Here is a 56,983-nt window from a genome sequence, read left to right on the forward strand (position 1 = left end):
ATCAAACTCTTAAGTTCAATCTTTTTTACAAGCTCAACTCAAATTCATTTACTGACATTTGGTGTTGAGTATTCAATCATTTTGCATGCTGTCTTGCGACAGCGGCTTCTGATCAAGCACTCACACCTATCGGTTGTTCAACTTTTTAAAGAGCGTCTCGTTTGCTGCGAGAGGGGCGCATTCTACACGCCTCACATTCAGAGTCAAGCACTTTGTTTTAACTACCAACAACCTGCCCAACTCTTCGCTAAACCGCACCAGATCTACATCTTGCTCGATTCAGCCCTTCGTTGCCGTTGCTTGTTTGCGTGAGCAGCGAAGGAGATGAATTATGGGACTTTCCCCAGCCCGCGTCAAGGCTTTTCTTGCGATTGCCCTAAGACCTTTCGGTTACTCGGCGGTCAGTATGACTTTGGCAAATTTGCGTTTGCCGACCTGCAGCACAATGGTGGCACCCGCTTGAAGGGTCAGTCCTTTGTCTTCGAGCTTGTCGCCGTTGGCGCGCACTCCGCCCTGGTCGATCATACGCATGGCTTCAGAGTTACTGGCCGTCAGCCCCGCTATTTTCAGGAGCGAGGCGATGCCGATCCCTGCAGCAGAAACCGCAATCGTTTGTTCAGGGATATCATCTGGAATCGCTCCGCGCTGGAATCGTGCCTCAAAGTCTGCCAGTGCATCTTCCGCTGCTGCCTGATTATGGAAGCGTGCGACGATTTCCTGGGCCAGCATCACCTTGATGTCACGCGGATTGCGGCCTTCTGCCACCTCCTGCTTGAAGCGTGCAAGCTCTGCCAGGGGGCGGAAGGAAAGCAGATTGTAGTAGCGCCACATGAGTTCATCGGATACGGACATGAGCTTGCCGAAGATTTCGCGTGGGGCTTCACTGATGCCGACGTAGTTGCCCATTGATTTGGACATCTTGTTGACGCCGTCCAGGCCTTCGAGCAGCGGCATGGTGATGATGGTCTGAGGGGTTTGCCCGGCCGATTTTTGCAGCTCACGCCCGACCAGGAGGTTGAACTTCTGATCGGTTCCGCCAAGTTCCACGTCTGCACGCAAAGCCACGGAGTCATACCCCTGCACGAGCGGGTAGAGAAACTCATGAACGGCAATGGGTTGGTTATTGTTATAACGTTTGGAGAAGTCGTCACGCTCCAGCATGCGCGCCACGGTGTATTGGGCAGCGAGCTTGATCATCCCGGCTGAACCAAGGGTGTTCATCCAGGTGGAGTTGAAGCAGACTTCGGTGCGCTCCGGGTCGAGAATCTTGAATACCTGTTCTCGATAAGTTTTGGCGTTTTCTTGCACTTGCTCAACAGAAAGCGGAGGGCGTGTGGCATTTTTGCCGGTCGGGTCGCCAATAAGTCCGGTAAAATCGCCAATCAGGAACAACACGTGGTGCCCCAAATCCTGGAAATGGCGCAACTTGTTGAGTACGACCGTGTGGCCCAGGTGGAGGTCTGGCGCGGTCGGGTCCATGCCCAATTTGACCCGCAAGGGCTTGCCGCTCTTGAGTTTGTCCACCAACTCGGCTTCAACCAGCAGCTCCTCGCTGCCACGCTTGATCAACTCCAGTGAATCTGCAAGTGCGGTCATGATTCCTCTGCAACCTGTTGGACGAGTCTCCTGCCGCCAGCGGCTGTAAGGCTCATCGAATGAAAAGTCAAAGATGTGAATTCTAACGCAGCTCACACCATGGTTTCGCCTTCTAAGCGTCTTCTTCGCCTTGTTTTGGTTCTGGGCCTCGGTCTTTGTGGCGTATTGGTGGTTTTTGTCTTGACGCTTCCCCTGCCCGCACTAGGTTCGCGGCCCCACGAGGAAGTGATGGTCACGCATTACGACCTGCTCGACAGTATGCAGGAGCCGTTCCCGGATATGCTTGAGCTACAGGCCGATGAGTCGCTGGTCAACGCCTTCAAGCGCTCGGGGATACAGGATGCGGCCATGCTTGAGTATCTGGCCACAAGCAATATCGGCCGCGCCTTGAGTCGGCCCGGCAAAACAAGTCATGTCCTGTTTTTGAACATGGACAGAAACATGGAAGTGCATTCGGTACTGCTGCCGCAACCCGAGGCGAATCGCGGCCTGGTGGTGCAGCGGGATGCAGACATGCACTTTGTGCAGCGTGCAGTTCTGATTCCCTTTGAGCATCGCACCAGCCTCGCCAATGGCGTGGTGCAGACCAATCTGTTCGACGCACTGGATGCCGAAGGCCTGCCGGACGAATTTGCCCCGGCCTTGGTGGAGGTGTTTGCCAAAAGGCTGGACGCCCACAATGCCTTGCACAAGGGAGACCGCTTCACCTTTGTATATGACGCCACCTATTACAACGGCACGCCTCTGGGCAACGGGAAGATCCAGGCAGCCGAACTGGTGGTGGGGGGCAAGCACTATATTGCTGCCCGCTATGGCGTGGGGGATAACGAGGGATTCTATACGCCTGCGGGGGAGAACCTGGATCGCGGGATGTTGCGCTGCCCGGTGGAATACTCAAGGATCAGTTCCGGCTTCTCCAACGCCCGGGAACACCCGCTGTTTGGGGATATCCGGCAGCACACTGGGGTCGATTTTGCCGCACCAGAAGGTAGCCGCGTGCATGCCACGGATGCGGGCGTGGTGGAATTTGTCGGCGCCCAGACCGGCTACGGTAATTTCATCATCCTGTCGCACGGCAAAGGCATCAGCACGGCCTACGGCCATCTGAGCGATTTTGCAGCGGGGCTGAAGAGGGGGATGCGCGTACAGCAAAACCAGGTAATTGGTTTTGTGGGACAAACAGGTTGGGCCACCGGCCCGCACCTGCACTACGAATATCGCATCAACGGGCAGTTCATTGATCCTGAGACCCTCCCGCCGCCGCCCGCCCCTATGCTCAAAGGGCGCCAGTACAATGCGTTCCGCACCCAGGCCAATGAGGTGTTGGCGCAGTTGGCGCACAACCAGTCGCGCATTGGCGCGCTGGACGACTGAACGCGCCCTGCCCCAAAAACGCAAAGGGCGCCATTGCGCCCTTGGTCACTGCGCAAGCGGATGAGGACTCAGACGGAAAAGGACGAGCCGCAACCGCAGGTCGTGACCGCGTTCGGGTTGCGAATCACGAATTGCGAACCTTCCAGGCCTTCGGTGTAATCAATCTCTGCGCCGACCAGATACTGGTAGCTCATCGGGTCGATCAACAAGGTGACGCCGTTCTTTTGCAGTTGGGTGTCTTCCTCAGTCACCGCGTCATCAAAGGTGAAGCCGTACTGGAAACCCGAGCAACCGCCACCGGACACAAACACGCGCAGTTTCAGATCCGGGTTGCCCTCCTCTTCAATCAATTCTTTGACCTTGTTGGCGGCGCTATCGGTAAAAACGAGGGGATCTGGCATTTCGGTGGTGGCGTTCATGGGGTTCTCTCCTACAGGGGGCAGTTGAATTATTGGCGCGATCCAGTCATTCGTCAACGCAAAACACGAGCGCCATGGGAGCAATAATGGGGGCGTTGAGATTGAAATTCAAGTAAAAACGCCCCGCAAGCGGGGCGTTGAATACCAGCAAAAACAATGAAATCAGGCCTTGGCCTTGTATTCGAGCTTTTCGCGGATACGGGCGGACTTGCCGGAACGCTCGCGCAGGTAGTACAGCTTGGCGCGACGCACATCACCACGACGCTTCAGTTCGATGCTGGCCACCAGCGGGGAGTAGGTTTGGAAAGTACGTTCCACGCCTTCGCCGGAGGAAATCTTGCGCACGATGAAGGAAGAGTTCAGACCACGGTTACGCTTGGCGATCACCACACCTTCGTAAGCCTGCAGACGCTCACGGTTGCCTTCCTTCACCTTCACTTGGACGATCACGGTGTCGCCAGGTGCGAATTCGGGAATGGTCTTGTTGAGACGGGCAATTTCTTCCTGCTCAAGTTGTTGAATCAGATTCATGCGTATCTCCATATCTAAAAAAGCATGGCCTGTTGTGCAGGCCGTTCACGCAGAGCAGGTCGCCACCTGATACGTGCCTTCGTTATTCCCCGGCGTTTCCACCAGGGGCATTTTCCTGCTTGAATTGTTCAAGCAGCAAATTCTCTTCACGGCTCATGCTTCGATGAGCCAACAAATCCGGCCGCTTCTGCCAGGTACGCCCCAAGGCCTGCTTGAGACGCCACCGCCGGATCTCGGCATGGTTGCCTGACATCAGCACCGCCGGCACCCTCGCCCCGGCGTGGTCTTCCGGGCGCGTGTAGTGCGGGCAATCCAGCAGCCCGGCAACAAAGGAATCCTCCACTGCCGAGTCTGCATCATTCAAAGCGCCCGGCAACAGCCTGATGATGGCATCCATCAACAGCATAGCAGGCAACTCGCCACCGGACACCACGAAATCCCCGATGGAAACCTCTTCATCAACTTCGGCATCCAGCAAGCGCTGATCAATGCCTTCATACCGCCCGCACAGCAGAACCAAGGCAGGTTCCTGCGCCAGACGCACAACCGCCGCATGATCAAGCGGTCGCCCCTGGGGCGAGAGGTACACCACACGCCCCGGCTTCCCCAAAACCGCTTGCTGCACCGCCTTGGCCTGACGAATCGCCTGACTGAGCGGATCGACCAGCATCACCATACCCGGACCACCGCCATAGGGGCGATCATCCACGGTGCGATGCGCATCGGTGGTGAAATCACGCGGATTCCAGCACTGCATCTGCCACAGCCCACGATCATGTGCCCGCCGGGAAATACCGTGGTCACGCAGGGCACCAAACATCTCTGGGAAGATCGTGACCGCATCAAAACGGCGCAATCCGGCCTGCACCTCTTTCACCAGTCGGGCTCCCATTCAACCACGATCGTACCGGCGACGAGATCAACTTCCTTTACATAGGCGTCCACGAAGGGGATGAGGCGTTCATGTTCGCCGTCCTCAACCTCCAGCACGGAGTGTGCCCCGGTATCCAACAAGCCCCGCACCTTGCCCAAGGCAAGACCCGCAGCGTTGGTCACCGACAGGCCGACCAGATCGGCCCAGTAATACTCGTTGCTGGCAGGCTTGGGCAGCGCCTCACGCGGCGCGGCGATAAACCAGCCGTCAACAGCTTCAGCGGCCGTGCGGTCAAGCATGTCCTCCAAAGCCAGCACCACCCCTTTGCCATGCTGCCGCAAACCACGCGGCGTAACCGCACGCCAGTCTTCTGGCCGCTGCGACTCGGGGGTCTTGCCAATCCACCACTGCGGCATTTTCCGCCACGACAGCGGATCATCCCCCAGCGGCTGAACCTTAAGCCAACCCTGAACACCAAAAGGGGCGACAATGCGCCCCATCAATATCATGGTGTATGCAGCAGCGCTCAGGCAGCAGCCTTGGCGGCTTGCTTGACCAGGCGGGCAACGGTCGGCGACAGTTGGGCGCCGTTTTGTTCCCAGTAAGCCAGGCGTTCGACATTGATGGACAGGCTGGTTTCATTGCCAGCAGCCACGGGGTTGAAGAAGCCAACGCGCTCAATGAAGCGACCATCGCGGCGATTACGGGAATCAGCAGCAACGATATTGAAGAAGGGGCGCTTCTTGGCGCCACCACGGGCAAGGCGGATTACGACCATGTTGGGGATCCTGATAAGTCCGACAAGCGGAATTTGGAAAACCTCGGAGGATACTCCATCCTGAAAAATGATTCAAGTATTCCCCAAAAGGAAGCTCAAGCCCTTCTTGTCTACTTCCGTCGGCAATCAGGGCGCTACCCGTACCTTGTATAAGTATTTTGCACGTCCGGCACAACCGATGGGCAACAAATAGCGCGGAGTCGGCCGGTGCTTGTTAGAATTTGTTTTCTTTCAACGGTTGTCATTGACGCATCCACGATATGGCTGACGCTCACACTGCGCAGGAACACACAGGCCCGATCCTGGATTGGCTGACATCCCAGCCCTCTGCCGATCTGGACCACGAGGTGCGCCAGTTGGCTTCCTATCTGGAAGCCCTGTACAGCCCAACCATCCCTACCACCCAGTTCGAGCGTAGCATTGAGCTGTTCTATATCCGGGGAATGCGTCTGGCGGCAGAACTACGCCGCGACACCCGGCACTGCGAGCTGCCACTGCCCGAGGAGAGGCTGTTCCGTGCGCGCTCTCTGGCTGAATCCCTCAAGCGTATCGCCCAAGGGTTTGAAAGAATTCTGCTTGATGCGCCATTGAACAAGCATCGCATCGGCCATGCCCGACGCAATGAGACAGCGCCGGGACGGGCGCTGCGCCTACTTAGCGAGTCTTACCTGATTTTGGGGCAGGTTGGTATTGATGCCGAGCCCCTGTTGTGGAAACTGGCCTACCGCCTGTTCCTGCTGTCGTGCAATACCGACGATACGCTGCAGCCGGTGCATAACCCTTCGGACACAGCGCTTTCGGCGTTCAAGCAATTGCTGGCGCTCACCGCACTGGAGCCGCAGTCCCTTTCTGCGGCCGAGCTGGATTGGGCGGCGGAATACGTGGGCCAACTGAGCAACCTGATCCATGTACAGAACACCCCGCCCGCCTCGCTGGATGGGCCGTGGCATTGGCTGGACCCATATGGCAGTGGCGAGCCGCAGGCCTGTGTGCGTTGTGCGCCCCCCAACGACCGCCCCATCCTGTTCTTTTCGACGGCAGCCCTGGCACGACGCACCAGCGATGTGCTGGCACGCTACGAGCAAGAACCATCGGATGACGAGTTACAGGCAGGCGAACAGTTCCCGAGTGTCGCCCCTTTCTCCTTGCTGACCTTGTTACGGCAACGCTGGCACACCCCATCGGGGCGCGCCCAACCTCGCCGCCGCCAGGATTACAAGGTAGAGGCCTGCATCGGTCTGCAAGCCATCTGGGATACGCTGCGTAACCCCCATGAGGCAGAGGAGGCTGAAAGCGTCTCGGAATGGGTGGTCACCAACGAAAGCCCCGGCGGCTACGCCATCATGCGCCTGCAAGGCCGCAGTCGCAGTCTGGTGCCGGGTATTGTGGTGGCGTTGCGGCGTGATCCTTCGGAACCCTGGTCAATCTGCATCGTGCGCTGGTTGCGTAGTGATGTGGCCGAGCAGGTAGAAATCGGGCTGCAAATGGTATCGAAAAGCGCGATCCCGGTACGGGTTGCCTTTCGCGGCACGGATAACCGCACCCTGCTCCGCAATGCACTAGTGCTGCCGGTGTTGCCCGCGTTGCGGCAGCATCAGGCAATCCTGGCGCCAGCGGGCACCTATGCCTCGCGGCGCTTTACCCTGATTTCAGACGTGGATCGTGTCTATGTGGCGCAATGCCGTTTGCTGACGCTGGACATCCAGACCTCGGGGCTGGAGCTGTTCCAGTTCGAGATTGATCCCTATCCACTCTGATCCAGCTTAGCTTTTTCCAGCGCTGGCGGACACAGAGACGATCGGCGCATCCAGCTCTTGCAACACAGATGCCCGCAAAGCTTCGGCCAGCGCCGCATCTTCCTGTGTCATGGACTCCAGCCCGGCGTGTTCAAACATCGCCCGGGCGAACACTTGCCCTAGCTGCAACTGTTCAGCAGGCAGGCACAACATCCAGGCCCCCTCTTCTGTACGCACCACCCAGCCGATGGCACGCATCGCATTGAGCATTTCTTCGGCCTGCGCCACCGCCTGATGACTATGGCGGGCGAGAGCGATCAACTCGGCAGGTGCTCCCTTCTTCTGCGCCTCAGCCAGAGACTGCACAATCCGCACGGCTGCGACCGAACGCCCGATGGGTGTTGGTGGCACCTGCAGATGGCGCAACTGGAAATCCGGCAGCACGGCGGCAATCGTAGCGCCCAGCAAAACCATCAACCACGACAAATACACCCAGATCAGGAAGATAGGCACCACGGAGAAGGTGCCATAGATCAGGGTGAAGCTGGGCAGCTTGCTCAGATACAGACCAAACAGGCGCTGGCTGATCACCACCCCCAGCCCCGCCACAAGTCCCCCCGCAAGGCTGTGCCAGATGTTGAGTTTGCGATTCGGGATCGCATGGAACATGAAGCCGAATAGTGCCGAGAGCAGCAGGGTGGTCATGGTTCGGTCCAGCAAAGCCCCCACCCAATGCGGTTGCTCATCAACCAGATTCTGCGAGGCCGTGAGTAGTTCGGTGGTTGCCGCAACACTGCCTGCAAAAAGCATCGGCCCCACCGTCAGCGCGAGCCAGTACACGGGAATGCGTACGTACCAGACACGGGGGCGACGCACATTCCAGATGCCGTTGAGCGTGTGGTCAATGGTCTGGAACAACATGACGGCGGTGACCACCAGGAAGATCGTCCCCACCAGGGTCAGGCTGGAGGCCTTCTGGCTAAATTGCAGGGCATAGGTGGCAATCATCTTGCCCGCCCGCTCCGGCAGCAGGTTTTGCAGCAAAAAACCGCGCATCTCGTCACCCAGTTTGGCAAACGGGGAGAACTGGCGCATCACCGAGAGCACCACTGTGACCATGGGTACGAGCGAGAGCAGCGTGGTATAGGTCAGGCTGCCTGCGGTCTGCAGGACGCGGCGCTCCAAAAAGCGCCCCCGGACGAGCAGCGCAAATTGGTGGATCGAAGCAAAGGCAAGGCGTCTGGAGATCATTGCGTGGTAAGCGGTGGGCACCCGGCAAGGGTTGCGGTTATCATTGCCAAGCATTTTAGCGGCCAATTCCCCAGGCATGAAAACATTCGCCGAATGGCCGTACATACTCAAACACAACAACGATGACACCCAACTCCAAGATACTCCGCAACTTGCATTGGGCAGGCGTGTGCAGCCTGTTTGCCCTGGTCGCCCTGTGCCTCGCCACCGAGCTGTGGCTCAATCCATTGCGCCCAGGCGGGTCGTGGCTGGTACTCAAAGCCCTTCCTCTGCTCGCCTCGATCCCCGGCTTCTGGCAGGGGCGGCGGCGCAGCTTTCAGTGGATGAGCCTGCTGATCTGGTTGTATTTCATGGAAGGAGTGGTACGCGCCACCAGCGACCTGCACCCGGTCTGGGGCATGATCGAAACGATCCTGGCGCTTGGCCTGTATGCGCTCTGCGCGGCATATGCCCGCCTGGGCGGGGATATGCCAAACAAGCCGAACAAGCAGGACTAACCGTTCAGACAGCGCCGCCCTGTGGGTCCAGCCTGGGCGCGCCAGAACGCAAGCGGTTCAAGGCGTTGATATAGGCTTTGGCTGAAGCGGTGATGATGTCGGTATCCGCGCCCTGCCCATTGACGACACGCTCACCCTTGCTCAAGCGCACGGTCACTTCGCCCTGTGCGTCCGTCCCACCGGTAATAGCGTTGACCGAGTAGAGCAGCAGCTTGGCTTCGCTGACGGCAATCTTTTCCAGCGCCTTGAAGACAGCATCAACCGGGCCGGAGCCACTGGATTCCGCCTTCAGCTCATCACCCGCCGCAGCCAGGGTGACGACGGCACAGGGGATTTCGCCGGTTTCAGAACACACCCGCAGCGCGACAAGCTTGTAGTGCTCCTGCTCCAGCGGAGCGGAACCATCAGACATCAGCGCCTGCAAGTCTTCATCGAAGATTTCCTGCTTCTTGTCGGCCAGCGCCTTGAAGCGGGCAAAGGCGGCATTCAACTGCTCTTCGGAAGTGACGACGATGCCTAATTCCTGCAAACGGGCACGGAAAGCATTGCGCCCGGAGAGTTTGCCCAGAGTCAGGCGGTTGGTAGTCCAACCCACATCCTCGGCGCGCATGATTTCGTAGGTTTCACGATGCTTGAGCACACCATCCTGGTGAATGCCGGATTCATGCGCAAAAGCATTCGCCCCGACTATCGCCTTGTTCGGCTGCACGGGGTAACCGGTAATCTGCGAGACCAGCTTGGAGGCAGGCACAATCTGCGTGGTTTCGATCTGGGTGTACACAGGCAGGAGGTCGGCACGCGTGCGCACCGCCATCACCACTTCTTCCATCGAGGCATTCCCAGCGCGTTCGCCCAGGCCGTTGATGGTGCACTCCACCTGCCGGGCGCCTGCGGCCACGGCTGCCAGCGAGTTGGCCACGGCCAGCCCTAGGTCGTTGTGGCAGTGCACCGACCAAACCACTTGGTCCGAATTCGGCACACGCTCAATCAAAGAGCGGACCAACCCGGCAAACTGCTCAGGCAGGTTGTAGCCTACCGTGTCAGGCACATTGATGGTTTTGGCCCCGGCCTTGATCACCTGTTCAAAGATGCGACACAGAAAATCCAGTTCGGAACGCCCGGCATCTTCAGCCGAGAATTCGACGTTGTCGGTGTATTCACGCGCCCACCCTATCGCCTTGACCGCCTGCTCAACGACCTGATCGGACGTCATGCGCAGCTTTTTCTCCATATGGATCGGGCTGGTGGCAATAAAGGTGTGGATGCGCCCGGAGACAGCAGGGCGGATCGCCTCGCCCGCCCGGCGGATATCGTTCTCGTTGGCGCGCGCCAGCGAACAGACCGTGGATTCGCGCACGGCCTCGGCCACGGCGCGAACTGCCTCAAAGTCACCATTGGAAGCCGCCGCGAATCCCGCCTCGATCACATCGACCCGCATTTTCTCCAACTGGCGGGCAATCCGAACCTTTTCCTCTCGCGTCATCGAAGCGCCGGGGCTTTGCTCACCGTCGCGCAAGGTGGTATCGAAAATTACAAGGCGGTCAGTCATGGCATCCTCTTCTGTTATTGACTTGGGGTCGAACTACTCTCTGCTGGTTTGTTACGGCGTGAGAAGCGACGCACCACCCACATCACATAGCCTGAGAGCGAGTAGCAAACGAACAGCCCAAACAGCACGCCGGGGGGATAGCTTACTACCATCAGCAGGGCCACGACGAAGACCAGCGCCACCGCAAACGGTACGGCACGGCGCAGGTTGATGTGCTTGCCGCTATAGAAAAGCACATTGCTGACCATGCTGACCCCAGCGAAGATGGTCACCACGCAGGCGATGTAGCGCACGCTGATGCCTAGAAAGTAATCTGCGTCGGTAATCTTGTTGTCGATCATTACCCAAACAAAGCCAGCCACCAGCGCAGCCGCAGCGGGGCTGGGCACGCCTTGGAAGTAGCGCTTGTCGACAACGTCGATATTGGTGTTGAAACGGGCCAGCCGCAAGGCTGCGCCCACGCAATAGATAAAGGCTGCGATCCAGCCCAGTTTGCCCAGGTCGCGCATGGCCCACTCGTAGATCACCAGGGAAGGCGCCACGCCGAAGGACACCATGTCGGAGAGCGAATCGTATTCCGCGCCGAAATCACTTTGGGTATTGGTCAGCCGCGCCACCCGACCATCCAGACCGTCGAGCACCATGGCGACAAAAATCGCCACCGCTGCATGTTCAAAACGCCCATTGATGGCCTGGACGATGGCATAAAACCCGGCAAACAAGGCCGCTGTTGTAAACAGGTTCGGCAGAATGTAGATCATTCCGCGATGCCGCTTTTCATTACTACGTTCAGCCAATTTGGTGTACTCCACGCATTCGCTCCTTTGCGCAAGGAAGGCAAGGCAGCAATGGTAACAGATGGACAGAACCATCCTCTGCTCAAGCGCAGATCATCCACACGCCAGACACCTGCCGTATATCCGATGCGCTCCTTGCGCCCGCCACAATAAAACAAAAAGGCCGCACACGGCGGCCTTTGATGAAGGGGAAACTGCTCCCGATCAGTTCTTGCTCTGGTCGACCAGCTTGTTAGCCTTGATCCAGGGCATCATGTCGCGCAGCTGGTTGCCTACCTTCTCGATAGGATGCTCAGCGGTCAAGCGACGACGCGCCGTCATGGACGGATAGTTGGTACGGCCTTCCAGGATGAACATCTTGGCGTATTCACCATTCTGGATGCGCTTCAGGGCATTACGCATGGCAGCACGGGATTGATCGTTGATCACTTCCGGGCCGGTGACGTATTCGCCGTATTCAGCGTTGTTGGAGATCGAGTAGTTCATGTTGGCGATGCCGCCTTCGTACATGAGGTCAACGATCAGCTTGAGTTCGTGCAGACACTCAAAGTAGGCCATTTCCGGGGCGTAGCCAGCTTCCACCAGGGTTTCGAAGCCGGTCTTGACCAGTTCCACGGCGCCGCCACAGAGCACGGCTTGTTCGCCGAAGAGGTCGGTTTCGGTTTCTTCGCGGAAGCTGGTTTCGATCACGCCACCCTTGGTGCCGCCATTGGCAGCCGCGTAGGACAGTGCAACGTCCTTGGCCTTACCGGTCTTGTCCTGATGCACGGCGATCAGGGACGGCACGCCGCCACCCTTGAGGTATTCGGAACGCACGGTGTGGCCCGGGCCCTTGGGAGCAACCATGATCACATCCACGTCGGCACGCGGCACAACCTGGTTGTAATGCACGTTGAAGCCGTGGGCAAAGGCCAGTGCTGCGCCGGCCTTCATGTTCGGCTCAACATCTTTCTTGTACACGTCGGGGATGTTCTCGTCCGGCAGCAGAATCATCACCACATCAGCAGCCTTCACGGCTTCAGCAATCTCAGCGACCTTCAGGCCGGCCGCTTGGGCCTTGGCCCAGGATGCACCACCCTTGCGCAGACCAACGGTTACGTTAACGCCGGAGTCACGCAGGTTTTGGGCGTGGGCATGGCCTTGTGAGCCATAACCAACGATGGTGACTTGTTTGCCCTTGATGAGGGAGAGATCGGCGTCCTTGTCGTAATAGACCTTCATTTTTGCCCTTTCGAGTGAGGAGTGAGGAAGGAAGAGCGGCACAGCCAGATGCCTGCGCCGACAATCCTCACTAGAGTTTGAGTACGCGTTCGCCGCGTCCGATACCGCAGATGCCAGAACGCACCGATTCCAGAATCAGTGCCGAATCAATGGCGCCGATGAATGAGTCCAGCTTCTCCTGGGTGCCGGTCAGCTCGATCACGTAGCTTGAATCGGTCACATCCACAATGCGCCCACGGAAAATCTCCGTCATGCGCTTCATCTCTTCACGGTCCTTGCCCACCGCGCGCACCTTGACGAGCAGGAGTTCGCGCTCGATGTGCGGGGCTTCAGAAACATCCACCACCTTGACCACATCAATGAGCTTGTTCAATTGCTTGGAGATCTGCTCAATGACTTCGTCCGAGCCATTGGTCACGACCGTCATGCGCGACAGCGAAGCATCTTCGGTCGGTGCCACGGTCAGGGACTCGATGTTGTAGCCACGAGCCGAAAACAGGCCCGAAACACGCGAAAGCGCGCCCGCCTCGTTTTCCAGCAACAGGGATAGTACGTGTCGCATAACAGTGTCTCTATTCGTCGAAATACTCGTCGAAACCTACAACGCCCGGCACGCTCGGAAGCACGCCGGGCCTCAGCAAAAGGCGCTCAGAGATCCTCGGCAGAGAGGATCATGTCATTCAAGCCCTTGCCACCTTGGATCATCGGGAATACGTTTTCGGTCTGGTCGATCTGGAAGTCGAGGAAAACCAGGTCATTTTTGCGTGCAAAAGCTTCGCGCAAGGCACCTTCCACATCTCCCGGCTTGGTGATCTGCAGGCCGACGTGGCCATAGGCTTCGGCCAGCTTGGCAAAATCAGGTAGCGAATCCATATAGGATTCCGAGTAGCGGTTGCCGTGGAAGATCTGCTGCCACTGCCGCACCATACCCAGGTAGCGGTTGTTCAGGCTCAGGATCTTGATCGGCAAGCGATACTGCTTACAGGTGGAAAGCTCCTGGATACACATCTGGATGGAGCCTTCGCCGGTGATACAGGCCACCGGTTTGCCCGGATGGGCCAACTGGATGCCCATGGCTGCAGGCAGACCAAAACCCATGGTGCCCAAGCCACCGGAGGTTGCCCAACGGCGGGGCTTGTCGAATTTGTAGTACTGCGCCGCCCACATCTGATGCTGACCAACGTCGGTAGCCACAAAGGCATCCCCGCCGGTGACCTCCCAAAGCTTCTCGATCACATACTGCGGCTTGATGACTTCGTCGGAATTCTTGTAGCTCATGCAGTTACGGCCACGCCACTCTTCAATCTGGCGCCACCACGCATCTAGGGCATCCTTGCCCGGACCCGTGCTGCCGCCTGACTCCAGCATGGAGATCATATCGTCGAGCACATCGCCGACACAGCCGACGATGGGCACGTCGACCTTGACGCGCTTGGAGATCGACGAGGGGTCGATATCCACATGGATGATCTTGCGTGGCTCCTGCATGAAGTGCGCAGTATTGCCGATCACGCGGTCGTCAAAACGTGCGCCCACAGCCAGCAGCACGTCGCAATAATGCATGGCCATGTTGGCCTCGTAGCTGCCGTGCATGCCGAGCATGCCGAGGAACTGGCGATCCGTACCCGGATAGCTCCCCAGGCCCATCAGCGTGCCTGCACAGGGCAGATTGAGCAGACGGGTGAGTTTGGTGAGCTTTTCGGCCGCGTCGGCAAGCACCACGCCGCCACCGAAGTAGATCAGCGGGCGACGGGCACCGTGCAGCAATTGCAGGGCCTTGCGGATCTGCCCGCTGTGCCCCTTGATCACCGGGTTGTAGGAACGCAGGCTGATGTCTTTCGGATACACAAATTCACAGCGTTGCGCGGTGACATCCTTGGGGATATCCACCAGCACAGGGCCGGGCCGTCCGGTCGAGGCAATCAGGAAAGCTTTTTTGAGCGTGGTGGCCAGATCGCGCACATCCTTAACCAGGAAATTGTGCTTCACACAGGGGCGGGTAATGCCCACGGTGTCGACCTCCTGGAACGCATCCATGCCGATGGCAGCAGTCGGCACCTGGCCGCTGATCACCACCAGGGGGATGGAATCCATGTAGGCCGTGGCAATCCCGGTCACGGCATTGGTTGCACCGGGCCCGGAGGTCACCAGCGCCACCCCAACCCGTGCCGTCACCCGTGCATAGCCGTCTGCCGCGTGGACAGCGGCCTGCTCATGGCGCACCAACACATGACGAACCCTGTCCTGCTTGAACAGTTCGTCGTAAAGATACAGTACAGAGCCTCCAGGATAGCCGAACACATAGTCGACCTTTTCTTCCTGCAAGCATCTCACTACAATTTCCGCACCGGTCAACGTCATCCCAGCACCCAGTCTGCGATTACATACAAAGGAACTCGTTACCATACCGGCGCCTGTCCGATTGGTCAAGGCGGCCCCACTAACAAAACTTGACGGGTTATCCCCTGGCCACACGAAACGAACTTTCTGATTTTCTTGCCTCGGTTGAGCGCAGAGCCTTTCGCCAAGCGCAGTTTGCCTTGCGTGATGAGGACGCGGCCCTGGATGTTCTCCAGGAAGCCATGCTCAAACTGGCAGACAAATACAGCCACAAACCGGTGGAAGAATTTCCCATGTTGTTCCAGCGTATCCTGCAAAACGCAGTGCGCGACCACATGCGGCGATCCAAAGTGCGCAACTTCTGGGTCTCTTTGCTATCGGGTTTTTCCGGCGCCGACGGGGAGGAGATCGACCCGCTCGAAACCATGGCCTCGGACGACGAGGGGATGATTCCCGACGGCCCGCAAGACCGCCTGGAGCAGTCACAATTGTTGGCAGTGATAGAAAAAGAGATAGAACGCCTTCCGGCACGTCAACGCGAAGCCTTCCTCATGCGTTATTGGGAAGAATTGGATATCGCAGAGACCGCTGCCGCAATGGGCTGCTCCGAAGGGAGCGTGAAGACCCATTGCTCGCGCGCGACCTCTACCCTGGCAGAAGCACTCAAAGCCCGAGGTATAAAACTATGAACACACCCCAGATGACTGAACAGGAACTTGGACTCTTCATCCGCCAGAATCTGAACACTGGCACGGCCAGATTGGGTGAGCTGACCTGTGAGCGAATCTTTGACGCGCGGCGCACGGCCTTGGCGCATCATGCCAAATTGCAAAGCCAGACCACGGTGCTGTCGGTAGGCCACCATGTGCTGGCCTGGAGCGGCGAACACCTGCGCCCCTTCGCACTGGCCCTGTGCCTGATGACGGTGCTTTTCACCAGCAACTACCTGATGTCAAGGCAGCACGTTGCCGAGTTGGAAGAGGTCGACAGCGCGCTCCTGGCGGATGACCTGCCGATTGATGCCTATCTGGACAAGGGTTTTGATACATGGCTTTCAAACGCCCCGCAGCAACCCTGATCGCATGCCTGCTGTTGCAGGCCCTTCCCGTGCTGGCCGCGCCGACCCTGACGGCCCAGCCCGCGTGGAACCAGCTCACGGCCAACCAGCGTGCCGTGCTGGCTCCGCTCGCGCCGGAATGGAACGGTTTTTCGGATGATGGCAAGCTCAAGTGGCTGGGGATTGCTGATCGTTACAAGAGCATGACCCCGGTAGAACAGACCCGCCTGCAAGAGCGCATGAAGGAATGGGTGGCGCTGTCTCCCGCCGAACGGGAAAAAGCGCGCTCGCAATACCTACGCCTGCGCACCGCGCCTGCCGACCAGCGCCGGGCGCTGGAACAGCGCTGGCAGGAATATGACGCGCTTTCAGGCGATGAGAAAAAGCGCCTGAAGGAAACCCGCCCGAGCCCCCCTCAACCAGCAAGCTCTCAGCCTGCAACAGCCCCGCGCCAAGCGCCGCCGAAATCCGTGTTGATGGCACCGCCGAACAGCAAGCCCGAGCCAATCAAACCCCAATAAGCATGACCTCAAACCGCCAGAGTGTTGAACCAGCCTCGCTACGCCGAAGGCTGGCAAGCATGCTGTACGAAAGCCTGTTGCTGATCGGCGTACTCTTTGCCGGATTCCTGCTGCCCTGGACTTTGATCGGTATGGTATTTCACTACGCAGCCCCCGGCTGGCTTGAGTGGCTGCATGTTGCCCTGCTGCTAGGAGCCTATTTTGTCGTGTTGTGGCGCCGCACCGGGCAAACCCTGGCCATGCAGACTTGGCAGCTACAGCTTGTGGATGTCCAGACAGGTAAGCCACCCGGCCTCGCACGCTGCATCTGGCGCTATGTGCTGGCCTGGCCGGGTATATTGCTCACCCTGAGTGGCGTGGGCCTGTTGTGGTCTGCCTTTCTGGATCGTGATCGGCAATTTGTGCACGACCGCTTGGCGGGCACCTACGTAGTCTTCAACCCACGCAGGCCGCAGGAGCCGCCCTTACCTAAGCGCTAACGCCGATCCGCAATCCACAGCAGCGCTGCCGCCAGCAGGAAGAACAGCACACTTGGCGCGGAAGCGCTCATCAGTGGTGGCCACGCGTTGATGATGCCAAGGTTGGAAAACAGCGCATTGAGCAGGTAGAAGGAAATCCCGAGCATCACCCCCAGCAGCACCCTGGCACCCACGTTGATTGAGCGTTGGTTGCCCAGGGAAAACGGCAGGGCCAGCCCCATCATCACCAGTGCCGCAAAGGGGTAGAGTATTTTTTTCCAATAGGCAATCTCATAGCGGCCGGTTTTCTGCTGATTCCCCTCCAGGTGGCGCACATATTGGTAAAGGCTGCCAATCGCCATACGTTCAGGCGCAACCATTACCACGCTGACCATCTCAGGGGTCAGCTCTGAAGACCAGTTCATCGCGCCATGGCGCAGAAGTTCCGTGTGATCTGGGTAGAACATGGTCTGGGTCACGTTGGAGAGGACCCAGCCGACCTCCGGGCTCTGATAGTGCCCCGACTCGGCACGGCTCAGACTCTTGAGCACATGCTTATCATCGAATTCGTACAGCGAGACACTTTGCAAGGTCGTATCGGGAAGAACCTTGTTGATGTTCACAAACAATTTGCCATCGCGCAACCAAAAGCCCGAGCGCAGCTCTTGGGGCATATTTGCCCCCGTGCTGCGCAGGCGCCACTTCTGGGCGACCCGTTCCAGCGGGGGGGCCACATATTCACCTACGGCAAAGGTCAGCACAGCAAACACCAAGCCGATCCACAGCAGTGCCCCCAACAAGCGACGGGTCGACACCCCGGAGGAGCGGATCACGGTCAGTTCCGAGTTCCGCGCAAACTGGGTCAGGGCATACAAAGTGCCAATCAGTACCGCAATCGGAAAAATTTCATAGGTACGGCTGGGCAGCGACAAGGCCACAAAGATCAAGGCATGCTTGAGCTGATAACCACTACGCCCGACACTTTCAAGCTCAGTCAGAAAATCAAAGAACGAGAACAGGCACAAAAACGCCACCAACACCAAGGAGGTGGCGCCATAAATCTCGCGCCGCAGATACCGGGTAAATGTTTTCATCGACGCCACCACCGCCATCCCGGCCACATCCGCCAGACAAACATGCCTACCAGCAGCGCAATCATCACCGCATGGACGCCATATGTTCCCAGCGCAGGGGCAAGCTTGCCCTTGCTCACCCATGCCTGGCAGAGGCCCAGCAGGTTCATGTAGATCGTGAAGGTCAAGATTGCAAAAAACATGTTGTTGGCACGCCCGGCACGTGGATTGACGAACGCCAGGGGAATCGCCAGCAAGGCCAGAACCAAGGTTGCCACAGGGATGCCCAGCCGCCAGACCATCTCGCCACGACTGGGCAAGCTGGAGGAGGCCAGCAGCTCCGCGGTAGAGAGGGTCTTCGGGGTGACATCCGGCGTACCGAGATCATGCGGCTCCATGCGCACAGCGTAACGCGCAAAGCTCATCACCCGGTAATCAGCCGTGCCTGGCATACCTTCGTAACGATGGCCGTTCAGCAGCACCACGAAACGGTCGCCATTCTTGGCCGTTTCCAGCAAGCCCTCAGAGGAAACAACCACCCCCTGGCGGCCATCCTTGGTGTTGCTGATAAAGACGTTCTTCACCCGCCCGGCATCCTTGTCGACAGCTTCGACAAAAAACACGCGCTGGGAATTGGTCGACTCCCGGAACATCCCGGGCGCCACCCGCGAAACCTCCTCGCGGTTTTCCAGGCGCTTACGATATTCCCCCGCCCTGCCCTGCGCCCAGGGCGACAGGAATAGGGAGAGCACCGCGATCACCAGCGCGACCGGCAAGGTAAAGCGCAGCACAGGTGATATCCAGGCCCGCAAAGACAAGCCAGAGGAGAACCAGACGACCATTTCGGAGTCGCGGTAGCTGCGGGTGATGGAAGTCAGCACCGCCACGAACACCGACAGCGCCAACACCACCGGCAGGTGGTTCAGGGAAGAAAAGCCGATAAGCGCCAGCACCGCATCGGCAGGCACCCGACCGCCGGCGGCCTGCGAGAGCAGCCTCACCAGGATGAAGGTGACCAGAATAAAGAACAGTGCAACGAATACCGCTGCGGCATTCGAGGCAAATTCACGTAACGCTGCGCGTTGAAAAATCATGCAGATTCAGGGTTTGCTTTGACGGAACAAAGTGCTTGAACGGATAATCAGAGTCTGAGCGCTCCCAGTCCCCTGTGACGTGGCCACCATAGACATCAGGAACAGCCCCATGGAATTTAGCACAAAAGCCTCCTCTGCCGAGACACTGAAAACAGCTTGTCTCATCCTACCCCACTTTGCCGATGCCCCGTTTGGCGCACAGGCAGCCGCCGTCGACGCGACCAGCAATGGTTTGCTCGTTGATCTGGTGCTGCGTGACCTGGAAGAAAAAGCGGGCAGCCTGCTGCCCATTCCGGCACTCCCCGGCGTCACGGCAGACCGCGTACTGGTCGTCAGCCTGGGCAAACGCGAGGAATACACCCTCAAGACCTTGCGCACCGCCCTTGCCAGCGTCGGCAAATGGCTGGCCGCCTCCAAAGCCGAACGCGCCACCCTGGATACCGAACTGTTGGTTCCCGCAGGAAGCGAGCTTCAAGCCGTGCTGCGCACCGCCAGCCAGATTCTGGCCGACTCAGCGTACCGCTATAACGCGCCGGGGGCCAAAAAGGATGACGCCCCCAAGGGCACCACACGCATCGACTTCCTGCTTGCCGACAAGCACGACAAGGAAGCCTCCACGGGCATCACCCAGGGAGGCGCAATCGCCAAGGGGCTCAAACTCGCACGTGACCTGGGTAACCTGCCCGGCAACAAGTGTACGCCCAGCCATCTGGCCGAAACGGCCGAGGAACTGGGCAAGCAGTACAAGTTCAAGGTTGAAGTGTTCGACACCGCCGAAATCGAAAAACTCGGCATGGGCTCCTTCCTGTCCGTCACCCGTGGCTCGGCCGAACCCGCCCGCTTCATCGTCATGCAGTACAAGGGTGGCAAGGGCAAGCAGGCGCCCATCGTGCTGGTTGGCAAGGGCCTGACCTTCGACTCCGGCGGCATCTCGCTCAAGCCCGGTGAAGGCATGGACGAGATGAAGTTCGACATGTGCGGCGCCGCCTCTGTGCTGGGCACATTCAAGGCGGTGGCCGAGATGGAGCTGCCGATCAACCTCATCGGCCTGATTCCCTCAACCGAGAACATGCCCGGCGGACGCGCCATCAAGCCGGGCGATGTAGTCACCTCGCTCTCCGGCCAGACCATTGAGATCCTCAATACCGATGCAGAAGGCCGCCTGATCCTGTGCGACGCGCTGACCTACGCCGAGCGCTTCAAGCCCGAATGCGTGATCGACATCGCCACGCTGACCGGTGCCTGCGTGATCGCTTTGGGCGCGCACGCCAGCGGTGTGCTGGCCAACGACGATGCGCTGGCGGGCGAACTGGTCAAGATCGGCCAGGAAACCGGCGACCGCTGCTGGCAACTGCCCATCTGGGAAGAGTATCAGGAGCAGCTCAAGAGCAACTTTGCCGACATGGCCAACATCGGCGGGCGCCCAGCGGGCACCATCACGGCGGCCTGCTTCCTGTCGCGCTTTACCAAGGCCTACAAGTGGGCGCACCTGGATATTGCAGGCACCGCCTGGAAATCTGGTGCGGAAAAGGGCGCCACCGGCCGCCCGGTCACCCTGCTCAGCCAATTCCTGATCCAACGCGCCCAGGCACAGTGACCGAGATCAAGTTCTACCACAACGCTCCAGACCGGCTGCGCGCCGCCTGCGCCGTCACCGCTAAAGCGGTGCGCCAGGGGCGTCGCATCTGGGTCTACGCGCCGGAGGAAGCGATTGCGCGCCGCTACAACCATATGCTATGGTCGTATCAGCCGCTTTCCTTCGTTCCTCACGTCATGCATGCCTCGCCCCTGGCAGCGCGCACCCCTGTGGTGATCGCGCCCAGCCTGAACGGGGCCTTGCACCACGACGTGGTGATCAATCTCAGCGCTGAACATCTGACCGACTTTGAAGCTTTTTCCCTGCTGGTGGAAATCGTCTCGCAAGAGTCTTCCGATCGTCAGGTAGCGCGGCAAAGATGGGCGCACTACAAGGAACACGGGTACTCTATCGAGGCCTATGATTTGGCAAAACTGACAGGCGCATGATGTTGACCAAAACCCCGGACGACCCCCTGCTCAATGAGCAGTTGCTCAGCAAGGCCGACGCCCTGATCCGGCGCAATCGGCCCGGTGGCGTGGGCAGCGACGCGGAAGAAATCCCCGTGTTGCTGGAGGTGGTCGACGACCTGCCAGAACTCACCGACGAAGTCCCTCTACCTGAGGAAGAACCACCGCCTCCCATCCAGGATCTGACCGCCACCCAGCTCAACCCGGCCGCCCTGCGCACCGCAGCGGCACCTGCTGCCGACAATTCGGCAAGCATGCGTCAGGCCATTGAGCAAAGCCGTCGGGAACTGATGAAGGAAATGCTCATCGAGCAGGAACGCGCGGTAGGAGAAGCCGTCGAGCGGGTGCGTGCCGAAAACAAGGTGCTGCATACCCGCGCCATTCAGGCCGCCTATGCCCAAGGCAAGGAAGAAGCCGAGATCAACTATTGGCCCGCGCTACAGGAAGCCCGCAAGGAGGCGATCCAGAACGCGGCCATGAGCATGAGCGAGCATTTGATCACGCTGGATGCGTATATCGCTCAGGCCATTGAGGGCTGGCTCAACAAGGAGCTGCCCCAGATCATCTCCAGCGAATTGGAAGTTTTCGTTGGCCGCATGCGCGAGCGCGCCACGGCACACATGCGGGCCACACTTCTGCCGGATTTGTCGGAAAAACTTTCGGCCATTCTGGACGAAGCCCTCAAAGGCAATCAGGACTAGATTCCGACTTGGGGCACCAAACCGCCGATCAGGCCGCACTCGCGGTATAATTGTCGGTTTCTCAAGCATTTTTTGCCCAGGTTTCCCCACATGGAACTCGCCAAGAGCTTTGAACCAGCCGAAATTGAACGCCGCTGGTACCCACAATGGGAGCAAAGCGGTTACTTTGCCGCTGGCCTCGATCAATCCAAGCCTGCCGACCAGTCTTTCTGCATTCTGCTGCCGCCGCCCAACGTCACCGGTACCCTGCACATGGGACACGGTTTCAACCAAACGATCATGGATGCGCTGACGCGTTACCACCGTATGAGCGGGGTCAACACGCTGTGGCAGCCGGGTACGGACCACGCCGGGATTGCCACCCAGATCGTGGTGGAGCGCCAGCTGGATGCCCAAGGTGTGAGCCGCCATGACCTGGGCCGCAAGAAATTCATCGAGAAGGTGTGGGAGTGGAAGGAATACTCCGGCAGCACCATCACCCGCCAGATGCGCCGCCTGGGCACCTCGCCCGACTGGAGCCGTGAGCGCTTCACGATGGACGAAGGCTTGTCCAAGATCGTCACCGCCACCTTTGTGCGTTTGTACAAGGAAGGGCTGATCTATCGCGGCAAGCGTCTGGTGAACTGGGACCCGAAGCTGGGCACCGCCGTGTCCGACCTCGAAGTGGAAAGCGAAGAGGAAGACGGCTCCCTGTGGCACCTGAAGTACCCGCTGGCCAATGGCTCGGGTTACCTCACCGTGGCCACCACCCGGCCTGAAACCATGCTGGGCGACACCGCCGTGATGGTTCACCCCGAAGACGAGCGCTACAAGCACCTGATCGGCCAGAACATCCGTCTGCCGCTTTCCAGCACCTCGGGCGATGCACTGGACGCCTCCCAGTGGCGCGAGATCCCGATCATTGCCGACACCTATGTCGACAAGGAATTCGGCACGGGCTGCGTGAAGGTCACGCCTGCACACGACTTCAACGACTACGCCGTCGGCCAGCGTCACCATCTGCCAATGATCTCGGTACTCACGCTGGATGCCAAGATCAACCACAACGCCCCGGCGCGCTACCACGGGCTGGACCGTTTTGAAGCCCGCAAGCAGATCGTGGCGGACTTTGAAGCCCTGGGCCTGCTGGAAAAGGTGGAAAAGCACCGCCTCAAGGTGCCGCGTGGCGACCGTACCGGCGTGGTGCTCGAACCCATGCTCACCGATCAATGGTTCGTGGCCGTCAACAAGCCCGGCCCCGATGGCAAGAGCATCGGCCAGAAGGCTATCGAAGTAGTCGAATCTGGCGAAATCAAGTTCGTGCCCGAAAACTGGGTCAACACCTACTACTCGTGGATGCGCAACCTGCAAGACTGGTGTATCTCCCGCCAACTGTGGTGGGGCCACCAGATTCCCGCATGGCATAGCACCGATGGCCGCGTGTGGGTTGCCCATAGCGAGGAAGAAGCCCGCGAACTGGCCACCAAAGACGGCTACACCGGCGAACTGAGCCGCGACAACGACGTGCTGGACACCTGGTATTCCTCCGCCCTGTGGCCCTTCTCCACGCTGGACTGGACGCCCGAGTGGCCTGCCAAGAGCAGCAACCCGGCGCTGGACCTCTACCTGCCCTCCTCGGTGCTGGTCACCGGCTTTGACATCATCTTCTTCTGGGTCGCCCGGATGATCATGATGACCAAGCACATCACTGGCAAGATCCCCTTCAAGCACGTGTACGTGCACGGCCTGATCCGCGATGCGGAAGGCCAGAAGATGAGCAAGTCCAAGGGCAATGTGCTGGACCCCATCGACCTGATTGATGGGATCAGCCTGGACGACCTGCTTGCCAAGCGCACCACCGGCCTGATGAACCCGAAGGATGCGCCGAAGATCGAAAAGCGCACCCGCAAGGAATTCCCGGAAGGCATCCCTGCTTTCGGCACCGACGCGCTACGCTTCACCTTCGCCAGCCTTGCCTCGCCGGGGCGTGACATCAAGTTCGACATGCACCGCTGCGAAGGCTATCGCAACTTCTGCAACAAGCTGTGGAACGCCACCCGCTTCGTGCTGATGAACTGTGAAGGCAAGGATTGCGGGCTGGAAAACCACAAGGCCAACGATTGCGACGGCAGCTATCTCTCCTTCTCGTTTGCCGACCGCTGGATGGCCAGCCGCCTGCAACGCGCCGAAGCCGAAATTGAGCAGAACTTCAAGGACTACCGCCTCGATCTGGCCGCCCGCGCAATCTATGAACTGGTGTGGGACGAATACTGCGACTGGTATCTGGAACTGGCGAAGACCCAACTGCAAAATGGCAGCGAAGCCCAGCAACGTGGCACCCGCCGCACGCTGGTGCGCACGCTGGAAACCATTCTGCGACTGGCTCACCCGCTGATCCCCTTCATCACCGAAGAACTGTGGCAAACAGTGGCTGAAGTGGCCAACAGGAAGAATGCCGAATTCATCGGCGTGGCCGCCTACCCCACCTGCGAACCCAGCCGCATTGATGGAAGCGCCGAAGCCCGTGTGGCCCAGCTCAAGGACATGATCAACGCCTGCCGCAGCCTGCGCGCCGAGATGAACCTCTCGCCCGCGCAAAAAGTGCCCCTGTTGATCGCCGGTGACGAAGGCACGGTCAAAGCCTTTGCCCCCTATCTTGCAGCGCTGGCCAAGCTCTCCGAAGTCACCCCGGTGGGCGCGGAACTCCCGCAATCCCCCGCCCCGGTGCAAGTGGTGGGCGAATTCCGCTGCATGCTGAAGATTGAAATCGACGTGGCTGCCGAACGCGAACGCATCGGCAAGGAAATCACCCGCCTCGAAAACGAAATCAGCAAGGCCAACGCCAAGCTCGGCAACGAAAGCTTCGTCGCCCGCGCCCCGGCTGCGGTGGTGGAACAAGAGAAGAAGCGCTTGGCCGACTTCGCAAGCACGCTCGCCAAGCTGCAAGAGCAACTCAGCCGCCTGTAATCCAGACTGGCTTCAAACAAAAACGCCAAGGGAAACCTTGGCGTTTTTTTCAATTCGATATTTTCAACTTACTGTTCAGACATGCCTATAAGCATGCTTGGCATAGGGGCTTTGTTAAACCCATAATTAAACCTGAAACCAAGATACAGACAGGAGACAGCATGCTTTTCCGCTTACTCGCATCAGTTTTCTGCTTTGGTGTCACGCAATTTGCAATAGCAGAAATGCCGGTTGAAATTAGCAGCACAACCCCAGATTATGTTGGTCAGCGACTCGTATTTGCACTAAAAGAAGAAATCCGACGATCCACTTCGCTAGGCATCACGTTTGATCGGAACAAACCACGACTACAGGTCAATATAGTCACGCTTGATCCCAACAGTAGCATGCCTGGATATTCAACAAGTTATTCAATGGTAATTCTCTGGAATAACCCATCCCAGCCATTCCCGTTCTATCTCACACAATTTGTTGGAACTTGCGGGAACAGCAGGATACTAGAGTGCGCAGATGGCCTCACTGCCAATGTATCAGACCAATCAGACAATATGCTGAAATTATTTCAATCAACTAAGCATTAAGATTTTTTGTTGTTACGAATCAAACTGCTCTTTCTAAAGCATGCCTTCTAATTGGTAACGCCAGAATAAAAAGCCACGCGTGATTCACGCGTGGCTCAAGGTATTACAAGGCGTCTTTCTTGTGAGGTCTGTAGATTCTTAGCGGTCGCTGCCTGCGCCGGACATCACGTCGACCCAGACGGCGAGCAGCAGGATGGAGCCTTTGACGATCATCTGCCAGAAGGAGTCCAGACCCAGCATGGACATGCCGTTATCCAGGCTGGCCATGATCAGGGCGCCGATCAGGGCGCCGTAGACCGTGCCCACGCCGCCACGGGATGAGGTGCCACCGATGTAGCAGGAGGCGATGGCGTCCAGCTCACCCAGCGTACCGGCGGAGGGGCCGCCTGCGGCCAGACGGGCCGTGGTGGTCAAGCCAGCCAGGGCGCACATCAGGCCCATCAGCACGAACACGGCCACTTTGATGAGGCGTACGTTCACACCGGAGAGGCGGGTGGCTTCGAGGTTGGAGCCGATGGAGTAGATGCGGCGACCAAACACGGTGCTGTTGGCCATGAAGGTGAAGATGGCCAGGATGACCAGGGTGACCAGCACGGGCACAGGCACGCCTTCGTATGAATTGAGCGTGTACATGAAGCCTGCCACCACCAGCGCGGTAACGACCAGCTTGCCCACGTCCTGCCACAGGGGGGCTACCAACAGGCCATAGTGGGCGCGGCTGCTGCGATTGCGGAAGGTCTGCACAACCAGGAACAGCACGACGGCCACGGCAATGATGTTACCGAAGATTTCCGGCAGGTAGCCCTGGCCGAAAGCGACCAGCCCCGGGGATTCGATGGGAACCGTCACGCCCTTGGTAATCCCCAGCAAGATGCCACGGAAGGCCAGGAAGCCCGATAAGCTGACGATGAACGAAGGCACCCGGAAATAGGAGACCCAGAACCCGGTCCATCCGCCCACAAACAAACCAGCTGCTACGACGATGGCAAAAATCATCGGCAGCGGCAGATGGTAGGTGTAGTCCAAGATGGCCGCGAGCCCGCCTAATAAACCAAGCAAAGAGCCGACAGACAGATCGATTTCACCCGCGATGATGATGAAGACCATCCCGGAAGCCAGCATGCCGGTGATGGCCATCTGGCGGAACAGGTTGGAGATGTTACGTGCCGACAGGAAGGCCCCGTTGGTCAAATGGTTGAAGAACGCCCAGATCACGATGATCGCGAATAACAGGGTGAGTATCTTGTACTGTGAGAAAAACCGTTGCAGGTTTTTTGAGGCGGTACTCATGTTTGTATCACTTTCTCTTCTGCAATATTTGTAATCAGGCCCTGTACCTTAGGCAACCTGCTTGATTGCCTGGCCCAGTGCGGCAGTCATGACCGTTTCCTGGGTGAGTCCGTCGTTGACGAAATCGCCACGCAACTGCCCTTCGCCAATGACCAGTACCCGGTCGCTGATGCCTAGCACCTCTGGCAGTTCGGAGCTGATCATGATGATCGACAGCCCTTGCTTGACCAGTTCAAACATCAGTTTGTAGATCTCGTACTTGGCCCCGACGTCCACCCCACGGGTCGGCTCATCCAGGATGAGCACCTTCGGGTTGGGCAGCAGCATCTTGGAGACCACCGCCTTTTGCTGATTGCCACCAGACAGCCCCTTGATGGGCAGATTCGGCGAAGCGGTCTTGACGCGCATGCGTGCAATCGACTGCTGGATCTGGTGCATTTCAGCCGAAGCGTCGATCACGCCAAACTTGGTGAACTTGTTCAGCACCGCCATGGTGATGTTCGCCCCCACCCCTTGCAGCGGCACAATGCCGTGGCGCTTGCGGTCTTCAGGGACCAGACAGATACCCTGGTTCACCGCAGCACGGGGAGAGTCCACCTTGATCTGCTTGCCATCCAGCCAGAGTTCGGCCTGGTAGTCCCCTGGGTAGCAACCAAAAATCGCCATTGCGAGTTCGGTGCGCCCTGCCCCCACCAGCCCGGCCACGCCCAGAATCTCGCCCTTGCGGAGCTGGAAGGAGACGTCGTCGACCCGTTTGCGGGCGGGGTTGTTCACATCCACGCAGGTCACGTGCTTGGCTTCAAAGAACACTTCACCAATCGGGTGTTCTTCGCGCGGGAACAGGTTCTTGATCTCGCGTCCGACCATCATGGTGATGATCTCGTTGGTATTCATCCCCGACATGGGCCGAGTGCCCACATGCGCGCCATCGCGGATCACGCTAATGGTGTCACACACGGCAGCGATCTCGTCGAGCTTGTGGGAGATCATCACGCAGGCCACGCCTTTTTTCTTCAGGTCGCGGATGATGTCCAGCAAAATTTCGGTTTCCGTCTTGGTGAGCGAAGATGTCGGCTCATCCAGAATCAGCAGTTTGGCCTTCTTGTTCAGCGCCTTGGCAATTTCAATCAGTTGCTGATGCCCGCCGCCATAGTTGAAGACCGGCAGCGCCACGTTCACATCCGGCAACTTCAGCTCACGCATCAGCTCTTCTGCACGCTTGTACATGGCCGAATAATTCATGATGCCACCGGGCAACTTGATCTCGTTGCCCATGAAGATGTTTTCCGCCACCGACAATTGCGGCACCAACATCAGTTCCTGGTGGATGATGACGATCCCGGCCTCTTCGGTCTCGCGGATCGTTTGTGCTTTCAGCTCCTGGCCTTCCCAAAAGATCTGGCCTTCCCAAGTACCATGCGGATAAACAGCCGAAAGCACTTTCATCAACGTCGACTTGCCAGCACCGTTCTCACCGCACAAGCCGACGCATTCGCCAGCCTTTACCTTGAGATCGATACCGTTCAGAGCCTTGACGCCATTGAAGTCCTTGACGATACCCCGCATGTCCAGAAGATATTCGGACATGATTCCCTGCCCCTCAAACAAAATTNCCCTGCCGCATCCGCATCCTGAAAACAGGGTGCGCAATCCATACAACAAACGGGCCGCCTAAGCGGCCCGTTGTACAGCTCACAGGATTACTTCAGACCCAGTTGTTCTTTGGTGTAGAAGTTGTCCTTGACCAGAATGTCCATGTTTTCCTTGGTCAGCGCAATCGGGTCAAGCAGGATCTGGTTGATGCCGCCTTCAGCCTTTTGAGCCTTGAACGTCACCTTGTTGCCCTTGACCAGATCAACCGACAGCTTGGCTGCGTTGGAAGCGATAGCGTTGAGCGACTTGTAGACCGTCATGGTCTGGGTGCCAGCCAGCACGCGCTTGCAAGCAGCCAGTTCAGCGTCCTGACCAGAGACCGGCACCTTGCCAGCCAGCTTCTGGGCAGCCAGAGCCTGGATCACGCCACCAGCGGTCCCGTCGTTCGGGGCGATGAAAGCGTCAATCTTGTTCTGGAACTGAGTCAGCACGTTTTCTGCAATCTTCAGGGCGTTTTCAGGCAGCCAGTCCTTCACGTCCTGCGTGCCGAGAATCTTGATGTCACCCTTCTTGACTGCCGGTTCCAGCACCTTCATGGCACCTGCCTTGAAGAGCTTGGCGTTGTTGTCATCAGGCGAGCCGCCGAGCACATAATAGTTGCCCTTCGGCTTGGCCTTCAGGATGGCAGCGCCTTGCATTTCGCCCACGCGTTCATTGTCGAAGGAAATGTAAGCGTCTACATCCGAGCTGGCGATCAGGCGGTCGTAGGCAATAACCTTGATACCGGCCTTCTTGGCTTCCTTGATCACCGGAGACAGTGCCTTGCCATCCTTCGGCACGATCACGATGGCATCAACCTTCTGGGAAATCAGGTTTTCAATCTGGTTGGCTTGTTTGGCGGAGTCACCGTCAGCGGATTGCACGCTCACTTCAGCGCCCAGCTTCTTGGCCGCTGCAATGAAGTAGTCACGGTCACGAGCCCAACGTTCCACGCGCAAGTCGTCGATGGAGAAGCCGATAACAGGCTTGTCCTTGGAGGCAAACGCGGGCAGAGCCGAGCAGGCCGCAGTCGCGGCAACAACAGCCAACAGGGTACGACGGATAGCGAAACTACTCATCAGGGTCTCCTTTGGTAAAAACGGCAGGCTTGCGCCTTCCGGTCTGCCGCACTGCAAATGCAGTCACGGGTTTTTGCAGCAAGGTATTGCCAGCAATTTGTCTCGGGTTTCACTCATTCTTTTTTGAGCCATGCAACTTCAGGAGAAGGATGCATGCTTGTCTGCTGACTACGTTAGTACGGGTTTCGAACTTTTGCAATAGGGGGGAATTTCCACCGCTTCCCCCCGGAGTTACCCTAGTATCCAAACCCAAACAGTCCGCATCCATATACTCAAATTGCGTCGACGCTAAGCCCTCTGAATGACAATATCAAGAAGACAAAAGGGCGCTTCCATTAAGCTCGCAAGTCTGCCGCCTTCACAGGATTGCGATTACAAGCACCTGAAATTTATATACTTTCTCAATCTGATGCGCGCCCATAATTGTCATTCGCATAAGGGCAAACCAGCTTCCAGGCAGCACTTTTGGCGATAACACGCGCACTTGCGCAAACGCCTCAAATGTCTTTTGACCAATCACGGCCGGCCCTTTCAACAAAGCCTGATAACGTTTTCATTTTTATTTTTCAGTTATTTTATCTCTCAATAGATCAGCTTTATACGGGTTTGTCCTAGGTATTTATGTCCGCATGAAGAGATTTTTTGCGATCTCTCACCCAAAAAATGATGCTTTTTTGCGACATCTCTCAAGACTGGTTTCATGCCTCCACTCCGGCAATGACTGCTAAGAGCTTGTCCTGAAAAGATTTTCAGATTTCTTGAAATATTTTTCGGGCGTTCTGCTCAATCATTGAGCACATTTTTTGTGCAGGGCTGCACTGCTGAGTATCCAAATCGCATTGAAAACGATTTCAAAACTCTCTCACCATTGCCTGAAGTGCATCGAGAAACACACGGGTACGCATCGGCAGCAAGCGGCGCCCTGGCATCACCGCCCATGCGGTGGGCGAAGGTAGCTGCCACTCGGGCAGCACACGCACCAACAAGCCCTCCTCCACCGCACTGGCCACAAAGCGCTCCGAGATTCCGGCAATTCCCAAGCCGTGGCTGGCAAGCAGGCGCAACAAACCAATTGAATTGGCTGCCACCGGGCCAGCAGGCAAGCCCTCCCAACGCTCCTTGCCACGCGCCAGTTGCCAGGGGCTGACGTCCCCATTGCTGGCGATCAACTGTAGGGCTTTGTGGCTCATGAGTTCATCGGGGTGGCTGGGCGCACCGTAACGCTTGAGGTAGGCGGGGCTGGCGTACAGGCCACTGCGCAGATCAAAGAGGCGTCGCGCCACAAGAGTGGCGTCATCAGGCAACTGGGTGGAGATACGGATCGCCAGATCGAAGCGCTCATCCAGCAGATCCACCCGACGCGGGGAGAGGTCCAGTTCCAGCTTCACTTCCGGATAACTGGCGGCAAACTGCAAGAACAAGGGGGCGAGCAACCACTCGGAAAAATCCGGCGGCATGGAAACGCGCAGACGCCCGCGAGGTACGGCCTGACGATGCTGTGCATAGGCCACGGCAGCATCCGCTTCCTCCTGCAAGCGCCGGGCATGCTCAAGGATGCCTTGACCAAAATCGGTGAGGCTCAGGCGCCGTGTGCTGCGAATCAGCAGACGCTCGCCCAGCCGGGTTTCCAAGGCGCTGATCCGGCGCGACAGGGTGGATTTGGGCGCCCCACTGCGCTCGGCCGCAGCCGAAAAACTGCCTGCTTCCACAATCTGGGCAAACAGCAGCAAGTCATTGGCATCAAGGTTCATGCTTGCAATATCCCATTATTGGAACAATTGAATCCATTTTAGGCTCTTCTGATCCAATAAAAGAAGGAATACAGTAACTCCACTTGCTCAACAACCCTCACCAGGAGTCCCATCATGAAGATCCTTCAAGTCAATGCCAGCATTCGTGGCGCAGCCTCTGCCTCCACCCGGCTCGCCAACAGCATCGTGACCCATCTGCGCACGCTAGCCCCTGCCGCCAAGCATGATATCCGTGAGCTGGGCGAACAGCCGATTCTGGACAGCACCGCCCTCGGCGCCCTGTTCACCCCGGCAGATGCCCGCACAGCGGAACAGGCCACCCGTGTTGCCATTGACGACGCCACCATTGCCCAAGTCCAGGCTGCAGATGTGATCGTACTGGGTGTGCCGATGTACAACTTTGGCGTGCCCGTGCAACTGAAGGCCTGGATTGATGCCATCTGCCGCGCCCAGGTCACCTTCCGCTATACCGCAAATGGCCCCGAAGGGCTACTCACTGGCAAGAAGGTGTTCGTGGCGCTGGCCCGTGGCGGCCTGTACCGCGATACCCCGGCAGATACCCAGGTGCCGTACCTGAAGGCTGTGCTGGGCTTCCTGGGGATGAAGGATGTGCACTTCATCCATGCAGAAGGCCTGTCGATGGGCGAAGAATCTGCCAACAAAGCCTTTGCGGCAGCGGAAACAGAAATCGCTGCACTTAGTCTATAAATAAGAACTTCATCACGCGTATTCCGAAAGCATGGTGAAACATCCACCATGCTCCCTTCCCCCAACAGGAGCGCAACATGACAACAACCCTCACATCACGCAGCGTTGAACGTCTGGTCGCAGGACGTGCGACATCCGACGGCGCAGGCGTCAAACTCACACGGGTACTGACCCAGGACCTGCAACGCCGCCTGGACCCCTTCCTGATGCTGGATGCATTTCGCACAGATAACCCGGATGACTACATCGGCGGTTTTCCTGATCACCCGCATCGCGGCTTTGAAACTGTGACCTACATGATCGCCGGACGCATGCGCCATCACGACAACGCAGGCAACTCCGGGCTGCTCGGCCCCGGAGCCTCGCAATGGATGATTGCGGGCAGCGGGTTGATCCACTCCGAGTTGCCCGAGCAGGAAGAAGGCTTGATGGAGGGCTTCCAGCTCTGGCTCAACCTGCCTGCACGCAACAAGATGATCGCCCCCAGCTACCGCGACATCCCCAGCGCGCAGATCCCCGAGGTAAGACGTGAAGATGACGTGCTGGTGCGGATCATCGCAGGTCAGGCCGAAGGCGTGGCAGGGGCCGTGCAGCGCCCGGATACCGAGCCGCTCTTTCTGGATGTGCACCTGCCTGCGGGAACGCACTACAGCCAGCATGTACCGGCGCAACACAATGCCTTCCTCTACGTATATAGAGGTGCCGTGGAAGTTGCGGGCAAAACAGTGCCAGAGCGCTCGATGGCCATCCTGGCCAACGATGGCGACACCTTGCACATCAAGGCCGGTGTAGATGCCAAGATCATTCTGGTGGCAGGCCAGCCTCTGGGAGAACCTATCGCCCAATACGGCCCCTTCGTGATGAACACGGCAGAGGAAATCCAGCAGACCCTCAGCGATTATCGCCTGGGCAAAATCGGGGCGTCCGTGGTGCAAAAGGCCTGAATTGCGCACCAAACTTGTGCTTTAAAATTTTGTGTATGCCAATACGTACACCGAAAGTATTAACTATTTAACAGTTGGCACCCACTGGCTGCGTGGCACGCATATTGCTGAAAACCTGTAAATTCAACACTCAGCAAAGGTGCGATGATGACCCGATCCGGCGCAGGCATGAATCTTTCGGACGACGAATTGCATTGGCTTCCCTGGTTTGGTGCATGCGGCAAAATCCGCATGCGCTGGGCCAGTTTTCTCAACCGCCATCATCACGCGGCGCTAGAGCAAGCCTTTGAAGGCATCGCCCAGACCCGGGTCAGGCTATTGACCAACTGGGCCAACCAGCAATGGGCGCATCTGCAGGGCTTCGCCCGCTCAATCCGCAATCCACAATCGGTCCGGGCAGAATGGCTACAGGCCCGCCTGCGGCTTTGCAAGGATTGCTCGGAACTTTTCCTGGCAAACCCGGCAGGGCAGATCATTGCTTCCAGCCATGCAGCCCATCACGACAGCCTGCCAGACAAGGTATTGGCAGCGGCCAGCAAGGCGGCTTTCCTGTACGGCCCCTATATCGACCCACTGACCGAGAAAATCGGCCCCTCCTCCTCCGCCTTCCACGATGGCGTCACCCTGCTCTTTCTGCAACCGGTGATGCAGGATGACAAGCTCATTGCCATTCTGGGTGCCCGTGTCCCCAACGACGTGGTAGGTGACCTGATCCAGCGTGAAGGGGGTCACGTTTATCATGAATCGGGGGACAACTACCTGTTCATGGCCCGCTCCGTCTTCGACCCCAGCATCCCGCAAGGCGTAGCCCTGTCGCGTTCGCGCTTTGAAGACCGCTCCTTCTCGCTGGGTGACAACCTCAAGGACGGCGTGCGTACCGCCTATGGCACAGTACGCATCAAGCAGCACACAGAATTCGAACTGATCTTCAACGACCCCGCCACCCAGAAACTCCACCCGGGGGTACGTGAAACCATCCGCAAAGGTGCCAACCTCTTCGTGGGCTACCCCGGCTATTCCGATTACCGTCATATCCCTGTGATCGGTAAGGGCGTGTGCTTCCAAATGCCCGGCTCACCGGATACCTGGGGCATGATGTGCGAAGCCGATCTGGAAGAGGTCTACCGCGCCCGGCCACTGGCCTACCGCCTGAGCAAAGCGCTGGGCGTGGTGGGCGCTGCCATTATTGCCGTAGGCAGTGGCCTCAGCCTGGGCTTGGGGCTGAACACCTGGCAGACGCTACTCGTCAATCTGATCTGCATGGTGGTGGGCGCGCAGGCCTTCCATCACTTGGTGCTACGCAATATTTCCAACCGGCTGACGCAAACCAAGCTGATGCTCCAGACCATTGCAGAAGGCGGCGGCAACCTTTCGCTGCGCCTGGAACGCCCCGGCGCATTACGCGATGAAATCACCGGCATCGCGCAATGGCTCAACAGCCTGATCGACAACATGGGGGGCATCCTCGGCCAAGTCACCAATCTGAATACCGAAATTGGCAATGCCAACGGCAGCCTGCGCAGCACCAGCCACAGCACACGCCAACGCGTGCGCGAAGTGTGCGACGCAATGCAGCAGATTCTGGAGTCGCTCGAATCCCAGATGGATGTCATCCAGGCTGCTTCGTTGCAGGCGGACAACATGCGCCAGGAATTGAGTCAGGTTTACGCCCAGGCGCATACCCAATTTGCATCCTTGCAGGAGATGACCGACAGCATCCGCGGCAGCGTCGGCAAATCTGCAGACACCATCGTTGAACTGCAAACCAGCACCGGAGAAATTGGCAAGATCGTGGACGTCATCCGTGAAATTGCCGACCAGACCAACCTGCTTGCACTTAACGCTGCCATTGAGGCGGCCCGTGCAGGTGAACAGGGGCGCGGCTTCTCCGTAGTGGCCGACGAGGTGCGCAAGCTTGCAGAACGCACCCGCACTGCAACCAGCCAGATCTCCGACATGATCGATACCGTGCAAAACCATGCCGACAGCGCCGTACACGTCATGCGCCAAGGCATGGGTGAGCTGGAAGCGGGGCTAAACCTCGCCATGGCTGCAGCAGGCGACCGCAGCGGCACAGATCAACTGGTGCAAGGCATGCTGGGGACCATCGACCACATTGCCCAAAGCAGCCAGGTTCACAGCCAACGCATCAGTTCAGTGGCGGGCACCGCAGACAGCATGCGGGCGGCATTGCGCGAATCCGAAGACAGCTTGGAGGAAACTGCCTCTGCCGTGCATAAGTTGGATAACCTGACCGCACAGTTTGCCTGCTGATTTGTGGAGTGAGACAGGTTCTCAATAAACCTGTCTCACTAAAAATCAGGTCTCGTCATCCTCGGCACCGGACCCGACAACAGCCCGCCCGAGGCGATCATGCACAGCGTGCCAATCATCGTCGTCCGGCAGATATTCGACCAGGATCATGCGGGCATTTGCCGCATCCAGGGCGCGCAGATTGGCGTACAGGTCATGTGCATAACCCTGCGCATCAAATGGCGCATCAATACACATCGCATATCGCCCATCAGGATATTCACCAGCACGCACCAGCACGGCACAATCGGCAGGCGCAGCTTCAATCTCGGCGCGTGTTGCCATACGCATAGCAGTGCGAGGGGCGTAGTGGGCGGAAAGCGCACCCGACACACGCGGGGCCTTTTCGCCCTCGCCCCGCAGGCGCGGGCGTTTGCCAATTACCGCTGCCAAGGCGCTCACACCGATCATGCCCGGGCGCAACACAACAGGCTCACCACGCGACAGATCAAGAATGGTGGACTCGATCCCCACATCACACGCCCCGCCTTCAAGCACCATGGCAACGGCATCACCAAGCTCTTCATCCACATGGCGTGCCGTGGTCGGGCTGATCCGCCCAAAGCGGTTGGCCGAGGGGGCGGCAACTCCCCCACCAAATGCCCGCAGCAGGTCCAAAGCAACAGGATGATCCGGAATGCGGATGCCAACAGTATTTTGCCCGCCGGTCACTTCGCCCGGCACATGAGGCTGTTTTTTCAGAATCAGGGTCAAAGGGCCGGGCCAGAAGGCACGCGCCAACGCTTCGGCCTCCGGCGGAATTTCGCTGGCCCAGTCCTTCAGTTGCGCGGCATCGGCCAGATGCACAATCAGGGGGTGGTCAGCAGGCCGGTCTTTGGCCGCAAAAATCTTCAATACTGCAGCGGGATTGCTGGCGTCCGCCCCCAGGCCGTATACGGTCTCGGTCGGCAGCGCGACGAGTTGCCCTTCGTGCAGCAATTGGGCTGCGCGGGCGATGTTCTGGGGGGTGGAAGCCTGAATGCTCATGATCAAAAATGTTTCTGCAACAGATGGCGCTCGGTGAAGCCAGGGAAAAAGCGAAACAGACGATAAATCCAGCGCACCGCCGCTGGAAATACGATCAAGGCCCGATTGCGTCGAACCCCGTCCAGAATCTGCCATGCGGCATCTTCAACCGCAATCGCGCCAGGAGGTGGCGCGGCATTGATGCGCTCACCCAGAATCGGCACCCCAAAAATGGCGGTCGCCACCAGACCCGGGTTGATGCAGCTGACACGGATGCCCTCAGCCGCCAGTTCATTGCGCAGGCTCAGAGACAAGCCAACCACGCCAAACTTGGTGGTGTTATAGAGCACCTGCCCTGGAAAAGGAACGATGCCGGAAATCGACGAAGTGTTGATGATATGCCCATTGCCCTGCTCGCGCATCAGCGGCAAGACAGCATCCACGCCATGAATCACGCCCCATAGATTCACATCAACAATTTTTCGCCAATGCGCCAGTGTGGCCTGCCCGATAGGTAGCGTGCCCCCAATCCCGGCATTGTTGAAGAGAAAATCAATCCGCCCAAAATACCTGCGCACCTCGGCCACCATGGCCTGCACAGCAGCAGCGTTGCTGACATCCACCTCAAGCGCGAGGCTGCGCGAAGTATCGCTCCCTAAACCTGCCAGCACCTTGGCCAAGGCATCAGGATCAAAATCAGCCATGACCACCTTGGCGCCCAGACCATGCAGGGATTTGGCCAATGCTAGACCAATCCCTGAGGCAGCCCCCGTCACCACAGCCACCCGATCGGCATAATGGCTGTGCAGGCGGCTCACTTACTCGTCCTTGATGCCGATGGCTGCACGTGCGGCCATCGCAACTTCCAGGGCTTTTTGTGGGTCAGCATCCACAACCGTGAAGTGGCCCATCTTGCGCCCTGGTCGCGCATGCTGCTTGCCATACAGGTGCAGCTTGAGGTTCGGGATGGACAAGAGCTTACTCCAGTCCGGCTCACGGTAGGCACCGTGCCGGTCCGGTCCGGGCTGGCTGGCGTCATACCAGACATCCCCCAGGAGGTTCACCATCACCGCCGCCGAATGCGCACGTGCATCCCCCAGCGGCAAACCGCATAGGGCGCGCACCTGTTGTTCGTACTGGCTGTTGACACAGGCATCAATGGTGGCGTGGCCACTGTTATGCGGACGCGGGGCCATTTCATTGACATACAGCTCGCCATGCGAGACGAAGAACTCCACCGCCAGCGTGCCCACGTAGTTCAGGCGCTCGGCGATCCGCTCGGCATATTCCTGCGCAGAATCACGCTGACAGGCCGACGAGCGTGCGGGCATGATGGAAACATCCAGAATGCCGCCGGAATGGGAATTCTCAGCCACCGGGAAGCACTTCACACTCCCGGCTTCATCACGCGCCAGCACCACGGAGACTTCGTAGTCGAGCTTGAGCATCTGCTCAAGCACACAGGGCTCATTACGGAAGCCCTGGAAAGCGCCAATGGCTTCTTCGCGGCTGCTAACCCGCGCCTGCCCCTTGCCGTCGTAGCCAAAGCGGGCCACTTTGAGAATACCGGGGAACAGGTGCGCAGGCGCCTCACGCAAGTCTTCAACGGTGTTGATGGCTGCAAATGCAGCATGCGGCAAACCGTTTGAACGCAGGAAGGTCTTTTCGGCCACACGGTTCTGACAAATGCCCACAGCATCGGCACTGGGGTGAACCGGCACGAACTTGGCCAGATATTCCAACGTATGCGCAGGGACGTTTTCAAATTCTGTGGTCACAGCAGCGCAATGGTGCGCAAGGTCATCCAGCGCTACGTGGTCGTCATACTCGGCGCAGAGGTGGCGATCCGCTGCCTTGCCTGCCGGGCTGTTCGGGTCCGGGTCCAGCACCCAGACCTTGTAGCCCATTTCGTGCGCAGCAAGCACAAAGAAGCGGCCCAACTGACCGCCACCCAACATACCGAGGGTGGCGGGGGGAAGAATCATGGTATTCACGCGATATCGTCCAGCTTCATGTCCAGCACGCTTTGGGTCTGCCGCTCACGGAACAGATCGAGCATTTCAGCCAGATGCGTGTCTTCATTGGCGAGCAGGGCCACGGCAAACAGCCCGGCATTAGCCGCACCGGCTTCACCAATGGCAAAGGTAGCCACGGGGATGCCCTTGGGCATTTGCACGATGGAGTGCAGCGAATCCACGCCGGAGAGTGCCTTGCTCTGCACGGGCACACCCAGCACGGGGACAGTGGTCTTGGCGGCGAGCATCCCTGGCAGGTGAGCCGCCCCACCCGCACCGGCGATGATCGCCTTGAGGCCGCGGCTGCGGGCGCGTTCGGCATAATCGAACATCAAGTCGGGCGTGCGGTGTGCTGACACCACGCGGGCTTCATAGGGCACGCCGAAATCCTTGAGGATGCGGGCCGCCGCTTGCAAGGTGGGCCAATCGGAATTGGAGCCCATGACAATGCCAACAACAGGTTTTTGTTCAGACATGATGCTTCTTATGACTTGGACTTGGCTTCAAGAGCACGCTGGGCAGATTCAACCGTATTTGCCAGCAGCATGGTAATGGTCATCGGGCCGACACCGCCGGGCACGGGGGTAATCAGGGAGGCCACTTCGCGTGCGGAGGCAAAATCCACGTCGCCGCAGAGCTTGCCGTTTTCATCACGGTTCATGCCTACGTCAATCACCACGGCGCCGGGTTTGATCATGTCACCCGTGATCATCTTGGCACGCCCGACTGCGGCCACCACGATATCCGCCCGCTTGGTGTGGAAAGCCAGATCCTTGGTCTGCGAATGGCAGATTGTGACCGTCGCACCCTTGCTCATCAGCATCACCGCCATGGGCTTGCCCACGATATTGGAGCGCCCGATCACCACAGCCTCGGCCCCCTTGAGCTGGATATTTTCAGACTCCAGCATCTTCATCACGCCCCAGGGCGTACAGGGGTAGAAGGACTTGCGCCCTTGCAGCAGCAAACCGAAATTGACCGCGTGAAACCCGTCCACGTCTTTTTCCGGGGAGATGGCTTCCAGCACTTCCTCGGAGTTGAACTGCTTGGGCAGGGGCAGTTGCACCAGAATGCCATGCACACTCGCATCGGCATTCAGTTCAGCGATTTTCGCCAACACTTCTTGCGGCGCCACATCGGCAGGGTAAGTGTATTTGAGCGAACGGAAGCCTGCCTTCTCACAGCCCACCACTTTATTGCGCACGTAGACGGCTGAAGCGGGGTCTTCGCCCACCAGAATCACCGCCAGACAAGGCTGTGCACCTTGCGCCGTCAGTACTGCAGCGCGTTGAGCCAATTCTTCGCGCACTTTGGCGGACAGCGCGTTACCGTCGATATTGCGAGCAGTCATGGAAGCCCTAAGCTTTTGAAAAACCAATGATTATACGCTGCAGGCGGCCAGCTTGGAACGCCCATCTGATCGCAACATAAAAATTACTGCTCAAGCAGTAATTGACTCAGGCAGTAACAGTATCTACAGTAGATGCCATAACAGCAAGCCCACCAACCCCACACCATGACAACCGACCTGCCCTCCCCCAGTCCAGACACCACTTACCAGCTTGAGGAAACCATTGGTTTTCTATTGGGCCGCCTGAAGCATCGCATGACGCTTGAACTTGATGAAGAACTCAAGTCTCTCGACATCAGCGCCGCGCAATGGGTGATCCTGATGCGTATTGCCACGGGCCTGATCAAGACCAGCGCCGAGCTATGCCGTTGCTTCAGCTACGACACGGGGTCCATGACCCGCATGCTCGACCGCCTGGAGGAAAAAGGATTGATCAGCCGCCGTCGTTCTGCGGCAGACCGGCGCATTGTTGAACTGGCGCTGACCGAGGCCGGGCACCACAGTTACCCCAAACTCAAGGCCTGCGGCAGAAGGCTCGCAGATCGCATGCTCCAGGGCATCAGCGAAACAGAAGTCGACTTGTTCAAAAGCCTGATCCGCCGCATGCAGGCCAATCTGGAGCACAAGGAAGTCTGAACATGAAATTCAAGCTATTGGGCAGCATGCTGGCTGTCGCACTTCTTGCCGGATGCGCTACGCACAGCGATATCCAATCTCACGCCAAACTGCGCACCCCCTCGCAGTTCAGCGAGATCCCTGCTGAAGTGCAAGCCGGTTGGCAGGTACAAGCGGGTTACTGGAAACAGTTCGGCGATCCGCAACTTGATGCACTGGTGGCAGAAGCGCTGGCAGATTCGCCTTCTCTGGCCGCCGCAGATGCGCGCATCCGTCGCGCCGCCGCGCTGACCGATGCGGCACACAGCGCCCTGCTGCCACAGCTCTCGGGCAACGCGGACGTGATGGCCCAACGTTTCACCGAACACGGCATGGTCTCGCCCACCTATGCAGGCAAATTCCGTACAAACGACCGCCTCGCCCTGGATGCGAGCATCGACCTCGATCTGTGGGGCAAGTACCGCCGTGCGCTGCAAGGCGCGGAAGCCGGGCGCAAGCTTGCCGAACTGGAATCCGTAGCAGCCCGTCAGGCACTGGCCGCCAACGTGGTGCGGGCCTACCTGGAGTACGACCGCCTTTATAAGCAACGCGCCCTGCTGGAACATCTGATGGCCCTGCGCATGGAAGCCGAGCGACTGCAAAGCATCCGTTTCCAGGCTGGGCTTGACCCGGAAATTGATCGTAACCAGCTTCAACAAGGCACTGCCCAGCTACGCGTGGATAGCGCTCAGCTTGACGAGCGCATCAGCCTGCAACGCGGTCTGCTTGCCGCCCTGGCCGGGAAAGGCCCGGAACGTGGCGAACAGCTCTCCGCCCCGCGCCTGAACGACAATCTGGATGCCCACCTGCCTTCGGTGCTGCCGTCTGATCTGCTGGCGGGCCGCCCGGACCTGCTGGCCAGCCGCTGGCGGGTTGAGGCCGCATCGGCTGATATGGATGTGGCACGCGCGCAGTTCTACCCCAGCGTGAATCTCAGCGCTTTTGCCGGTTACAGCTCAATCGGGCTGGAAAACCTGCTCAAACCCGGCTCACAGATCTATGGCATCGGGCCCAGCATCCATCTGCCGATCTTTGAGGCCGGCCGCCTGCGTGCCGGGCTGGCGATGAAGGTGGCCGACTATGATGCAGCCGTTGAGCAATACAACGCCAATCTGGTCGATGCGCTCCGCGATGTCAGCGATCAGGCCCGCAGCCTGACTGAAGCAGAGCACCAGGGGCAGCTTGCCGAAACATCGCTGGCGGCCAGCCAGCGCGGTGTCACCCTAATTGAAACCCGTGCCAGCAAAGGGCTGGCCAACAAGATCAATGTGATCTCCGCACAAATGGCCGTTGTCGCCCAGCAGCGTGTGCAGACTGATCTGCGGGCGCATCGCCTGGACTCTGCCGCTGGCCTGATGCGTGCACTAGGCGGCGGTTTTGCCCCCGACTACAACCCCTACACGCTGGCTGCTTCAGCCCAGTAATCCCGATCAAGAAATAATAGGACAACCATCAAAATGGACGACAAGACACCCTCCCCCGAAGTCGCCGCAAACAATCCTGCCACCAACAGCCGCAAGCGCAAGGCTGCCCTGTCCGTACTGGGGGTTCTCTTTGTGCTGGCAGGCAGTGCTTACGGGCTGTACTGGTTCGAGCATGGCCGCTGGATTGAGAGCACCGACGATGCCTACGTGAATGGGCACGTCGTGCAGATCACCCCCCAGCTCGGTGGAACCGTTCTGGCGGTGCACGCCGAAGACACCGACACAGTCAAGGCAGGCCAGGTACTGGTCGAGCTTGATCGTGCCGATGCCAGGGTTGCCCTGGACCAAGCGGAAACCTCCCTTGCCCAGACCGTGCGTGAAACCCGCACGATGTTTGCTAACAACTCCACCCTGGCCCAGCAGGTCAAGGTCCGCGAAACCGAAGTCGAACGCTGGAAGCAGGACGTTGCCCGCCGTCAGGCCATCGCCAACACCGGGGCGGTGGCAGGTGAAGAGCTGGAACACATCCGCGACTCGCTCAAGACTGCTGAAGCCTCGCTGGCAGCGGCTCAGGAACAATTGGCTGCCAGCCGCTCAATGACCGAAGGCGCCCAGGTGGAGACCCATCCGGCCGTGGCCCGTGCTGCCGCCAAGTATGAGGAAGCCTGGCTGGCCTGGTCGCGTGCCATGGTGACAGCCCCCGTGGCGGGTCAGATCGCCCGCCGCAATGTACAGGTGGGGCAACGTATTGCCCCGGGAACCCCGCTGATGGCCGTGATTCCCTTAGAGCAGGTGTGGATTGATGCCAACTTCAAGGAAGTGCAACTGCGCCGCATGCATATCGGCCAGCCCGTCACCCTTGTCAGCGACGTCTATGGCTCCGCAGTGGAATACCATGGCCGCATCGCCGGGCTGGGGGCTGGCACAGGCAGCGCTTTCGCCCTGTTGCCTGCACAGAATGCCACCGGCAACTGGATCAAGGTGGTACAGCGCGTACCGGTGCGCATCGCGCTGGAACCCAAAGAACTGGCCGCCCACCCCTTGCGCATCGGCCTGTCGACCGAGGTTGAAGTGGATACCCACGATCAGTCCGGCCAAGCGCTCAGTGCGGTAACAAACAAGCCTGAAACCCGGATCGCCGAAGCCGATGCAGGCATTGAGGAAGCCCGCGCCAAAGTGCGTGAAATCATCCGCAAGACCCTGCAGGCACGCGGCTAAGCGAGGACACCATGGCCGCCGCCCCGCAGCATCACTCCTATCCGCCCCTGGAGGGCCGCCAACGCACGATCGCCACCATCGGACTAGCCTTGGCGACCTTCATGAACGTGCTGGATACCACGATCGCCAACGTCTCCCTGCCCGCCATCGCCGGGGACGTGGGTGTGTCGCCCAACCAGGGCACCTGGGTCATCACCTCGTTTGCCGTGGCCAACGCCATCTCGGTGCCTCTGACCGGCTGGCTCTCACAACGATTCGGGCAAGTGCGCCTGTTCGTGCTCTCACTCCTGTTGTTCGTGTTTTCCTCCTGGCTATGCGGCCTGTCGACGAGCCTGGAAATGCTGATCGGCTTCCGCGTGCTGCAAGGGCTGGTGGCCGGGCCGATGATTCCGCTCTCGCAGGCACTCCTACTGCAAAGCTATCCGCCCGCCAAGGCGGGGCTGGCGCTGGCGGCTTGGGCCATGACCACCCTGGTAGCCCCTGTGCTGGGGCCGATTCTGGGCGGGTGGATCTCGGACAACATGTCCTGGCCCTGGATCTTCTTCATCAACATCCCGACCGGCATCTTCGCCGCATGGCTATGCTGGACGATTTTCCGCCATCGTGAATCCGCCACAGTGAGCAAGCCTGTGGATTACGTGGGGCTGATCCTGCTGGTCGTCTGGGTGGGTTCCCTGCAGATCATGCTCGACAAGGGCAAGGAGCTGGACTGGTTCAATTCCAACGAGATCATCACGCTCACGGTCGTCGCCTTTATCGGCTTCTGCGTGTTCGTGGTGTGGGAGCTGACCGACGAGCACCCCATTGTGGAGCTGCGCTACTTTGCGCGACGCAACTTCCTGGTCGGCACAGTGGCGATCTCGCTGGGCTACTGCGTGTTCTTCGGCAATGTGGTGATCATGCCATTGTGGCTACAGCAGTACTTATCCTACACCTCCACCTGGGCGGGGCTCGTCACCGCACCGACGGGGATTCTGGCGATCATCCTCTCGCCTATCGTGGGCAAGCGGCTGCCGCATTCGGACCCGCGCCTGATCGCCTCCATCGCCTTCCTGGTCTTTGCGACAACCGCGTTCATGCGCGCAGGCTTCAACACCAACATGACGGTCTTCAACATCGTTTTGCCACAGTTCATCCAGGGGGCTGCCACGGCCTGTTTCTTCGTGCCACTGGCGTCAATCAGCCTGTCTGGCCTCAAGCAGCATCAGGTGGCGGGTGCAACGGGCTTGTCGAACTTTGTGCGGATCACCGCCGGGGCCTTTGGCACCTCCTTGTTCACCACGATCTGGGAGCGGCGAACCGCCTTGCATCATGCCCAGTTGAGCGAATCGATCAGCACCTTCAACCCCAATGCCCAAGCAACGCTGGATGGTCTGAGCGGCCAGGGTATGGGCCAGGAGCAAAGCCTTTCCATGCTCAACCGCATCATCGACGTGCAGGCGGCAACGCTGGGGGCCACGGAGTTCTTCTGGCTCTCAGGCTTTATTTTCGCCATCCTCACTATCGTGATCTGGTTCGCCAAACAGCCCGCGCGCCAAGCCAGTGGCCCAGCCCTGGATGCCGGTGCGCACTAGGGCCTGTTCCCAATTACCCTGGAGCGCAGGCGCCCAACCTGCCCTCCAGGGCGAATTTTTGGCATAAAAACCCTAATTGAGCTAGTGGCAAGCATCAAGTTTCTCCAAGTCTGCCCGTTATAAGCGTTTTGGCTTTTTTTACCGCCAGCCTTGGCGGTCGCAAATACAGTCTCGCAAGCAGGCAAGGAGAAAAAAATGAAATTCACGATTGCCCAGCGCCTATGGGCGCTGGTGTTGTTTGCAGTGCTAGCCCTCGGCTTTGTCGGATTCACAGGAATCCGCACCTCCTACGTCACCAAAGAGAATCTCGACAAAATCCGCCTGGATGCCTACCCCAGCGCCATGACGCTTGACCAGATCAGCCGCACGATCATCAACATCCGCCTGGCAGTGCTCACCCATATCACCTCAGATACACCAGAGGAAAAAGCCGCCCAGGACAAACGCATGCTTGAGTTGAAAACCCAACTCAAGGACCTGAGCGACAAATACGAAAAAGAACTGGTCAGTGATGATGAGGATCGGCGCCTGTTAGGCGAAGATCGCACCCAGTTTGCGCGCTACCTCGCCCAGGCAGACAAAGTGATACAAGCCTCCACGGCCAATGACCCGGTGGCAGGCAAAGAAGATCTGGCCGAACTGCGCAAGATTGCGATTGATGTGAACAAGGCGATCGGCAGCCACGTCAAATACAACGACGACATGGTCGACAAGGTCAATACCAATGCAGAAAAAGCAGTCGCCCGTGGGCTGGACATCAACCTTGCGGCCGCCGCAACGGGCGCTTTCGCTATTCTCGCCCTGGGCCTATGGCTAGTGCGGATCATCACGCGGACGTTGAGTACCATGCAGCAAACGGTGACCCGGATTGAGCAGTCGCTGGACCTGACCCTGCGTGTGCCCGTGCAACACAAGGATGAAGTGGGCGCCACCGCAGAAGCCTTCAACCGCTTGCTCGACCGGATGAGCCATAGCCTCAAATCAATCGTCCACATCGCCAACGAAGTCGCCGACTCCTCCGTCGGCACTGCCACCACATCACAACAGATCGCGGAAGCCGCCCACCAGCAAAGCGCCTCGGCCTCCAGCATGGCTGCGAGTATCGAGCAGTTGACCGTGAGCATCACCCACGTGGGAGAACGTGCCGCCGAAACCAACGTAGAAGCTGGTCGCGCTGGCGAGCTGGCAACGGCGGGTGGGCAGATGGTGCAGCAGACCGTGACCGGAATCGAACAGGTGGCCAGCACCGTGGAATCTTCCGCCCGCTTCATTGAAGACCTGGAAACCCAGAGCGACCGCGTTGCCAAAGTGGTGCAGGTGATCCAGGAGGTAGCCGACCAGACCAACCTGCTGGCTTTGAACGCCGCCATCGAAGCCGCCCGCGCAGGTGAGCAGGGGCGCGGCTTTGCCGTAGTGGCCGACGAAGTGCGCAAGCTGGCCGAGCGCACCGCCAACTCCACCCGGGAGATCGCCGAAACCATCAACAGCATGCGCAGCCACGCCCAGTCCGCAGCGCAAAGCATGCGTGAAGCTGTCGGGCAGGTTGATGAGAGTGTCAATCAGGCTGCCAAGGCACGCGAAGCCATTCACGCCCTGGGAGTGGGCGCACACCAAGCAGTAGGCATGGTGGCCGAGATCACGGCGGCGATCCACGAGCAAAGTGCCGCCAGCACATCGATTGCCCAATCGGTAGAACGCGTGGCCCAGATGGCCGACGAAAGCGCCGTCGCCGCCCAGAACGGCGCAGAATCTGCGATGGGGTTGGATACGCTGGCCCAGCGCATGCGCGACGAAGTTGCCAAGTACACGCTGTAGACGTCAAAAGGGGCCTTGCACAGGCCCCTTTCTATTTCGGCGTTAGAACAGCTTCTCAGGCCGAAGCCAGCAAGCCCTTCATCTTCTGCATCGCCTTGGCCTCGATCTGCCGGATACGCTCGGCGGACACGCCATATTCAGCCGCCAACTCATGCAGCGTGGCCGGGTTGTCTTCCACCAGCCAGCGCCGCTGCACAATCGCCCGGCTACGCTCATCCAAGCTCGCCAATGCGGTTTTCAGGCCGGTATCGTAGACACGTTCGACTTCCAGCGTTTCCAGCACTTCAGACGGCTCGGCAGATTCGTCGGCCAGCCAGGCAATCGGAGCCACCCGTTCCTCATCATCGTCCGGGCCAGACTCCAGCGCCACATCCCCACCGGCAAAGCGGGTCTGCATCTCGAAAACCTCTTCGGTCTTCACACCCAGCTTGCTGGCAATCCCCTGCGCGTCTTCCATGCTCAGCGAACCTTCGCCACGCATGCTGCGCAGGTTGAAGAACAGCTTGCGCTGCGCCTTGGTGGTGGCAATCTTCACCAGCCGCCAGTTCTTCAGAATATATTCGTGAATCTCAGCCTTGATCCAGTGGATGGCAAAGGACACCAAGCGCACGCCACGATCCGGGTCAAAGCGCTTGACCGCCTTCATCAGCCCGATGTTGCCTTCCTGGATCAGGTCGGCATGTGGCAGGCCATAGCCCAAGTAATTGCGCGCCACAGATACCACCAGCCTCAGGTGCGAGAGCACCATCTGGCGGGCAGCCTCCAGGTCGTTCTCATGCCGCAGACGCCGGGCAAGACCCATCTCCTGCTCTTCAGTGAGCATGGGATAGCGATTGACCGCCTGAACGTATTGGTCAATATTTCCCAATGAATTCGGAACGGGAAACGCGAGAGCTTGCGTCATGTAATTCCTCCATCTGCGTCGATGCAAAAGCATTTCAGTGCCATCTTAGCACTCCTATCATGAGAGTGCTAACAGATGAACTTGGTTCCTTATCAGCAGATGTTATTTCGGCCAAACGGCCCGCCGCCCGCAAGCGCTGGAGCGGGTTTCCGTACAACAGTTTGAGCAAAACAACCACCTTCAGCGTAGGGGCTTGAGGCTGATGCTACTAATGAGGAGGGGGCTGTTGCCTGATGCGACTGGCTCGGATCAGCCGTATAAGGCGGGTTAGGCGAAGCCGTAACCCGCGCATTTTCTTGTTGAGCGATTTGCCTACCCTCGCGGGTTGATAAAGCCAACCCGCACTACATGACTTCCCAGTCTGGCACAACAATGCCGTTCAGGGGGAAGAGTTCATCCCATTGGGTTGCGGCCCTGAAAGGTTAGCCATTATTTTTATATGACTCGATTGCACGGCCTAGGGCAACCAAATATTTTTCCGCAGTAGCAACTTCGCNGCGTGATAGCCATTTCATGCAATTGAACAATTCCCAAGGAAGCCATGCGCTCCCATGGCGAAATGGGACAAGATCATCACGCGCTGGCGCAGGGCGGTCGGAAACTCGTGCTTCAATGCATTGATTACGATTGATGATTTCGACGAACGGATTCTTGATCGTAAACCTTACTTCGGGTGCGATGACATGAAACTCAATCGATGTAAAGTTATACAAAATCAGTTCGCAGAAGGGACTATCGGGTCCGTGAGAACCATGAAACTCTGCAAATATTTCTTCCGCGAATATTTGATCTCTTATTAGTTGCAGAAGCTCTTGACCATGTCCTCCCGTACAGAAGGTTACTAAATCAATATCGGAAACACGGTCAGCAGTAGTCTTTGCAAATGATCCCAGCACAACCGCACCAATGCACTTTTCGCTGCTTTCAAGAGCATTTGCTATGCGACGAAAAAGGCTAATTTGCGCAGAAGTTTCTGGATTGCCTGCCCATTGCTGAATAAAGCTTTCAAGACTCATGCTGGCAACTGCCTCGCTGATAGCCATGTACCGCGTACGGCGCAATCGTACGTAATCATTCAAAAAGCCCGGTAGGTGCGCAACTTGTTGCGCACCTGTTTTGGTTGTTAATGATTATATGCTGATTGTGTTGTGTGTCATTCTTCTGCGTTGGTCAACATAACGGGCTGTTCCCATCACTTGATAGAATCGGATGTGCGAGAACACTTCCATTGCACCGCAAAATTTTAATTATCGCCAGCACCTGGAGATCTATGTCGCCTATCGTTTTCGTGCCCGGATTGCTCTGTTCAGCAGAAGCCTTCGCCGCCCAAATCGCAGCTTTGTGGCGGTTTGGACCTGTTACTGTCGCGTCGACGCTGGAAGGCAAATCAATCGCCGAGATGGCCGCCGCGATTCTCGCCGCAGCACCTTCGCACTTTGCGCTCGTCGGCATTTCAATGGGGGGCTATATTTGCCTTGAGATAATGCGACAGGCACCTGGGCGCGTGCTTAAGCTAGCGCTTCTAGACACGTCGGCCCGCCCGGATACTGCCGAGCAGATCGAACGACGCAGGGCTTTGGTTGCTAACGCCCAAACGGGGGACTTTCTGACGCTGGCGACAAACGCTTTGGGTTCAATTGTTCACCTTTCTCGACAGGGCGACGCCAACCTCCGCGAAATAAACGTCCGTATGGCTACGGCAGTTGGTGTCGAGGCTTTTGCCCAACAGACTGATGCAATTATCACGCGTATCGATAGTCGTCCCAGCCTATCGGCCATATCCATACCTACGCTTGTGCTCGTCGGAGATTCGGATCCTCTCACGCCGCCAGAACAGTCTGAGGAGATTGCTGCGGCTATTCCCAACGCGAGATTGACGGTCGTGCCTCAATGCGGCCATGCGTCAACACTGGAACAACCTGACGCCGTTAACAGCGCCTTGATCGAGTGGATCACCAGCCCGTAGGTGGACTTTGAATGATCGCCGTCTTAAGCCTGCTGGCAAGTTACCAGATGATGGCATCACGGCACTGGAAAGCTTGAACGGCCGCTATCGAGGCTTTTCTCAAAGGACCGCTCTTGGCCGACCTCAGCTTTTCCATACCATATCAATGATCAGGCAAAGGGCCGATCATGCAGATGCCGGTGCACCGACAGGCTGGCCCCCAGCCAGCCGAGCATGCCAGCGAAACCCAGGAGGGCCAGGACGTGCCACCAGAGCAGGCCGTGGAGTGACAGGACGATGCTGTAGGTCTGCGCGAGCGACTGGATGCGCGGGCTGAGCAGGTGCATGAGCCACGCCACCAGCGCCCAGGCGAAGACGCCACCCATCAGCCCTTGCAGGAAGCCAAAATACAGGAAGGGGCGGCGGACGTAGGCGCGCGTGGCGCCCACCAGGAGGCTCACGGAGATCTCATGCCTTTGGGTGAGGATCTGCAGGCGGATGGTGTTGAAGATGATGATCATCAGCGCGGCCCCCAGCAGACCGGCCAGCATCAGCACGGCGCTGCGGCCCAAGTCGACGATGGCATGCAGGCGTTCTACCCAGGCGGAATCAAGCTGGACCTGGGCGACCTCGGGCAACTTCAGGAAGTAGGTTTTGAGTTCGGCAAAGTCAGCAGGGGTGCTGTTGGCCGGCTCGATGATGAAGGCATCCGGCAGGGGGTTTTCCTGCAGGCTGCCGACCACATCGGCAAAGCCGCCACTGGCGGCAAGCTGCTTGAGGGCTTCATCCCTGGCGATGTAACGCACGGAGGCGATCCGCGCATCCTTCTTCAAGATTTCTTGTAGGCGGAGCGCGTCGGGGCTGGGGATCTCTTTTTTCAGGAAGATGCTGATCTCGGGCTTGCCGGACACGCCCTTGGCCAAGCCTGCAAAATCATCCAGCACGGCGTACATCAGCGCAGGCAGTGTGAGGGCGATGGCGATCACCAGTGCCGACATGAAGGAACCAAAGGGTTTGCTCAGCAAACGCAGGGCGGCTTCGAGCAAAGCCAGCAGATGGGATCGGAACCAGTTATTCATCTTTCAGGCTCCCCTGGACCAGTTCGATACGGCGCGCGCCATAGGGGGAGAACAGTGTGTCATCATGGGTGGCCAGCAGTACGGTCACACCCGCAGCGTGGAAGCTGCGGAAGAGTGCCGCAATCTCGCGGGCATAGGCGGGGTCGAGATGCGCGGTGGGCTCATCTGCGATCAGGATAGTGGGGCGATTGACAATGGCACGCGCAATCGCAACCCGTTGCTGCTCGCCCCCGGAGAGGGTCATCGGCATGGAGCCTTCGTGGGCGCTCAAGCCGACTTTCTCCAGCGCGGCATGGGCGCGGCGCAGGGCTTCCTGCTCGTGCAGCCCGGTCACCCGCATGGGCAGCAGTACATTATCCAGCACGGAGCGATCCATCAACAGGCGGTGGTCTTGCATCACCAGGCCCAGGCTGCGCCGTAGATAGGGCACCTGGCTGGATTTGAGCTTGCCCACATCCTGCCCGCTGACCCACACACTGCCGGAGGTGGGGCGCTCCAGCGCCGCAATCAGCTTCAAAAGCGTGCTCTTGCCCGCACCGGAGTGCCCGGCAAGGATCACCAATTCGCCATGCTTGATCTCGAAGCTGACGTCGCAGAGGGCTTCGTGCCCTCCGGGGTAGCGCATGGTTACTTGGTCAAACTGAATCATTGCCTGTGTTTCGTAGGTAAAAAGTTAGTGGGGCTGGTGATCAAACTGGCGATCCAGCCAAGCATAGGCAAAGTCCTGTTCTTCCTGTACGAAGACATGCCCAAGGGGCCAGAACCGGGTTTCAAACCGCTTGCCCGCGCCAAACGCGGCCCACACCTGCACCATCTTGGCATAGGCCGTCTTGACCGATTCGACCGGGAAAAGTGGGTCCTGTTCCCCGGCAAACATCAAGGTGGGTTTGGGTGCGGCCAGACTGGCTACGTCCGGGTAGTCCAGAAAACGCATCAGCCCCGGGTGGGCCATCATCCAGGCCGAGCCCCCCTTGAGCTGGTTGTTGCCCGGCACCATCAGGCCGTCGGCGGTTGCCATCCAGTTGACCGCCACTGTAGCAGTGATGGCATCCGACAGGGCTGCCGCCTGCCAGGCGCGAAAGGCCCCCATCGAAAAACCGACGGCAGCCACCTTGCGGCGGTCCACTTCCGGCAGACTCGCCACAAAGGCGGCGGCGCGCGTGTCTTCCAGCGCCATCAAGCCTGCAATGGAGCTGCCCATGTTCACGAAATTCGCGGCCAGCGCCTGCTGCATGTCGTAGGTGAGTGCGCCACGGTCGCCCCAGCCCAGCGCATCGGTGGCAAACACCACGTAGCCACGCTCAGCCAGGGCGTCCCCCGGAAAGCGCTCGCTGAAATACTTCTTGGCCCAGGCCTTAGCAGTAGCAAGTTTGGCTTCATCACCCCAGGGCTGGATGAGTTTTTCCTTGCCAATGTCGAACTTGGCGCCATGGTCGTGATACATCACCGCCGCCGGGAACGGCCCCTTGCCCTTGGGCACCAGCAGCAGGCCCATCACACGGCTATCTGCCGTCAAGTTGAAGGCGATCTTGCGGGCGACGTAGCTGCCACGATCCTGCTCTTCCAGCACCTGTGGTTCAAAAGGTGTGGCATCGGGCTGCTGCAGGCTCAGTTCCCACACCTTGGTCCGCCCGGCTTTCTGCCATGCGGCCAGATCCTTGGTGGCGGGAGTCCAGGCCAGCGGGAAGTTCAGGCGGGCCTTGATCTGCGCGGTCATCACCGGCAGGTTGTCCTTGGTCACTCCAGTGCTCTGCACAGGCTTTTCTGCCGCCGCAAGGTTCAAACTCGTTGCCATCAACAGGGCTCCCGCCCAGATACCCAATGTGCGTCCCATTCTGCCTCCTCCCAGACTCCATGCATGTTATTGCGCCTGTTCGCCTTCTGTCGGGCTCAGTAGCGCATCCACAAATTCTTCTGCAATAAAGGGTTGCATATCTTCAATGCCCTCGCCCACCCCGATGAAGCGCAGGGGCTTGGGATGGGTGCGCGCAATCGCCGCAATCACCCCACCTTTGGCGGTGCCATCGAGCTTGGTGATGATGAGCCCGGTCACCCCGACCGCCTTGTCGAATGCCTTGAGTTGGGTGAGCGCGTTCTGCCCGACGTTGCCATCGAGCACCAGCAGCACTTCATGGGGGCCGCTGGGGTCGGCCTTCTGGATCACGCGGCGCACCTTGGCAATTTCTTCCATCAGGTGCAGTTGGGTGGGCAGGCGCCCGGCGGTGTCGATCATGACCACATCAATATCACGTGCGCGGGCAGCGGCAATCGCGTCGAATGCCACGGCGGCGGGGTCGCCCCCTTCCTGCGCGATCACGGTCACGTCGTTGCGGCGGCCCCATTCCATGAGTTGCTCACGTGCAGCAGCGCGGAAAGTGTCTCCGGCGGCGAGTAGCACGCTCTTGCCCTCAGCACGGAACTGGTGGGCAAGCTTCCCGATCGAGGTCGTCTTGCCCGCGCCGTTGACGCCCGCGAGCATCATGATGAAGGGCTTGTGGGTATTGGTTTGCAGGGGAGCCTGCAAGGGGTGGAGCAATTTGGCAAGCGTTTCAGCCAGGGCTTGGCGCAGTTGTTCGCCGTTTTCAAGCTTGTCCTGCTTCCAGCGCCGCCGCATTTCCGCGAGAAGGGTATTGGTGGCCTCGACCCCGCAGTCAGCCATCAACAGGGTGGTTTCCAATTCTTCGAGCAGGTCGTCGTCAATCTTGCGGCGGCTGAACATGCCGCCGAGCGAGCCGATCTGCTCACGCGTGCGGGACAGCCCCGCCTTGAGCCGATCCAGCCAGGAACGAGGCGCTGCAACAGGCTCTGGCGAAGCGGGCGCGGTGGCCGGAGCAATCACCGGTGCGGGTGCCGGGGCGACAGCCGTGGGTTCTGCTGGTTTGCTTTTTTTGAAGAAACTGAACATTTCGAATAATGAGGGGCTTAGCGTCGGAATTGGGGCAAAATCTGGCCTAAGCTCGTAGTCTAGCAGAATGGTTCCCTGCGCCTGACAATCCACGTCAAGCCCCCTTCATCCTCTTGCCGGAAAGCTCCGAAGCAAGGATACTCGCCCCCTTGTCGATCAAGCATGACAATGGAGCAGGTTTGAGCCGGATTCGCATCATAGGTGGGCAGTGGCGCTCGCGTCTTATCGAGGTCGCGGAGTCAACAGGTCTTCGCCCGACGCCTGATCGGGTGCGGGAAACCCTGTTCAACTGGCTGGGCCAGGACTTGAGTGGCTGCCGCTGCCTGGACCTGTTCGCCGGTAGTGGCGCCCTGGGGTTCGAGGCCGCCTCGCGTGGCGCCCAAGAGGTTGTGATGGTTGAATCCGCACCGAAGGTGCTGACCCATCTGCGACAAGCCAAGGCGGCTCTGGCGGCCCATCAGGTCAAGGTCGTGGCAAGCGACGCCCTGGCCTACTTGGCTGGCGCGCATGGGCATTTTGACGTCATATTCCTTGACCCGCCCTATAACCTGGGCTGGCTCGAAAAACTGGCCCCGAAGCTGGATGCTGTGATTGGAAACGATACCCGCCTGTACGTGGAAAGCGAATACGCAGTTGAACAATTGTGTGGTTTAAGCTCCATCAAATCCGGTCGCGCCGGGCAAGTGCACTATCAGCTCCTGCATCCCCCTGCAAACAAGGACAATCATGGCTAACAATCTGGCGATATACCCAGGCACCTTCGACCCGCTGACCCGTGGCCACGAGGATCTGGCCCGTCGCTCTGCCAGGCTTTTCAACAAGGTCATCGTTGGCGTGGCAGACAGTCGGGGCAAGCACCCCTTGTTCTCGCTTGAAGAGCGCGTAGAGATCGCCCGCGAAGTGCTGGCCGACATCCCCAATGTGGAGGTTTTCGGCTTCTCGGGCCTGCTCATCGATTTCGTGCGCGAGCATGGCGCACGCAATATCGTACGCGGCCTGCGCGCAGTCTCCGACTTTGAATACGAATTCCAGATGGCGGGCATGAACCGCCGTCTCCACCCGGATGTGGAAACCGTCTTCCTGACGCCCGGCGAAGAGCATATGTTCCTGTCCGCCACCATCGTCCGGGAAATCGGCCTGCTGGGTGGCGAAGTGGGTAACTTCGTCCACCCTTCGGTGGCCGAACGCATCCGCCAGAAAATTGCCCAACGCAAAACCCCATCCAGTTCATCTATCTAGTTAGACAGAAAGCAAAGAGAGCATGGCACTCACGATTACAGACGAATGCATCAACTGCGATGTATGCGAGCCCGAATGCCCCAATTCCGCCATTTCGCAAGGCGATGAAATCTATGAGATCGACCCGGGCAAGTGCACCGAGTGCGTCGGTCATTACGACGAACCCCAGTGCCAGCAGGTCTGCCCGGTCGACTGCATCAACGTGAGCGAAACCCACGTTGAGAGCAAGGACCAGTTGATGGCCAAATTCATCAAGCTGACCAGCAAGGCCTGATCTCCGGCATCAACCGGGGACAAAAAAATGGCGCCTGCTTCATGCAAGGCGCCATTTTTCCGGCTTGTGGGGGCTGTCAGGCAGCCATATTGCCTTGCTGGGGCGGGGCATCAAATCCCTCAACGGCCACCCCCGCCACATGGGCAAGCTGGCGTTTGAGCGCATTCAATTCGGCAATCTGTTGCAGCAGGGAGCTTTCGGCCTGCAGCAGTTCGTTGATGCGCTCTTCCAGGGTGCCAGTCGCTTCATGGACGCGCTTGACACTATCGAGCCTGCGCCGCAGTTGCAACTGATACTCACGCACCTGAGTCTCCAGCGGAGCCATCACGGCTCGCAGCCAATGTTCGATATCGCGGTTGGCAACTTCAAAGGTATGGCGCGCTTCCAGAGCGATGGTTTCGAAGAAGCGCTGGGTGACGGTGTTTTTCCAGCGCACATAGACCTTGGTGGTGTTGATCTGCTCGTTGAAGGCTTTCTCCAGCCGTGCAATCTCGCGCTCATACTGCCAGAACGAAAAGGTGCTCGGCGGGGTGAGCTTCAAACCGTGCTCAACGCTGAAACGCTTGTACATCGCGTCAAGCATGTTGGTGATCTCCTCGATATCCTGAGAAGAGTTGCGCAGGCGCTCACGCAGCATGTCGAAGTAGTTGCGCATGGCTTCGCGCAGCCCTTCGGTAAACTTGGCCATGGTCATCGCCTCACGGGTGCGGCGCGTTTCAACCCTAACCGCATCCATGCCGATGTGGGTGAACACCCGGTTGGAGATGTTGGTGAACACGCTGCGCACCGCATGGTATTTCTTCAGGCCGGATTCAAACTCGTCCTTCTCCTGGCGCACCTTGCGCATCATGTATTCGATCACGCCCTGGTTCTTGCCCCGCAGGTCGCTCATTTCCTGCAACTGCTCGCGCAGGCCGCGCAGGCGGGCGCCGAGCAATTCATCGCCACGGCGCAGGATATCGCCGCACTCGACGAGGACATTGTCACGCAGCAACTGCTGCCGCCCGGGCAACAGTTCGGTGGTCAGCGCGTTTTCCAGGCGCATCACGCGGGAGCGCGCCAGCAACTGGGCATCCCGATTGACGCGGGCATACAGCGCCTTCTGCGCCGAGACGGGGAAGATCATCTCGCTATCGATATTCAGGGTCTCCGCCACCGAGGCCACCTGATTATCGATTTCCGTCTTGATCTCGGCATCCGTGCGCATGCCGTCCCACAAGCCGTCAATCTTGTTGAGCACCACCACGCGACCACGCGTATGCCCACGCCCGGCGTTGACGTGCTTTTGCCACACGGCCAGATCACTTTGCGTAACCCCAGTATCTGCAGCCAGAATGAACAGCACCGCATGCGCGTTGGGCAGCAGGGAAAGGGTTAGCTCAGGTTCCGAGCCAATCGCGTTCAACCCCGGGGTATCGACAATGATCAACCCCTGCTCCAGCAAGGGGTGGGGGAACTGGATGATGGCGTGGCGCCAGCGCGCAACCTCCACCAGCCCGTCGGCATCGGGCTTAGCCCCTTCGATGCCAGTTTCATCAATCTGGAAGCCCAGACGCTCAGCCTCTTCACGCGGCACGCGCTTGGTCTCGCTGACCCGCTGCAAGGCCCGCTGCATGCTTTCCGTGTCTTGCAAGGCGATGGGTTCCAACACCCATTCGGCGGGGTCACGGCGCAACTCTGAGACGCTCTCGGAGCGTGCCCGCGTCTCGATCGGCAACAGGCGTACTCCTGGCTGCTGCCCTTGCTCCCACTGCAACTCAGTGGGGCACATCGTGGTGCGGCCAGCGCTTGAAGGCAGAATCCGTGTGCGATAGTCCGAGAAGAAGATCGCGTTGATCAGCTCCGACTTGCCCCGGGAAAATTCGGCCACGAACGCCACCACCAGCTTATCTTCCTTGAGCCGGTCAATCAGGTACTGGATGCGCATGTCCGTCTGCGCGTCCCCCAGATCGTTGTTGGCCAGCCAGGTGCGAAGCTGCTGAATGGAATGGCCAACGTCGCCACGCCATTGGGCAAAAGCGGAAAATTGGTCAGTCAAAGCCATAGTCAAATTTCCCAGATGGGGATCTACACGGTAGTGCTGCCCAACCATAAGGGCAACACCTTCAAGGTTTACTCTAATCGCGTAGGATATGCGTCTACCTTTGCCCTTGCAATCAGGGACAAAGGTTTCCGGGGTCACGCCACATCATTCCTTACTTTTTCTGACAAACGGGGCAGAAAAATGTCGCCCTCTGCCCCATTACGCACCGTAGCACATCAGCGCCACAGACCCGGCATGCCTCACCCTCCCGGCCATACACGGCGTACTGTTGCTGAAAGTACCCCGATGAGCCATCGCTGTGCACAAAATCCTTCAGGCTGCTGCCCCCTGCGGCCAAAGCGGCCTGCAAGGTATCCGTGATACAGGCCACCAGACGCTCACATTTGCGCAGACTCAAGCGCCCCACCGGCGTCTGGGGG

55 protein-coding genes (1 of these 55 cut by a window edge) are annotated in these 56,983 nt (G+C 58.7%); 25 read left to right on the top strand and 30 right to left on the bottom strand.

Annotated features, from left to right (window positions below):
• Positions 1-312: hypothetical protein (locus B145_RS29100; RefSeq protein WP_033406836.1), on the top strand; the 312-nt coding region annotated here is incomplete at its 5' end.
• 78 nt (positions 313-390) lie between these two features.
• On the opposite strand, the gene tyrS is transcribed toward B145_RS29100, so the two are convergent.
• Positions 391-1,596 carry a tyrosine--tRNA ligase gene (gene tyrS / locus B145_RS0114490; protein ID WP_018608302.1) on the bottom strand — a complete coding sequence of 402 codons (1,206 nt, stop codon included), beginning with the start codon at positions 1,594-1,596 and terminating at the stop codon, positions 391-393.
• 180 nt (positions 1,597-1,776) lie between these two features.
• Between tyrS and B145_RS25750 the strand changes: the two genes are divergently transcribed.
• Positions 1,777-2,970, top strand: coding sequence for a M23 family metallopeptidase (locus B145_RS25750; protein WP_157288441.1), 1,194 nt, complete (start codon positions 1,777-1,779; stop codon positions 2,968-2,970).
• A 68-nt stretch (positions 2,971-3,038) separates the two neighbouring features.
• Here the strand turns inward: B145_RS25750 and erpA are convergent, their stop codons facing one another.
• The 5 genes from erpA to rpsP form a co-directional block, all read right to left on the bottom strand.
• Positions 3,039-3,389 (bottom strand): iron-sulfur cluster insertion protein ErpA, encoded by a 351-nt coding sequence (gene erpA / locus B145_RS0114500; RefSeq protein ID WP_018608304.1) that lies wholly within the window; start codon positions 3,387-3,389, stop codon positions 3,039-3,041.
• Positions 3,390-3,551: 162 nt separating this feature from the next.
• A complete protein-coding gene (gene rplS / locus B145_RS0114505) occupies positions 3,552-3,920 on the bottom strand; it encodes a 50S ribosomal protein L19 (RefSeq protein ID WP_018608305.1) in 369 nt (122 codons plus the stop codon).
• Positions 3,921-4,002: 82 nt separating this feature from the next.
• Entirely contained in the window at positions 4,003-4,812 is an 810-nt protein-coding gene (trmD, locus tag B145_RS0114510) for a tRNA (guanosine(37)-N1)-methyltransferase TrmD (RefSeq protein WP_018608306.1), read from the bottom strand.
• A complete protein-coding gene (gene rimM, locus B145_RS0114515) occupies positions 4,794-5,303 on the bottom strand; it encodes a ribosome maturation factor RimM (protein WP_018608307.1) in 510 nt (169 codons plus the stop codon). Before rimM ends, trmD begins: the two co-directional genes overlap by 19 nt.
• Before the next feature lie 17 nt (positions 5,304-5,320).
• The gene (rpsP, locus tag B145_RS0114520; RefSeq protein ID WP_018608308.1) at positions 5,321-5,572 is read right to left on the bottom strand and encodes a 30S ribosomal protein S16; all 252 of its coding nucleotides are present in this window, start codon (positions 5,570-5,572) and stop codon (positions 5,321-5,323) included.
• Between the two features lie 260 nt (positions 5,573-5,832).
• On the opposite strand from rpsP, the gene B145_RS27580 reads away from it, so the two are divergent.
• A complete protein-coding gene (locus B145_RS27580) occupies positions 5,833-7,329 on the top strand; it encodes a hypothetical protein (protein WP_018608310.1) in 1,497 nt (498 codons plus the stop codon).
• Positions 7,330-7,335: 6 nt separating this feature from the next.
• On the opposite strand, the gene B145_RS0114530 is transcribed toward B145_RS27580, so the two are convergent.
• Positions 7,336-8,637 carry a YihY family inner membrane protein gene (locus tag B145_RS0114530; RefSeq protein ID WP_157288442.1) on the bottom strand — a complete coding sequence of 434 codons (1,302 nt, stop codon included), beginning with the start codon at positions 8,635-8,637 and terminating at the stop codon, positions 7,336-7,338.
• A 44-nt stretch (positions 8,638-8,681) separates the two neighbouring features.
• Between B145_RS0114530 and B145_RS25760 the strand changes: the two genes are divergently transcribed.
• Positions 8,682-9,056, top strand: a complete 375-nt coding sequence (locus B145_RS25760) for a DUF2069 domain-containing protein (protein WP_018608312.1) — start codon at positions 8,682-8,684, stop codon at positions 9,054-9,056.
• Positions 9,057-9,060: 4 nt separating this feature from the next.
• Here the strand turns inward: B145_RS25760 and B145_RS0114540 are convergent, their stop codons facing one another.
• From B145_RS0114540 to B145_RS0114560, 5 genes are all read right to left on the bottom strand, one after another.
• Positions 9,061-10,605 (bottom strand): 2-isopropylmalate synthase, encoded by a 1,545-nt coding sequence (locus B145_RS0114540; protein ID WP_018608313.1) that lies wholly within the window; start codon positions 10,603-10,605, stop codon positions 9,061-9,063.
• A 14-nt stretch (positions 10,606-10,619) separates the two neighbouring features.
• On the bottom strand, positions 10,620-11,366 hold the full coding sequence (pssA, locus tag B145_RS0114545) for a CDP-diacylglycerol--serine O-phosphatidyltransferase (protein WP_051082610.1): 747 nt from the start codon (positions 11,364-11,366) through the stop codon (positions 10,620-10,622).
• 240 nt (positions 11,367-11,606) lie between these two features.
• On the bottom strand, positions 11,607-12,623 hold the full coding sequence (ilvC, locus tag B145_RS0114550; protein ID WP_018608315.1) for a ketol-acid reductoisomerase: 1,017 nt from the start codon (positions 12,621-12,623) through the stop codon (positions 11,607-11,609).
• Between the two features lie 70 nt (positions 12,624-12,693).
• Positions 12,694-13,185, bottom strand: coding sequence for an acetolactate synthase small subunit (gene ilvN / locus B145_RS0114555; protein ID WP_018608316.1), 492 nt, complete (start codon positions 13,183-13,185; stop codon positions 12,694-12,696).
• A gap of 86 nt (positions 13,186-13,271) precedes the next feature.
• On the bottom strand, positions 13,272-14,984 hold the full coding sequence (locus tag B145_RS0114560; protein WP_018608317.1) for an acetolactate synthase 3 catalytic subunit: 1,713 nt from the start codon (positions 14,982-14,984) through the stop codon (positions 13,272-13,274).
• A gap of 89 nt (positions 14,985-15,073) precedes the next feature.
• On the opposite strand from B145_RS0114560, the gene B145_RS0114565 reads away from it, so the two are divergent.
• The 4 genes from B145_RS0114565 to B145_RS25775 are packed head-to-tail and all read left to right on the top strand — an operon-like array spanning position 15,074 to position 17,020.
• The gene (locus B145_RS0114565; protein ID WP_018608318.1) at positions 15,074-15,652 is read left to right on the top strand and encodes an RNA polymerase sigma factor; all 579 of its coding nucleotides are present in this window, start codon (positions 15,074-15,076) and stop codon (positions 15,650-15,652) included.
• Positions 15,649-16,041, top strand: a complete 393-nt coding sequence (locus B145_RS27585) for a DUF3619 family protein (RefSeq protein ID WP_018608319.1) — start codon at positions 15,649-15,651, stop codon at positions 16,039-16,041. Before B145_RS0114565 ends, B145_RS27585 begins: the two co-directional genes overlap by 4 nt.
• On the top strand, positions 16,011-16,541 hold the full coding sequence (locus tag B145_RS27590) for a DUF3106 domain-containing protein (RefSeq protein ID WP_018608320.1): 531 nt from the start codon (positions 16,011-16,013) through the stop codon (positions 16,539-16,541). The genes B145_RS27585 and B145_RS27590 overlap by 31 nt, the downstream gene beginning before the upstream one ends.
• A 2-nt stretch (positions 16,542-16,543) precedes the next feature.
• On the top strand, positions 16,544-17,020 hold the full coding sequence (locus B145_RS25775; protein WP_051082604.1) for an RDD family protein: 477 nt from the start codon (positions 16,544-16,546) through the stop codon (positions 17,018-17,020).
• Here the strand turns inward: B145_RS25775 and lptG are convergent.
• Entirely contained in the window at positions 17,017-18,093 is a 1,077-nt protein-coding gene (gene lptG / locus B145_RS0114585; protein WP_026259156.1) for an LPS export ABC transporter permease LptG, read from the bottom strand. The two genes, B145_RS25775 and lptG, sit on opposite strands and share 4 nt — an antisense overlap.
• Positions 18,090-19,166, bottom strand: coding sequence for an LPS export ABC transporter permease LptF (gene lptF, locus B145_RS0114590; protein WP_018608323.1), 1,077 nt, complete (start codon positions 19,164-19,166; stop codon positions 18,090-18,092). The genes lptG and lptF overlap by 4 nt, the downstream gene beginning before the upstream one ends.
• Before the next feature lie 109 nt (positions 19,167-19,275).
• Between lptF and B145_RS0114595 the strand changes: the two genes are divergently transcribed.
• From B145_RS0114595 to B145_RS28720, 5 genes are all read left to right on the top strand, one after another.
• Positions 19,276-20,763 (top strand): leucyl aminopeptidase, encoded by a 1,488-nt coding sequence (locus tag B145_RS0114595; protein ID WP_018608324.1) that lies wholly within the window; start codon positions 19,276-19,278, stop codon positions 20,761-20,763.
• Positions 20,760-21,191: a DNA polymerase III subunit chi gene (locus tag B145_RS0114600; RefSeq protein ID WP_018608325.1), complete on the top strand. Its 432-nt coding sequence runs from the start codon at positions 20,760-20,762 to the stop codon at positions 21,189-21,191. Before B145_RS0114595 ends, B145_RS0114600 begins: the two co-directional genes overlap by 4 nt.
• The gene (locus B145_RS27595; RefSeq protein WP_018608326.1) at positions 21,188-21,913 is read left to right on the top strand and encodes a hypothetical protein; all 726 of its coding nucleotides are present in this window, start codon (positions 21,188-21,190) and stop codon (positions 21,911-21,913) included. The genes B145_RS0114600 and B145_RS27595 overlap by 4 nt, the downstream gene beginning before the upstream one ends.
• A 90-nt stretch (positions 21,914-22,003) precedes the next feature.
• On the top strand, positions 22,004-24,859 hold the full coding sequence (locus B145_RS0114610) for a valine--tRNA ligase (protein ID WP_018608327.1): 2,856 nt from the start codon (positions 22,004-22,006) through the stop codon (positions 24,857-24,859).
• Between the two features lie 161 nt (positions 24,860-25,020).
• On the top strand, positions 25,021-25,440 hold the full coding sequence (locus B145_RS28720; RefSeq protein ID WP_157288443.1) for a hypothetical protein: 420 nt from the start codon (positions 25,021-25,023) through the stop codon (positions 25,438-25,440).
• Positions 25,441-25,578: 138 nt separating this feature from the next.
• Here B145_RS28720 and B145_RS0114615 read toward each other — a convergent pair whose 3' ends face one another.
• From B145_RS0114615 to B145_RS0114635, 4 genes are all read right to left on the bottom strand, one after another.
• On the bottom strand, positions 25,579-26,730 hold the full coding sequence (locus B145_RS0114615) for a sugar ABC transporter permease (protein ID WP_018608328.1): 1,152 nt from the start codon (positions 26,728-26,730) through the stop codon (positions 25,579-25,581).
• Positions 26,731-26,778: 48 nt separating this feature from the next.
• Positions 26,779-28,317, bottom strand: a complete 1,539-nt coding sequence (xylG, locus tag B145_RS0114620; protein ID WP_018608329.1) for a D-xylose ABC transporter ATP-binding protein — start codon at positions 28,315-28,317, stop codon at positions 26,779-26,781.
• Positions 28,318-28,430: 113 nt separating this feature from the next.
• The gene (gene xylF, locus B145_RS0114625; RefSeq protein WP_018608330.1) at positions 28,431-29,441 is read right to left on the bottom strand and encodes a D-xylose ABC transporter substrate-binding protein; all 1,011 of its coding nucleotides are present in this window, start codon (positions 29,439-29,441) and stop codon (positions 28,431-28,433) included.
• 851 nt (positions 29,442-30,292) lie between these two features.
• On the bottom strand, positions 30,293-31,192 hold the full coding sequence (locus B145_RS0114635) for a LysR family transcriptional regulator (protein ID WP_018608332.1): 900 nt from the start codon (positions 31,190-31,192) through the stop codon (positions 30,293-30,295).
• Between the two features lie 114 nt (positions 31,193-31,306).
• Here B145_RS0114635 and B145_RS0114640 point away from each other — a divergent pair, with 114 nt between their 5' ends.
• The 3 genes from B145_RS0114640 to B145_RS0114650 all read left to right on the top strand — a co-directional run bounded on the left by B145_RS0114640 (position 31,307) and on the right by B145_RS0114650 (position 35,118).
• Complete coding sequence (locus tag B145_RS0114640) at positions 31,307-31,900, top strand: FMN-dependent NADH-azoreductase (RefSeq protein WP_018608333.1); 594 nt, start codon at positions 31,307-31,309, stop codon at positions 31,898-31,900.
• A 77-nt stretch (positions 31,901-31,977) separates the two neighbouring features.
• Positions 31,978-32,844: a pirin family protein gene (locus B145_RS0114645; protein ID WP_018608334.1), complete on the top strand. Its 867-nt coding sequence runs from the start codon at positions 31,978-31,980 to the stop codon at positions 32,842-32,844.
• 144 nt (positions 32,845-32,988) lie between these two features.
• On the top strand, positions 32,989-35,118 hold the full coding sequence (locus B145_RS0114650) for a methyl-accepting chemotaxis protein (protein ID WP_018608335.1): 2,130 nt from the start codon (positions 32,989-32,991) through the stop codon (positions 35,116-35,118).
• Between the two features lie 45 nt (positions 35,119-35,163).
• Here the strand turns inward: B145_RS0114650 and B145_RS0114655 are convergent, their stop codons facing one another.
• The 5 genes from B145_RS0114655 to folD are packed head-to-tail and all read right to left on the bottom strand — an operon-like array spanning position 35,164 to position 39,489.
• Entirely contained in the window at positions 35,164-36,144 is a 981-nt protein-coding gene (locus B145_RS0114655) for an L-threonylcarbamoyladenylate synthase (protein WP_033407341.1), read from the bottom strand.
• Between the two features lie 2 nt (positions 36,145-36,146).
• Entirely contained in the window at positions 36,147-36,941 is a 795-nt protein-coding gene (locus tag B145_RS0114660) for an SDR family NAD(P)-dependent oxidoreductase (protein ID WP_018608337.1), read from the bottom strand.
• Positions 36,942-38,108 carry a 5-(carboxyamino)imidazole ribonucleotide synthase gene (locus B145_RS0114665; protein WP_026259159.1) on the bottom strand — a complete coding sequence of 389 codons (1,167 nt, stop codon included), beginning with the start codon at positions 38,106-38,108 and terminating at the stop codon, positions 36,942-36,944. It lies immediately after the preceding gene.
• Positions 38,109-38,113: 5 nt separating this feature from the next.
• Positions 38,114-38,614: a 5-(carboxyamino)imidazole ribonucleotide mutase gene (gene purE, locus B145_RS0114670; protein ID WP_018608339.1), complete on the bottom strand. Its 501-nt coding sequence runs from the start codon at positions 38,612-38,614 to the stop codon at positions 38,114-38,116.
• Between the two features lie 8 nt (positions 38,615-38,622).
• A complete protein-coding gene (gene folD / locus B145_RS0114675) occupies positions 38,623-39,489 on the bottom strand; it encodes a bifunctional methylenetetrahydrofolate dehydrogenase/methenyltetrahydrofolate cyclohydrolase FolD (protein WP_018608340.1) in 867 nt (288 codons plus the stop codon).
• A gap of 165 nt (positions 39,490-39,654) precedes the next feature.
• Between folD and B145_RS0114680 the strand changes: the two genes are divergently transcribed.
• The 5 genes from B145_RS0114680 to B145_RS25790 all read left to right on the top strand — a co-directional run bounded on the left by B145_RS0114680 (position 39,655) and on the right by B145_RS25790 (position 46,174).
• Positions 39,655-40,125, top strand: coding sequence for a MarR family winged helix-turn-helix transcriptional regulator (locus B145_RS0114680; RefSeq protein WP_018608341.1), 471 nt, complete (start codon positions 39,655-39,657; stop codon positions 40,123-40,125).
• A gap of 2 nt (positions 40,126-40,127) precedes the next feature.
• Positions 40,128-41,567 carry an efflux transporter outer membrane subunit gene (locus B145_RS25785; RefSeq protein ID WP_018608342.1) on the top strand — a complete coding sequence of 480 codons (1,440 nt, stop codon included), beginning with the start codon at positions 40,128-40,130 and terminating at the stop codon, positions 41,565-41,567.
• Between the two features lie 33 nt (positions 41,568-41,600).
• Positions 41,601-42,785, top strand: coding sequence for an HlyD/EmrA/EmrK family protein (locus B145_RS0114690; protein ID WP_018608343.1), 1,185 nt, complete (start codon positions 41,601-41,603; stop codon positions 42,783-42,785).
• 11 nt (positions 42,786-42,796) lie between these two features.
• Positions 42,797-44,359 carry a DHA2 family efflux MFS transporter permease subunit gene (locus tag B145_RS0114695; protein ID WP_018608344.1) on the top strand — a complete coding sequence of 521 codons (1,563 nt, stop codon included), beginning with the start codon at positions 42,797-42,799 and terminating at the stop codon, positions 44,357-44,359.
• Positions 44,360-44,554: 195 nt separating this feature from the next.
• Complete coding sequence (locus tag B145_RS25790; RefSeq protein ID WP_018608345.1) at positions 44,555-46,174, top strand: methyl-accepting chemotaxis protein; 1,620 nt, start codon at positions 44,555-44,557, stop codon at positions 46,172-46,174.
• A gap of 55 nt (positions 46,175-46,229) precedes the next feature.
• Here the strand turns inward: B145_RS25790 and rpoH are convergent, their stop codons facing one another.
• On the bottom strand, positions 46,230-47,078 hold the full coding sequence (gene rpoH / locus B145_RS0114705; protein WP_018608346.1) for an RNA polymerase sigma factor RpoH: 849 nt from the start codon (positions 47,076-47,078) through the stop codon (positions 46,230-46,232).
• 1,270 nt (positions 47,079-48,348) lie between these two features.
• On the opposite strand from rpoH, the gene B145_RS0114715 reads away from it, so the two are divergent.
• A complete protein-coding gene (locus tag B145_RS0114715) occupies positions 48,349-49,044 on the top strand; it encodes an alpha/beta fold hydrolase (RefSeq protein WP_018608348.1) in 696 nt (231 codons plus the stop codon).
• A gap of 149 nt (positions 49,045-49,193) precedes the next feature.
• Here the strand turns inward: B145_RS0114715 and ftsX are convergent, their stop codons facing one another.
• Genes ftsX through ftsY form a run of 4 tightly spaced genes read right to left on the bottom strand, consistent with a single transcriptional unit; the run spans position 49,194 to position 53,007 of the window.
• Entirely contained in the window at positions 49,194-50,102 is a 909-nt protein-coding gene (gene ftsX / locus B145_RS0114720) for a permease-like cell division protein FtsX (protein ID WP_018608349.1), read from the bottom strand.
• Positions 50,095-50,751: a cell division ATP-binding protein FtsE gene (locus tag B145_RS0114725; RefSeq protein WP_026259160.1), complete on the bottom strand. Its 657-nt coding sequence runs from the start codon at positions 50,749-50,751 to the stop codon at positions 50,095-50,097. The genes ftsX and B145_RS0114725 overlap by 8 nt, the downstream gene beginning before the upstream one ends.
• 24 nt (positions 50,752-50,775) lie before the next feature.
• On the bottom strand, positions 50,776-51,936 hold the full coding sequence (locus B145_RS0114730; protein WP_018608351.1) for a dienelactone hydrolase family protein: 1,161 nt from the start codon (positions 51,934-51,936) through the stop codon (positions 50,776-50,778).
• A 27-nt stretch (positions 51,937-51,963) separates the two neighbouring features.
• Entirely contained in the window at positions 51,964-53,007 is a 1,044-nt protein-coding gene (gene ftsY / locus B145_RS0114735) for a signal recognition particle-docking protein FtsY (RefSeq protein ID WP_018608352.1), read from the bottom strand.
• A gap of 149 nt (positions 53,008-53,156) precedes the next feature.
• Here ftsY and rsmD point away from each other — a divergent pair, with 149 nt between their 5' ends.
• Genes rsmD through B145_RS0114750 form a run of 3 tightly spaced genes read left to right on the top strand, consistent with a single transcriptional unit; the run spans position 53,157 to position 54,520 of the window.
• A complete protein-coding gene (rsmD, locus tag B145_RS0114740) occupies positions 53,157-53,741 on the top strand; it encodes a 16S rRNA (guanine(966)-N(2))-methyltransferase RsmD (protein ID WP_018608353.1) in 585 nt (194 codons plus the stop codon).
• Positions 53,734-54,246 carry a pantetheine-phosphate adenylyltransferase gene (coaD, locus tag B145_RS0114745; protein ID WP_018608354.1) on the top strand — a complete coding sequence of 171 codons (513 nt, stop codon included), beginning with the start codon at positions 53,734-53,736 and terminating at the stop codon, positions 54,244-54,246. The genes rsmD and coaD overlap by 8 nt, the downstream gene beginning before the upstream one ends.
• Before the next feature lie 22 nt (positions 54,247-54,268).
• Positions 54,269-54,520: a YfhL family 4Fe-4S dicluster ferredoxin gene (locus B145_RS0114750; protein WP_018608355.1), complete on the top strand. Its 252-nt coding sequence runs from the start codon at positions 54,269-54,271 to the stop codon at positions 54,518-54,520.
• Between the two features lie 76 nt (positions 54,521-54,596).
• Here the strand turns inward: B145_RS0114750 and B145_RS0114755 are convergent, their stop codons facing one another.
• Together B145_RS0114755 and mutM are read right to left on the bottom strand one after the other, a co-directional pair.
• The gene (locus tag B145_RS0114755; RefSeq protein WP_018608356.1) at positions 54,597-56,564 is read right to left on the bottom strand and encodes a dynamin family protein; all 1,968 of its coding nucleotides are present in this window, start codon (positions 56,562-56,564) and stop codon (positions 54,597-54,599) included.
• A gap of 151 nt (positions 56,565-56,715) precedes the next feature.
• Positions 56,716-56,983, bottom strand: the 3' portion of a protein-coding gene (gene mutM, locus B145_RS0114760; protein WP_018608357.1) for a bifunctional DNA-formamidopyrimidine glycosylase/DNA-(apurinic or apyrimidinic site) lyase. Its footprint extends 548 nt past the window's final position; only the last 268 of its 816 coding nucleotides appear in the window; the start codon falls outside the window, past its right edge; its stop codon occupies positions 56,716-56,718.

Origin of the sequence: Uliginosibacterium gangwonense DSM 18521, assembly GCF_000373965.1 — a bacterium.
Taxonomy (GTDB): Bacteria; Pseudomonadota; Gammaproteobacteria; order Burkholderiales; family Rhodocyclaceae; genus Uliginosibacterium; species Uliginosibacterium gangwonense.

Coding starts and splice junctions, on each gene's coding strand:
- B145_RS0114725 (WP_026259160.1), bottom strand. CDS start 50,751: ATGATTCAGTTTGACCAAGTAACCATGCGCTACCCCGGAGGGCACGAA.
- ilvN (WP_018608316.1), bottom strand. CDS start 13,185: ATGCGACACGTACTATCCCTGTTGCTGGAAAACGAGGCGGGCGCGCTT.
- B145_RS28720 (WP_157288443.1), top strand. CDS start 25,021: ATGCTTTTCCGCTTACTCGCATCAGTTTTCTGCTTTGGTGTCACGCAA.
- xylG (WP_018608329.1), bottom strand. CDS start 28,317: ATGTCCGAATATCTTCTGGACATGCGGGGTATCGTCAAGGACTTCAAT.
- B145_RS0114655 (WP_033407341.1), bottom strand. CDS start 36,144: ATGAGCATTCAGGCTTCCACCCCCCAGAACATCGCCCGCGCAGCCCAA.
- B145_RS0114530 (WP_157288442.1), bottom strand. CDS start 8,637: ATGCCTGGGGAATTGGCCGCTAAAATGCTTGGCAATGATAACCGCAAC.
- B145_RS0114540 (WP_018608313.1), bottom strand. CDS start 10,605: ATGACTGACCGCCTTGTAATTTTCGATACCACCTTGCGCGACGGTGAG.
- pssA (WP_051082610.1), bottom strand. CDS start 11,366: ATGATCTACATTCTGCCGAACCTGTTTACAACAGCGGCCTTGTTTGCC.
- B145_RS0114750 (WP_018608355.1), top strand. CDS start 54,269: ATGGCACTCACGATTACAGACGAATGCATCAACTGCGATGTATGCGAG.
- ilvC (WP_018608315.1), bottom strand. CDS start 12,623: ATGAAGGTCTATTACGACAAGGACGCCGATCTCTCCCTCATCAAGGGC.
- lptG (WP_026259156.1), bottom strand. CDS start 18,093: ATGAAAACATTTACCCGGTATCTGCGGCGCGAGATTTATGGCGCCACC.
- trmD (WP_018608306.1), bottom strand. CDS start 4,812: ATGGGAGCCCGACTGGTGAAAGAGGTGCAGGCCGGATTGCGCCGTTTT.
- B145_RS0114615 (WP_018608328.1), bottom strand. CDS start 26,730: ATGAGTACCGCCTCAAAAAACCTGCAACGGTTTTTCTCACAGTACAAG.
- B145_RS25775 (WP_051082604.1), top strand. CDS start 16,544: ATGACCTCAAACCGCCAGAGTGTTGAACCAGCCTCGCTACGCCGAAGG.
- ftsX (WP_018608349.1), bottom strand. CDS start 50,102: ATGAATAACTGGTTCCGATCCCATCTGCTGGCTTTGCTCGAAGCCGCC.
- B145_RS0114730 (WP_018608351.1), bottom strand. CDS start 51,936: ATGGGACGCACATTGGGTATCTGGGCGGGAGCCCTGTTGATGGCAACG.
- B145_RS0114595 (WP_018608324.1), top strand. CDS start 19,276: ATGGAATTTAGCACAAAAGCCTCCTCTGCCGAGACACTGAAAACAGCT.
- lptF (WP_018608323.1), bottom strand. CDS start 19,166: ATGATTTTTCAACGCGCAGCGTTACGTGAATTTGCCTCGAATGCCGCA.
- rplS (WP_018608305.1), bottom strand. CDS start 3,920: ATGAATCTGATTCAACAACTTGAGCAGGAAGAAATTGCCCGTCTCAAC.
- B145_RS27595 (WP_018608326.1), top strand. CDS start 21,188: ATGATGTTGACCAAAACCCCGGACGACCCCCTGCTCAATGAGCAGTTG.
- rpsP (WP_018608308.1), bottom strand. CDS start 5,572: ATGGTCGTAATCCGCCTTGCCCGTGGTGGCGCCAAGAAGCGCCCCTTC.
- B145_RS0114695 (WP_018608344.1), top strand. CDS start 42,797: ATGGCCGCCGCCCCGCAGCATCACTCCTATCCGCCCCTGGAGGGCCGC.
- B145_RS0114715 (WP_018608348.1), top strand. CDS start 48,349: ATGTCGCCTATCGTTTTCGTGCCCGGATTGCTCTGTTCAGCAGAAGCC.
- B145_RS0114650 (WP_018608335.1), top strand. CDS start 32,989: ATGATGACCCGATCCGGCGCAGGCATGAATCTTTCGGACGACGAATTG.
- B145_RS27590 (WP_018608320.1), top strand. CDS start 16,011: ATGGCTTTCAAACGCCCCGCAGCAACCCTGATCGCATGCCTGCTGTTG.
- B145_RS25790 (WP_018608345.1), top strand. CDS start 44,555: ATGAAATTCACGATTGCCCAGCGCCTATGGGCGCTGGTGTTGTTTGCA.
- B145_RS0114645 (WP_018608334.1), top strand. CDS start 31,978: ATGACAACAACCCTCACATCACGCAGCGTTGAACGTCTGGTCGCAGGA.
- rimM (WP_018608307.1), bottom strand. CDS start 5,303: ATGATATTGATGGGGCGCATTGTCGCCCCTTTTGGTGTTCAGGGTTGG.
- B145_RS0114560 (WP_018608317.1), bottom strand. CDS start 14,984: ATGACGTTGACCGGTGCGGAAATTGTAGTGAGATGCTTGCAGGAAGAA.
- B145_RS25785 (WP_018608342.1), top strand. CDS start 40,128: ATGAAATTCAAGCTATTGGGCAGCATGCTGGCTGTCGCACTTCTTGCC.
- B145_RS27585 (WP_018608319.1), top strand. CDS start 15,649: ATGAACACACCCCAGATGACTGAACAGGAACTTGGACTCTTCATCCGC.
- B145_RS27580 (WP_018608310.1), top strand. CDS start 5,833: ATGGCTGACGCTCACACTGCGCAGGAACACACAGGCCCGATCCTGGAT.
- B145_RS0114635 (WP_018608332.1), bottom strand. CDS start 31,192: ATGAACCTTGATGCCAATGACTTGCTGCTGTTTGCCCAGATTGTGGAA.
- erpA (WP_018608304.1), bottom strand. CDS start 3,389: ATGAACGCCACCACCGAAATGCCAGATCCCCTCGTTTTTACCGATAGC.
- xylF (WP_018608330.1), bottom strand. CDS start 29,441: ATGAGTAGTTTCGCTATCCGTCGTACCCTGTTGGCTGTTGTTGCCGCG.
- ftsY (WP_018608352.1), bottom strand. CDS start 53,007: ATGTTCAGTTTCTTCAAAAAAAGCAAACCAGCAGAACCCACGGCTGTC.
- coaD (WP_018608354.1), top strand. CDS start 53,734: ATGGCTAACAATCTGGCGATATACCCAGGCACCTTCGACCCGCTGACC.
- tyrS (WP_018608302.1), bottom strand. CDS start 1,596: ATGACCGCACTTGCAGATTCACTGGAGTTGATCAAGCGTGGCAGCGAG.
- B145_RS0114610 (WP_018608327.1), top strand. CDS start 22,004: ATGGAACTCGCCAAGAGCTTTGAACCAGCCGAAATTGAACGCCGCTGG.
- B145_RS0114690 (WP_018608343.1), top strand. CDS start 41,601: ATGGACGACAAGACACCCTCCCCCGAAGTCGCCGCAAACAATCCTGCC.
- B145_RS0114640 (WP_018608333.1), top strand. CDS start 31,307: ATGAAGATCCTTCAAGTCAATGCCAGCATTCGTGGCGCAGCCTCTGCC.
- B145_RS25760 (WP_018608312.1), top strand. CDS start 8,682: ATGACACCCAACTCCAAGATACTCCGCAACTTGCATTGGGCAGGCGTG.
- rpoH (WP_018608346.1), bottom strand. CDS start 47,078: ATGACGCAAGCTCTCGCGTTTCCCGTTCCGAATTCATTGGGAAATATT.
- B145_RS0114665 (WP_026259159.1), bottom strand. CDS start 38,108: ATGATTCTTCCCCCCGCCACCCTCGGTATGTTGGGTGGCGGTCAGTTG.
- purE (WP_018608339.1), bottom strand. CDS start 38,614: ATGTCTGAACAAAAACCTGTTGTTGGCATTGTCATGGGCTCCAATTCC.
- B145_RS0114680 (WP_018608341.1), top strand. CDS start 39,655: ATGACAACCGACCTGCCCTCCCCCAGTCCAGACACCACTTACCAGCTT.
- folD (WP_018608340.1), bottom strand. CDS start 39,489: ATGACTGCTCGCAATATCGACGGTAACGCGCTGTCCGCCAAAGTGCGC.
- B145_RS0114755 (WP_018608356.1), bottom strand. CDS start 56,564: ATGGCTTTGACTGACCAATTTTCCGCTTTTGCCCAATGGCGTGGCGAC.